This window comes from Pseudoalteromonas sp. NFXS53 (assembly GCF_056629255.1).
Genome location: NZ_JBWVBR010000003.1, coordinates 115,343 through 173,013, shown reverse-complemented (window position 1 = coordinate 173,013; position 57,671 = coordinate 115,343). Strand labels below are relative to the sequence as shown.

The 57,671-nt window shown below is 40.4% G+C and carries 49 protein-coding genes (2 of these 49 running past the window's edge); 28 read left to right on the top strand and 21 right to left on the bottom strand.

The window, feature by feature from the left end; translation table 11 throughout:
- From AC1HJP_RS05455 to AC1HJP_RS05415, 9 genes are all read left to right on the top strand, one after another.
- Window positions 1–459, top strand: the final stretch of a protein-coding gene (locus tag AC1HJP_RS05455; protein ID WP_480360861.1) for a S41 family peptidase. The gene continues 972 nt to the left of window position 1, outside the view; the window shows 459 of its 1,431 coding nt (coding positions 973–1,431); the start codon falls outside the window, past its left edge; the stop codon is at window positions 457–459.
- Complete coding sequence (locus tag AC1HJP_RS05450; protein WP_480360859.1) at window positions 456–1,145, top strand: response regulator transcription factor; 690 nt, start codon at window positions 456–458, stop codon at window positions 1,143–1,145. Before AC1HJP_RS05455 ends, AC1HJP_RS05450 begins: the two co-directional genes overlap by 4 nt.
- A gap of 54 nt (window positions 1,146–1,199) precedes the next feature.
- The gene (locus AC1HJP_RS05445; RefSeq protein WP_480360857.1) at window positions 1,200–2,453 is read left to right on the top strand and encodes a sensor histidine kinase; all 1,254 of its coding nucleotides are present in this window, start codon (window positions 1,200–1,202) and stop codon (window positions 2,451–2,453) included.
- 75 nt (window positions 2,454–2,528) lie between these two features.
- Complete coding sequence (locus AC1HJP_RS05440) at window positions 2,529–3,626, top strand: type 1 glutamine amidotransferase domain-containing protein (RefSeq protein ID WP_480360856.1); 1,098 nt, start codon at window positions 2,529–2,531, stop codon at window positions 3,624–3,626.
- A gap of 90 nt (window positions 3,627–3,716) precedes the next feature.
- Complete coding sequence (locus tag AC1HJP_RS05435) at window positions 3,717–4,565, top strand: SPFH domain-containing protein (protein WP_480360855.1); 849 nt, start codon at window positions 3,717–3,719, stop codon at window positions 4,563–4,565.
- 68 nt (window positions 4,566–4,633) lie between these two features.
- Window positions 4,634–4,834 carry a type II toxin-antitoxin system antitoxin gene (locus tag AC1HJP_RS05430; protein ID WP_480360854.1) on the top strand — a complete coding sequence of 67 codons (201 nt, stop codon included), beginning with the start codon at window positions 4,634–4,636 and terminating at the stop codon, window positions 4,832–4,834.
- 74 nt (window positions 4,835–4,908) lie between these two features.
- Window positions 4,909–5,226: a cupin domain-containing protein gene (locus AC1HJP_RS05425; RefSeq protein WP_480360853.1), complete on the top strand. Its 318-nt coding sequence runs from the start codon at window positions 4,909–4,911 to the stop codon at window positions 5,224–5,226.
- 5 nt (window positions 5,227–5,231) lie between these two features.
- The gene (locus AC1HJP_RS05420) at window positions 5,232–5,483 is read left to right on the top strand and encodes a hypothetical protein (protein WP_480360852.1); all 252 of its coding nucleotides are present in this window, start codon (window positions 5,232–5,234) and stop codon (window positions 5,481–5,483) included.
- Between the two features lie 233 nt (window positions 5,484–5,716).
- Window positions 5,717–7,006, top strand: coding sequence for a diguanylate cyclase domain-containing protein (locus tag AC1HJP_RS05415; protein WP_480360851.1), 1,290 nt, complete (start codon window positions 5,717–5,719; stop codon window positions 7,004–7,006).
- A 344-nt stretch (window positions 7,007–7,350) separates the two neighbouring features.
- Here AC1HJP_RS05415 and AC1HJP_RS05410 read toward each other — a convergent pair whose 3' ends face one another.
- Window positions 7,351–9,360 (bottom strand): urocanate hydratase, encoded by a 2,010-nt coding sequence (locus AC1HJP_RS05410; RefSeq protein WP_480360849.1) that lies wholly within the window; start codon window positions 9,358–9,360, stop codon window positions 7,351–7,353.
- A gap of 10 nt (window positions 9,361–9,370) precedes the next feature.
- Window positions 9,371–10,870: a histidine ammonia-lyase gene (gene hutH / locus AC1HJP_RS05405; RefSeq protein ID WP_480360847.1), complete on the bottom strand. Its 1,500-nt coding sequence runs from the start codon at window positions 10,868–10,870 to the stop codon at window positions 9,371–9,373.
- A 126-nt stretch (window positions 10,871–10,996) separates the two neighbouring features.
- Here hutH and AC1HJP_RS05400 point away from each other — a divergent pair, with 126 nt between their 5' ends.
- Both AC1HJP_RS05400 and AC1HJP_RS05395 read left to right on the top strand, forming a co-directional pair.
- The gene (locus AC1HJP_RS05400) at window positions 10,997–11,893 is read left to right on the top strand and encodes a LysR family transcriptional regulator (protein WP_480360846.1); all 897 of its coding nucleotides are present in this window, start codon (window positions 10,997–10,999) and stop codon (window positions 11,891–11,893) included.
- 72 nt (window positions 11,894–11,965) lie between these two features.
- Complete coding sequence (locus AC1HJP_RS05395; protein WP_480360844.1) at window positions 11,966–13,990, top strand: EAL domain-containing protein; 2,025 nt, start codon at window positions 11,966–11,968, stop codon at window positions 13,988–13,990.
- 54 nt (window positions 13,991–14,044) lie between these two features.
- On the opposite strand, the gene AC1HJP_RS05390 is transcribed toward AC1HJP_RS05395, so the two are convergent.
- The 3 genes from AC1HJP_RS05390 to AC1HJP_RS05380 all read right to left on the bottom strand — a co-directional run bounded on the left by AC1HJP_RS05390 (window position 14,045) and on the right by AC1HJP_RS05380 (window position 20,295).
- Window positions 14,045–16,861, bottom strand: coding sequence for a bifunctional aconitate hydratase 2/2-methylisocitrate dehydratase (locus AC1HJP_RS05390; RefSeq protein WP_480360842.1), 2,817 nt, complete (start codon window positions 16,859–16,861; stop codon window positions 14,045–14,047).
- A 213-nt stretch (window positions 16,862–17,074) separates the two neighbouring features.
- Complete coding sequence (locus AC1HJP_RS05385; protein ID WP_480360839.1) at window positions 17,075–19,324, bottom strand: NAD(P)-binding protein; 2,250 nt, start codon at window positions 19,322–19,324, stop codon at window positions 17,075–17,077.
- 11 nt (window positions 19,325–19,335) lie between these two features.
- The gene (locus tag AC1HJP_RS05380) at window positions 19,336–20,295 is read right to left on the bottom strand and encodes an acetoacetate decarboxylase (RefSeq protein WP_480360837.1); all 960 of its coding nucleotides are present in this window, start codon (window positions 20,293–20,295) and stop codon (window positions 19,336–19,338) included.
- A 154-nt stretch (window positions 20,296–20,449) separates the two neighbouring features.
- On the opposite strand from AC1HJP_RS05380, the gene AC1HJP_RS05375 reads away from it, so the two are divergent.
- Window positions 20,450–21,010 carry a hypothetical protein gene (locus tag AC1HJP_RS05375; protein WP_480360834.1) on the top strand — a complete coding sequence of 187 codons (561 nt, stop codon included), beginning with the start codon at window positions 20,450–20,452 and terminating at the stop codon, window positions 21,008–21,010.
- A gap of 92 nt (window positions 21,011–21,102) precedes the next feature.
- On the opposite strand, the gene AC1HJP_RS05370 is transcribed toward AC1HJP_RS05375, so the two are convergent.
- The 13 genes from AC1HJP_RS05370 to AC1HJP_RS05310 form a co-directional block, all read right to left on the bottom strand.
- Entirely contained in the window at window positions 21,103–21,429 is a 327-nt protein-coding gene (locus AC1HJP_RS05370) for a hypothetical protein (protein ID WP_480360832.1), read from the bottom strand.
- Between the two features lie 9 nt (window positions 21,430–21,438).
- Window positions 21,439–22,326 (bottom strand): polyphosphate kinase 2, encoded by an 888-nt coding sequence (ppk2, locus tag AC1HJP_RS05365; RefSeq protein WP_480360830.1) that lies wholly within the window; start codon window positions 22,324–22,326, stop codon window positions 21,439–21,441.
- Between the two features lie 136 nt (window positions 22,327–22,462).
- Window positions 22,463–23,971 (bottom strand): hemolysin, encoded by a 1,509-nt coding sequence (locus AC1HJP_RS05360; RefSeq protein ID WP_480360828.1) that lies wholly within the window; start codon window positions 23,969–23,971, stop codon window positions 22,463–22,465.
- A 163-nt stretch (window positions 23,972–24,134) separates the two neighbouring features.
- Window positions 24,135–24,335: a hypothetical protein gene (locus tag AC1HJP_RS05355; RefSeq protein WP_480360826.1), complete on the bottom strand. Its 201-nt coding sequence runs from the start codon at window positions 24,333–24,335 to the stop codon at window positions 24,135–24,137.
- Between the two features lie 143 nt (window positions 24,336–24,478).
- The gene (locus tag AC1HJP_RS05350; RefSeq protein ID WP_480360824.1) at window positions 24,479–27,253 is read right to left on the bottom strand and encodes a M16 family metallopeptidase; all 2,775 of its coding nucleotides are present in this window, start codon (window positions 27,251–27,253) and stop codon (window positions 24,479–24,481) included.
- 197 nt (window positions 27,254–27,450) lie between these two features.
- Window positions 27,451–28,107 (bottom strand): CoA transferase subunit B, encoded by a 657-nt coding sequence (locus AC1HJP_RS05345; protein ID WP_480360821.1) that lies wholly within the window; start codon window positions 28,105–28,107, stop codon window positions 27,451–27,453.
- Window positions 28,108–28,118: 11 nt separating this feature from the next.
- On the bottom strand, window positions 28,119–28,817 hold the full coding sequence (locus AC1HJP_RS05340; protein WP_058029874.1) for a CoA transferase subunit A: 699 nt from the start codon (window positions 28,815–28,817) through the stop codon (window positions 28,119–28,121).
- A gap of 64 nt (window positions 28,818–28,881) precedes the next feature.
- On the bottom strand, window positions 28,882–29,787 hold the full coding sequence (locus AC1HJP_RS05335) for a hydroxymethylglutaryl-CoA lyase (RefSeq protein WP_480360819.1): 906 nt from the start codon (window positions 29,785–29,787) through the stop codon (window positions 28,882–28,884).
- A 1-nt stretch (window position 29,788) separates the two neighbouring features.
- On the bottom strand, window positions 29,789–31,753 hold the full coding sequence (locus tag AC1HJP_RS05330) for an acetyl/propionyl/methylcrotonyl-CoA carboxylase subunit alpha (RefSeq protein ID WP_480360817.1): 1,965 nt from the start codon (window positions 31,751–31,753) through the stop codon (window positions 29,789–29,791).
- 10 nt (window positions 31,754–31,763) lie between these two features.
- Window positions 31,764–32,546 carry an enoyl-CoA hydratase-related protein gene (locus AC1HJP_RS05325; RefSeq protein WP_480360815.1) on the bottom strand — a complete coding sequence of 261 codons (783 nt, stop codon included), beginning with the start codon at window positions 32,544–32,546 and terminating at the stop codon, window positions 31,764–31,766.
- A gap of 10 nt (window positions 32,547–32,556) precedes the next feature.
- Window positions 32,557–34,164, bottom strand: a complete 1,608-nt coding sequence (locus AC1HJP_RS05320; RefSeq protein WP_480360813.1) for a carboxyl transferase domain-containing protein — start codon at window positions 34,162–34,164, stop codon at window positions 32,557–32,559.
- Window positions 34,165–34,173: 9 nt separating this feature from the next.
- The gene (locus tag AC1HJP_RS05315; RefSeq protein WP_058029869.1) at window positions 34,174–35,349 is read right to left on the bottom strand and encodes an isovaleryl-CoA dehydrogenase; all 1,176 of its coding nucleotides are present in this window, start codon (window positions 35,347–35,349) and stop codon (window positions 34,174–34,176) included.
- Between the two features lie 36 nt (window positions 35,350–35,385).
- Window positions 35,386–35,790, bottom strand: a complete 405-nt coding sequence (locus tag AC1HJP_RS05310) for a MerR family transcriptional regulator (RefSeq protein WP_058029868.1) — start codon at window positions 35,788–35,790, stop codon at window positions 35,386–35,388.
- Between the two features lie 316 nt (window positions 35,791–36,106).
- Between AC1HJP_RS05310 and AC1HJP_RS05305 the strand changes: the two genes are divergently transcribed.
- The 9 genes from AC1HJP_RS05305 to AC1HJP_RS05265 all read left to right on the top strand — a co-directional run bounded on the left by AC1HJP_RS05305 (window position 36,107) and on the right by AC1HJP_RS05265 (window position 47,525).
- Entirely contained in the window at window positions 36,107–37,285 is a 1,179-nt protein-coding gene (locus AC1HJP_RS05305) for a thiolase family protein (RefSeq protein ID WP_480360810.1), read from the top strand.
- A gap of 76 nt (window positions 37,286–37,361) precedes the next feature.
- Window positions 37,362–38,852, top strand: a complete 1,491-nt coding sequence (locus AC1HJP_RS05300; protein WP_480360808.1) for a CoA-acylating methylmalonate-semialdehyde dehydrogenase — start codon at window positions 37,362–37,364, stop codon at window positions 38,850–38,852.
- Between the two features lie 75 nt (window positions 38,853–38,927).
- A complete protein-coding gene (locus tag AC1HJP_RS05295; RefSeq protein ID WP_480360806.1) occupies window positions 38,928–40,085 on the top strand; it encodes an acyl-CoA dehydrogenase family protein in 1,158 nt (385 codons plus the stop codon).
- Between the two features lie 13 nt (window positions 40,086–40,098).
- Window positions 40,099–40,875, top strand: coding sequence for an enoyl-CoA hydratase (locus AC1HJP_RS05290; protein WP_480360804.1), 777 nt, complete (start codon window positions 40,099–40,101; stop codon window positions 40,873–40,875).
- Window positions 40,875–42,008 carry an enoyl-CoA hydratase/isomerase family protein gene (locus tag AC1HJP_RS05285; RefSeq protein WP_480360802.1) on the top strand — a complete coding sequence of 378 codons (1,134 nt, stop codon included), beginning with the start codon at window positions 40,875–40,877 and terminating at the stop codon, window positions 42,006–42,008. Before AC1HJP_RS05290 ends, AC1HJP_RS05285 begins: the two co-directional genes overlap by 1 nt.
- Before the next feature lie 11 nt (window positions 42,009–42,019).
- Window positions 42,020–42,907, top strand: a complete 888-nt coding sequence (gene mmsB, locus AC1HJP_RS05280) for a 3-hydroxyisobutyrate dehydrogenase (protein WP_480360800.1) — start codon at window positions 42,020–42,022, stop codon at window positions 42,905–42,907.
- An 8-nt stretch (window positions 42,908–42,915) separates the two neighbouring features.
- Complete coding sequence (locus tag AC1HJP_RS05275) at window positions 42,916–43,677, top strand: SDR family oxidoreductase (protein WP_480360798.1); 762 nt, start codon at window positions 42,916–42,918, stop codon at window positions 43,675–43,677.
- 119 nt (window positions 43,678–43,796) lie between these two features.
- The gene (locus AC1HJP_RS05270; RefSeq protein WP_480360795.1) at window positions 43,797–46,793 is read left to right on the top strand and encodes a methyl-accepting chemotaxis protein; all 2,997 of its coding nucleotides are present in this window, start codon (window positions 43,797–43,799) and stop codon (window positions 46,791–46,793) included.
- Between the two features lie 12 nt (window positions 46,794–46,805).
- Window positions 46,806–47,525 (top strand): ABC transporter substrate-binding protein, encoded by a 720-nt coding sequence (locus tag AC1HJP_RS05265; RefSeq protein ID WP_480360793.1) that lies wholly within the window; start codon window positions 46,806–46,808, stop codon window positions 47,523–47,525.
- A 48-nt stretch (window positions 47,526–47,573) separates the two neighbouring features.
- Here AC1HJP_RS05265 and AC1HJP_RS05260 read toward each other — a convergent pair whose 3' ends face one another.
- Entirely contained in the window at window positions 47,574–48,641 is a 1,068-nt protein-coding gene (locus AC1HJP_RS05260) for a DUF3083 family protein (protein WP_480360791.1), read from the bottom strand.
- Window positions 48,642–48,864: 223 nt separating this feature from the next.
- Here AC1HJP_RS05260 and glnS point away from each other — a divergent pair, with 223 nt between their 5' ends.
- The 3 genes from glnS (at window position 48,865) to AC1HJP_RS05245 (ending at window position 52,828) form a co-directional block, all read left to right on the top strand.
- Window positions 48,865–50,529, top strand: a complete 1,665-nt coding sequence (gene glnS, locus AC1HJP_RS05255; RefSeq protein WP_480360789.1) for a glutamine--tRNA ligase — start codon at window positions 48,865–48,867, stop codon at window positions 50,527–50,529.
- A gap of 52 nt (window positions 50,530–50,581) precedes the next feature.
- On the top strand, window positions 50,582–52,408 hold the full coding sequence (locus AC1HJP_RS05250; RefSeq protein ID WP_480360787.1) for a protein kinase domain-containing protein: 1,827 nt from the start codon (window positions 50,582–50,584) through the stop codon (window positions 52,406–52,408).
- 123 nt (window positions 52,409–52,531) lie between these two features.
- Window positions 52,532–52,828 carry a hypothetical protein gene (locus tag AC1HJP_RS05245; protein WP_480360784.1) on the top strand — a complete coding sequence of 99 codons (297 nt, stop codon included), beginning with the start codon at window positions 52,532–52,534 and terminating at the stop codon, window positions 52,826–52,828.
- Between the two features lie 62 nt (window positions 52,829–52,890).
- On the opposite strand, the gene AC1HJP_RS05240 is transcribed toward AC1HJP_RS05245, so the two are convergent.
- The gene (locus tag AC1HJP_RS05240) at window positions 52,891–53,340 is read right to left on the bottom strand and encodes a DUF3010 family protein (protein ID WP_138568449.1); all 450 of its coding nucleotides are present in this window, start codon (window positions 53,338–53,340) and stop codon (window positions 52,891–52,893) included.
- 62 nt (window positions 53,341–53,402) lie between these two features.
- Window positions 53,403–54,395: an endonuclease/exonuclease/phosphatase family protein gene (locus AC1HJP_RS05235; RefSeq protein ID WP_480360782.1), complete on the bottom strand. Its 993-nt coding sequence runs from the start codon at window positions 54,393–54,395 to the stop codon at window positions 53,403–53,405.
- 221 nt (window positions 54,396–54,616) lie between these two features.
- Between AC1HJP_RS05235 and thrS the strand changes: the two genes are divergently transcribed.
- From thrS to rplT, 4 genes are all read left to right on the top strand, one after another.
- Window positions 54,617–56,527: a threonine--tRNA ligase gene (gene thrS / locus AC1HJP_RS05230; protein WP_480360780.1), complete on the top strand. Its 1,911-nt coding sequence runs from the start codon at window positions 54,617–54,619 to the stop codon at window positions 56,525–56,527.
- A gap of 58 nt (window positions 56,528–56,585) precedes the next feature.
- Complete coding sequence (infC, locus tag AC1HJP_RS05225; RefSeq protein ID WP_083496549.1) at window positions 56,586–57,152, top strand: translation initiation factor IF-3; 567 nt, start codon at window positions 56,586–56,588, stop codon at window positions 57,150–57,152.
- 177 nt (window positions 57,153–57,329) lie between these two features.
- Complete coding sequence (gene rpmI / locus AC1HJP_RS05220; protein WP_023398350.1) at window positions 57,330–57,530, top strand: 50S ribosomal protein L35; 201 nt, start codon at window positions 57,330–57,332, stop codon at window positions 57,528–57,530.
- A gap of 15 nt (window positions 57,531–57,545) precedes the next feature.
- A protein-coding gene (gene rplT / locus AC1HJP_RS05215; RefSeq protein ID WP_058029851.1) for a 50S ribosomal protein L20 crosses the window boundary here: on the top strand, window positions 57,546–57,671 show its start. It continues 234 nt past the right edge of the window; 126 of the gene's 360 nt are visible here — the first part of the coding sequence; the start codon lies at window positions 57,546–57,548; its stop codon lies off the right edge, out of view.

Here is a 57,671-nt window from a genome sequence, read left to right as displayed (position 1 = left end):
GCACTGCAAGAAAAACTCAACAAAGACAACCGTGGTTGGTTTAATTATAAAGGGAAAGTAGGGGAAATTGTCGACACGGGTTGGGATGATTGGGAAACGCCAATGAGTGACGATATCAGGTTTTCTGGTAAGGTTTATTTACTGACAGGCGCTATTAGTTATTCAGCAGCTATCGTATTTGCAACGACCTTAAAAGATAATGGCTTTGCAACCTTAGTAGGCCAGCCAACACAAGGTTTTGCCAATCAATCAGGGCAGGGAAATTTATTCAATTTACCTCATTCAGAATTGAGAGCCTATATTACGACTCGTTTGTTAGTTAGACCGAGTGGGGAGTTGACTCAACAAGGTGTTCAACCACATTATGAGATTGAGCCAGGCAATAGCATTACGCAAAACATGGATGATAAGACCATTGCGGCCACACTAGAATTAATACGACAAAAGACAGTTAAATGAATAAAGAAAAAAGCCGTATTTTATTGGTTGAAGATAATCAGCAATTAGCAGAGCAACTGTGCAATTTTCTTATGCAAAAAGGCATGGTCGTGGACTATGCCTGTAATGGTCAAACAGCGACTAACTTACTTGAATCTGAGCATTTTGATGTTGTGATATTAGATTTAACCTTACCTGATACAGATGGGTTAAATCTTTGTCGTTTTATCAAATCTGAGCTTGCGACGAATATTCCGGTGTTGATGCTCACCGCAAGAGACAGTATTGAAGAAAAACTTGATGGCTTTTCACACGGCACAGACGATTACCTCACAAAACCTTACGTGTTAGAAGAGGTTTATGTTCGGTGTTTAGCACTCGCTAGAAGGCATCAATTACATAAGTCTCAGAAGACATGTATTGGTGATTTAGAAATAGACTTTCATCAAAAAACAGTCCATCGGGGAGGCCAGAACATAAAACTCTCAAAAACTGATTTCTTATTGCTTAAATTGCTTGCAGAAGCATACCCGAATGCCCTTAGTAAACGCCAATTGATTGAAAAAGTATGGGGAGATGATATGCCTGATACCGATGCCGTTCGCAGTCATATCTATACGCTTCGCAACGCCATTGATAAACCTTTTGAGTGCCCGATGATTAAAACGGTTCACGGAATTGGGTTTAAAATTGTTGCGTCAGAGTAATACGTGTCTAAAAAACGAGTAGCTTAACAAGAATGACTAAAATAAAGTGATGCAATGATGAAAAGCCTTTCAAGTAGTATAAGTCGCGTAATTATAGGGACTGTGATATCCATCTCGCTTATTTATAGCTTGTTGATTATTTTATATGCTTGGACAATTGAAGATAATATATTTAACCGCTTAGTCAACGACGAAGCGACTTATATTACTGAACAATTTAAACGTTCAGGCGAAGTGCTCCCCCCAAAAGCAGATTACATGTACTTGGTTGAAAATTTTGCAGATCTACCTATCGAGATCCAAAAAGAATACCCGTCAAACTCTAGCAAAATCGAGTATCAAATAAGTTCAGACAAAACGCTCCATATGACCACCATCGAATTAGGTCGACAACAGTTATTTTTGCTCGCTGACGTAGAGCAGTTCGAGGTCAGCAAAGATAATATGCCAAACTTGCTCGTGTGGCTTTTAGTAATTGCTTGTATTATTTCCGTCATATCACTGTTAATAAGCTTATTGACTGCCAAGAAGATAACAAGGCCTTTAAAAACACTCACATCTCAAGTGAACACAAAAAAGGCAGACAATATTGAGCCTGACACGTTTCCAGAAAACGAAATTGGTTTATTAGCACTCAATACTAAAAACGCTTTTACTCAGTTGAATAATGCGCTTGAACGAGAGCGCGTTTTTACCAAAGACATAAGTCATGAAATCAGAACGCCTGTGGCGATTATTCAAAATGTACTTTCAGAAAGTAAAGAAGAAAAAATAATCACAGAAAATAATTTTGATACAGTTGCCAAGGCAGTTGCCAATATCAATCAAATCACTTCAATTTTATTGGCGCTTGCACGTTCAGAATCAAGTCAAACAGAGACGGTCAATTTAACTGCCGAGATAGAGTCTTTGATTATTAACCAATTTGACTTTTTACTTGCAGAGGCAGGAAAACATCTTGAGTTAACCCTTAATTTTGAGGGCGATGTGAAAATAACGTGCAACCAAAACCTGGTTAGTATTCTAATGCTAAATCTACTGTCGAACATGGTCCGACACGCAAGTGGCGATAATGCCGACATTACCTTAAATGAGCGGCAGCTTATTTTTAAAAACCAGACTCAACAAAATACCATTAATTTACCCTTTGTAAGCGGTGTAAAAGGCGAGCAGAGTGAAGGGTTAGGGCATGGTTTAAACTTGATAAAGCGTATTTGTGAACAATCAAATTGGCAATTGCACATTGAACAACCGCCAGGTTACTTTATAGTGCAAATAAGCCTTGGTAACTCGCCCTCAAACACTTAAATAAATATAAATCACGACAAAGTCACGACAACTGATTGGTTAAAGTGTTGCTAACTTCAACAAGGAGAAGCAGCAATGAAATATTTAACTTTATTCATAATTTGTCTGGGTTTAATAAGCCCCCATGTATTTGCCAAAAAAGTCGCTTTATTAATTTCCGGTTACGGCAATGAAACCCAAGGTAAAATTAGTTATGACCTTGAAGAGCTTGCACAAACTTATTTGGTTTTGCATAACCATAACTTAGAGCTTGATATTGTCACGCCTAAAGGCGGTGAAGTTGTCGTTAAGACAAATAAAGACAACCTAGCTTATATACAAAAATTCAAAGGCCTTGCCCTTCATAAATTGCAAAATACTCACTCAGCAAAACAAGCAAGTGGGCAAAGCTATGACGCTTTATTTATTGTTGGTGGAGATGGCGCAATGTTTGACTTACCTTTTGACCCTGCAACTCAAGCTTTCATTAGTCAGTTTATCGAACAGGAATCTCCAATCGCCGCTGTATGTCATGGCCCTGCTGCATTGGTTAATTTAAAGCGCAAGGATGGTCGATTCTTTGTTGCAGGCAAAAAGGTAAATAGTTTTACACAGATCGAAGAGCAAGCTTTTAATTCAGAGTTACTTGATAAGTTTCCATTTTTACTTGAAGAAAAGTTGATTGAGCGCGGTGCGACATTTGTGAAAAACAGCCCAATGATGCCGTATATTTCTGTTGATGGAACGCTTATAACAGCTCAAAACCCGATGAGTGTCGCTAAAGCCGCAGAAGCCTTGTTATTAAAGTTAGGCATTTCACCAAAGCAAAGAGCACCCTTTAAAGATGAAGCAACGTTCGAGTTAATTACTCAAGCAAAGTTAAACGGTGCTGCGGTTATTTCAATTGAACTTGCCAAAGATAAAGCGAAATATGACTTAAATTATCTAGGCCTTTACGCTTTTTACGCATACAGACTTGCGCAATCGAAAGAGCAAAAATTACAGGAGCTCACGCTTAAAGCCGAAATAGCAAACATTTTTAAGCATCCTAAATTATCAGAGTCTCTCATTAATGCTTATCTTGAGCAGCAATTAGTTAATGAGGCAAAGGCAGCTTATCAAGCATTTAAAGAGGATTTTCCAAGCGATAAATCCATTGCATCTATTGAGAATAAAATAAATAGTTACAAATAGACTGCGTAATTATAGGAACAAAATGCTTGCCTAACATCCCAACTCGATCTAATGTGATATCAACTTGATATCACATTGATGGAGTTTTCAATGAAAGAAACAAAAGGATTCTCAACAAACGGCTATGGTGCAACGGTGATTTTTATTGCAATTGCATTAGCCTGCTTAAGCCAATTTAACCCTATAAATGGGAGTGGCATTTTATTTGTTGTTCTGGCTGTGCTTAGTTTGGCATGTTTAACAGGTTTATTCATGGTGCAGCCAAACCAAGGCCGTGTACTGACTTTGTTTGGCAGTTACGTAGGCACAGTAAAAGAAAATGGCTTACGTTGGACTGTGCCTTTCTTTATTCGTAGAAATATTTCTTTAAGATTAAGAAATTTTGAAAGTAATAAGATCAAAGTCAATGATGCACATGGCAATCCAATTGAGATTGCCACCGTAGTTGTGTGGTCAGTGAATGACACAGCAGAAGCCGTATTTGAAGTAGATGACTACGAAAGCTTTGTAAATATTCAAAGTGAAGCGGCGCTAAGAAATATGTCGAGTGCTTATCCCTACGATCAACATGACGGTGACGAAATCGCATTGCGCAGTCACCCAATTCAAGTCTCTGAAGCATTAAAGACAGAAATTCAAGACAGATTGGCAAAAGCAGGAGTAAAAGTGCATGAAGCCCGAATTTCGCACCTTGCTTATGCGTCAGAAATTGCCAGTGCCATGTTACAGCGTCAACAAGCTTCAGCCATTATAGCTGCAAGACAAAAAATCGTAGATGGTGCGGTTGGTATGGTGGAGCTAGCGCTAAGCCGATTGTCTGAACGAGAAATCGTAGAGCTAGACGAAGAGCGTAAAGCCGCTATGGTCAGCAACTTGCTGGTGGTATTATGCGCCGAGCAAAATACGCAACCTGTGGTCAATGCAGGTAGTTTATACTAGTACTTGTTTTTAAATTAAGTCGAAGTTGTCGTTTAGGCTTCGACTTACCAATTTTTTTGAGGATTATTTTGGCCAGTAAGAAAAGTTATCCACTGAGAATAAACCCTGATGTATTAGCGGCAGTTCAGCGCTGGGCCGACGATGACTTACGCAGTGTAAACGCGCAAATAGAATATATTTTGCGAGATGCATTGGTAAAATCGGGCAGGGTAAAAATAGTGCAAAAAGTGGTAACTGAAGTACAGCCACAAAGGGAAGACGACGAGTAAATACTCATTGAACTTGGCTTGGTTAATTCTCAATAAAAAAAGAAGATTAATAAGCTAAACCAAAAGAATAAACTATGATAAAAAATTTGTTAAACAGCTTACCTAATAACCTTCAAGAAGAGGCTTTTGAAGATCTGATCAAAACCGATTCAGTTCGCATTGAGCGTATTGTTTCTCATGGACACAGCTCACCTGAGACGGGTTGGTATGACCAAGACGAACATGAATGGGTGATGGTCTTAGAGGGCTTTGGTGTACTTGAATTTGAAAGTGGTGAATGTATAACGCTAGAGCAAGGTGATTCATTGAATATTCCTGCCAACAAAAAGCACAAAGTGAAACAAACCTCAGACCTTCAACCAACGATTTGGTTGGCTGTTTTTTATAAATAATCGCTATGGCAAAACCGAATAAGAAAGGGCCGGTAAGAACGGTTGATATTTTTTGCGCAAAATGTCGTACTCAACTTTTTAAATACCGAAAGGGTGGTAAAGGCGCCTTAGTCAAATGTTTTGAAGAGCGAATTGTTAAAGATTACACAAACGATAAAACTCATTGTCCACAGTGCAATATCGAATTTGCGAGAAAAACACTGATCAGAGGCACCCCTGCACTCAAAGTCGTTGGCGGTAAGGTTACTTTTAAATAACCTCTTATTTTTTACAAAATTGTTACGCTAAGCGTACTCTGTTCAACAGACGTTGATTTATCAGAGATTAAAATCCGATTATGTCTAAATTATTATGTTATCAATGCAATTTGGCTGTATTTAAAGATTCTCCAGATTTATCCGAAAACATGTTTCGAGGACAGCAATCATTTGTTGGTGAGAAGACATAATATAAGTAATATGCTTTTACAGGTTTTTTTAAGAGTTCAGACGTGTATCAAGAAGTTGCAGTTGACCATTTATCGGTAATTACCACATCGAACGAGCTAAATGCTTTTGACTATTCTCCGGATATCATTTGGGTTTTTGATTTAGACCGCCATGGCTTTTGGTGGGGTAATAAGAACGCACTGGATTTTTGGGGCCTTAGTGACGTTCAGCAATTGATCGATAAAGACCTGTCTGGTGATACTGAAGGTGCTCGCAAACGCACAGAACAAACATTTGTCAAAGCAGCACAAGAAGGGTTAACAAAAGACCCTTGGACAACATACCCAAATGGCCAGCCAAAAGTCATGCTGATGCGCCACGTTGCGGTTTTACTTGGTCCAGAAAAGCACCGAGGGATTATCGCTTTTATCAGTGAGCAGATGGATACCAGTAGCCAGCCTGAAAACTTACTCTTTGCTGAAGCGATGCGATATACCACTGTAGCGGTAAGTTGCTACGACATGGATGGCAAACGCCTTTTTGAAAACCCAGCTTTTACTGATTGGTATAGCAACATAGATAAAGACGAAAATCTCAGTGATTTTGAAACACGCTTTAAAGAACAATCAGAAGGAAGTACACGTTTAACAGCCTCTCAAAGCCAAAAAGCAGGGTGTGAAGAGCATATTATGCAAACCAATATAGGGGAGCAGCGACACACCGTGGACATCCGCATAAGTCGTCATCCACTGACTGGTGATTTTGTTTTTCTAGTGACTGAATATAATGTCACTGAGTTACACGATACGATCCAAGAGCTTCAGAAGACAAAAAGCGAACTTAAAAAAATAGCGCATTATGATCCTTTGACCAAACTGCCTTCTGTTTGGCTGACTAAAGAGAGATTAAATTCAGCATTTAAACAAGCGAAACGCTCAGATAAGCAACTGGCTGTGATGTTTCTTGATTTAGATGGTTTTAAAGCAGTTAATGATACTTATGGGCATGGTGCTGGAGATGAATTGCTTAAACAAGTCGCGACTAGGTTAAGTAAGATTTTTAGAGAATCAGATACAGTGGGTCGCCTAGGTGGAGATGAGTTTTTAATTTGCTTACCTAACCTCGAAAATAAGCAAAGTGCAGTTAACTTAGCGAAAAAGGCCGTGACAGAGATTGCAAAAAGTTATCAAGTTAAAGACAGCGAAGGTAAGTTGAATAAGGTTAATATTAGCGCCAGCTTAGGCATCGCTTATTACAGTGACAATAACCACAGTATAGAAACATTGATCCGATGTGCGGATGAAAAAATGTATCAAGCGAAGAATTGCGGTAAAAATCGTATTGCAATATAAATTCGAAATTTCAATTTTTACCAATTCTTGATAATACTCAATCATTATGAGGGACTAAAATCACGCTAAGTTCGTTTAAAATTCTTATGGATGCAGAAAGTAGAGCAATGCAGGAGCAATTGCCGAGAACAAATAAATAGCTAAATTTTGCCTTGCATAAATGGATGTAGGTACCTTAGCAATAGCAGGACGCGTGAGCGGTGTCATCAAAGAGTTTTCCTTGCTTCAAAATAGATCACTTACTTAAGCAGACGGCTTTAAGAGAATTATTATAAGAGGAATGATATGTAAAAAAGGCCATTTCATTTTTGAAACGGCCTTGTGAATATCATGTATTAGTTAAACTAAAAGTCTAGTTTATTTAAAATTTCGTCTTCGACATTTTGTGAAAGCGTGACTTTAAGTTTAGGTGTGCGTTCCATTTCACGCTTAATAGCGAAGTTAGCTTCTTCGTTACGTGCCCAGCTGCGACGTGCAATACCATTGTTTACGTCGAACAGTAGCATTGACTTAAGACGACGATCAGCATCGTCACTACCGTCAAGTAACATACCGAAACCACCATTCATTACTTCACCCCAGCCAACGCCACCGCCATTGTGGATAGACACCCAAGTGGCACCACGGAAACCGTCTCCGATCACATTGTGAATCGCCATGTCTGCTGTGAAGCGGCTGCCATCATAGATGTTAGATGTTTCGCGAAATGGTGAATCGGTACCAGATACATCGTGGTGGTCGCGACCAAGTACAACAGGACCAATCTCACCGCGCTCTATGGCATCGTTAAATGCTTTAGCAATCTTAATACGACCTTCAGAATCAGCGTAAAGAATACGCGCTTGAGAGCCAACCACTAGCTTGTTTTCTTTCGCGTCTTTGATCCAAGTGATGTTGTCTTGCATCTGTTGCTGAATTTCTTCTGGCGAGTTCGCCATGATTTCTTCAAGCACTTGCGCTGCAATCGCATCCGTTTTGTCTAAGTCTGCAGGGTTACCAGAAGTACATACCCAACGGAACGGACCAAAGCCATAGTCGAAACACATAGGACCTAGAATATCTTGCACGTATGACGGATATTTAAAGTCGATGCCATTTTCAGCCATAACATCACCGCCCGCACGTGATGATTCAAGTAAGAAAGCATTACCATAATCAAAGAAGTAAGTGCCTTTCGCTGTGTGCTTGTTTACCGCTTCAGCGTGGCGCTTAAGAGTTGATTGTACTTTTTCTTTGAATAGGTCAGGCTCTTCACGAATTAAGCGATTTGATTCTTCGTAGCTAATATCAACCGGGTAGTATCCGCCTGACCATGGGTTATGAAGCGACGTTTGGTCTGAGCCTAAATGTACAAAAATGTCTTCTGCTAAGAAGCTTTCCCATACGTTTACAATGTTACCAATGAACGCAATAGACACCACTTCTTCGTTTTCTTGTGCTTTGCGTACACGTGCAACAAGATCATCTATGTTATCAACAAGTTCATCTACCCAACCTTGCTCATGACGCTTAATCGCTGCTTTCGGGTTCACTTCAGCACATACAGTAATACAGTTAGCAATATTACCCGCTTTAGGCTGTGCACCACTCATACCGCCAAGACCGGCGGTTAAGAAGATCTTACCTTTTGGTGATTCGCCTTTGTTAAGTACTTTACGGAATGCATTCATTACCGTAATGGTTGTACCGTGCACAATGCCTTGAGGACCAATGTACATAAATGAGCCTGCTGTCATTTGGCCATATTGCGTTACACCTAGCGCATTGAATTTTTCCCAGTCATCCGGCTTTGAATAATTCGGGATCATCATACCATTGGTTACAACCACACGCGGTGCATCTTTAGAGGATGGGAATAAGCCCATAGGGTGGCCAGAATACATATGTAGCGTTTGGTCTTCTTCCATCTCGCTTAGGTACTTCATGGCAAGTAAGTATTGTGCCCAGTTTTGGAATACAGCGCCGTTACCACCGTAAGTGATAAGTTCTTCAGGATGCTGTGCCACTGCTGGATCAAGATTATTGTCGATCATTAGCATGATCGCAGCAGCTTGTTCGCATTTTGCAGGGTAGTCAGAGATTGAACGCGCTTTTAGCTCATAGTTAGGCTTAAAGCGGTACATATAAATACGGCCAAAATCTTTCAATTCTTGTGCAAATTCTTCTGCAAGTTCTGCGTGCCACTCTTTCGGGAAATAACGTAGCGCATTACGCACCGCTAACTGCTTTTCTTCAAGCGATAAAATATCTTTACGCTTTGGCGCGCGGTTAGCGCCTGTTGGATATGCTTTAGATGCTGGTAATTCATTAGGAATACCTTGCTTGATTATGTTCTGAAATTCTTGTACGTTCATGTCGTTATCCTTAGTTCAGCGTAACAGTAAATGCTTGAGATTTCACAAACTCAACCATGGCATCAATGTCAGGCTTTAGTAGTCTGTCTTCTTCTAATTTCGCAACCTTAGTACGAATAAGCGCATGATTTTGTTCAATGATATCTGAACATGTATTTGGGCGTCTGAAGTCAACCGCTTGCGCTGCGTACATTAATTCGATTGCGAAGATTTTCTCAAGATTACCAAGAATTTGGTTAAGTTTACGGCCCGAAATACTGCCCATAGACACGTGATCTTCCTGGCCCATAGAGGTAGGTACACTGTCCGCTGACGGTGGGAAGCACAGTGATTTGTTTTCCGTTACAAGTGCCGCAGTGGTGTATTGCGGGATCATCATGCCTGAGTTTAGGCCACCAGATGTAGTCAGTAGGCGTGGCAAACCGTGTAAACCTTCGAGTAATAAATAACAGCGACGGTCTGAAATGTTCCCCAGTTCAGCAGCGGCAATTGACGCATAATCAAGTGCCATTGCCAACGGTTGACCGTGGAAACTACCACCCGAAATCGCTTCTTCTTCACTGATCACAATTGGGTTATCAGTGACCGAGTTCATTTCAATTTCAACAAGTTCTTTTAAGTGGTTGTAAGCGTTGCGTGATGCACCGTGCACCTGTGGAATACAGCGCAGCGAATAAGGGTCTTGTACGCGGTCACAGTCAGTGTGATCTGCCATATTTTGTGAATCTTTAAATAGACGACGCATGCGTGTAGCGACTTCAACATTGCCAGCAAAGGCACGAATTGCATGTAGCTCTTCTCTAAATGGCGATTGGCTACCTTGCATACCTTCAATGCTCATTGCACCTGCTACATCGGCAAGGTCAAGCAAGTAACGCATCTTAGTTAGGCCAGTAATACCATGCGATAAAATAAACTGTGTACCATTAATTAGCGCTAAACCTTCTTTAGCATGAAGATCCATTGGCTCTAAACCATTATCAGCAAGGGCTTTTGCCGCAGGAACAATTTGATTACCAACCCAAAACTCGCCTTCACCTAAAAGAGGTAAGAATAAGTGAGATAATGGCGCTAAATCACCTGATGCACCCACCGAGCCTTGCTCTGGTACGACTGGAATTAAATCAAGCTCAATAAACTTCAGCATGCGCTCAACGGTTTCTAGGCGAATACCTGAGAAACCTTGGCTTAAGGCGTGCACTTTAGTGATAAGCATCAATTTAGAAATCGATTTAGCAATGGGATTACCAACACCAACTGCGTGAGTGATCAGCAGGTTTTTTTGTAATAGGTTTGTTTCTTCTGGGGTGATTTGCGTATCACATAAAGGACCAAAGCCAGTGTTAATGCCATACACCGCTTTGTCTGATGCCGCCATTTTGTCAACGCGCTGGCGGCTTGTATTAATTTTGCTGATAGCTTCACTTGTTAAAACAGCTTCAACTGAACCATTTGCAATACCATTTACAGTATCAAGATCTAGACGGTCTACACCATATCTAAACGTCATCTTGTTCTCCAAATTCATTGAGTTCTTATATTTATGGAACAAATATTAACGAGTGGATGATGTTTCATAAATTGCATATAATCGGCATTCATTCCGGTTTTATCAAACTATATATTTGGCACATTAATGCAAATACATGACGTAGATCTCAAATTATTGAGAGTTTTTGTTGCAATCGTAGAGTGTGGTGGTTTATCTGCTGCAGAATCAAGATTAAATATTGGACGTTCTACCATTAGTTCCCATTTATCGGACTTAGAGGTTCGTTTAGGCATAAAACTTTGTAAGCGAGGTAGAAGTGGTTTTGAGTTAACAGAGCCGGGTAGAGTAACCTATCAAGCTTCTTTAGAGCTCTTACGTCAATGTGAAGCCTTTGCAAATACTATAGCTAGTTCTAAAAATGAACTATCGGGTCGAGTGAGTATCTCTGTCATAGATACCATGGTGAGTGATCCTCGCTGTGGCGTTGCACAAGCGATAGCGTCACTTCGCCAGCTAAGTAAGAATATTCAATTTGATATTAATGTTTGTGAGGCCAGAGAAGTTGAAACTTCAGTAATAAATGGTCGTTCACTCGTAGGTTTAGGTGTGAGTCGTCATCATATAAGAGGGCTTGAATATATTCCGCTACATAATGAAAGTAACTATCTTTATTGTGGGAAAGGCCATGAACTGTTCTCTTTAGAAGGAAAGGTATTGTCTGAGCGTTTATCTGATGCTGAAGTGATTACTTCAAATTATATGAGAGACAAAGAAGTCAGAAATGATGGTTTGAATTATCAAAACAGTGCAACCGCATATCACGATGAAGGCATTGCTCATTTAATTTTATCTGGTGAATTTATTGGTTATCTTCCAGAACATTACGCGAGTTTCTGGGTTAATAAAGGTCTAATGAAGGTCATAGAGCCAGAAAATTATACATATCAGATCCCCGTGAGTTTAATCATTTCGAAAAATAACCAAGAAAATCCATTGTCAAATGCCATCGTTGAAGCACTTATAAGCTCACACAAAGACTAATTTTAATGATTTATTCGCAGTTATTCAGAAGAGGATTATACTTAATTTAACAATAATATTTGGGGCGCTTTTTTGTCATTTGAAACAGCGAAACGTTCAGTAAAGGCGGTATTACACAGTCGATTTCTTCTGTCTTTACGTGAAGCCTTCATTGCTTTGATCCCCTATTTTGTGAGCAGTGCCATCGCTATTTTACTGTTAAATAGTGCTGTAAAGTTCAATATTGTGGCACCAAGCGATCATGCATATTCAGTCATACTGGCAAGTGCTTCTTTAGTGCTTTCATTATTTCCAGTTATTGTTTCTATTTCCATCGGTTTTTTTATTAGCAAGAACTTTGGACAAAGTGGTGTGGTGGGAGCCATGCTAGCGCTGCTCTGTTTTTCACTTCATGGGCAGTATATCAATTATGATGGCGAATCATTTAGACTTGATCCTACTGGCGGCACACCCTATGCGGTCATTATTCCTTGTTTAAGTAGCCTGATCTTAAAGTTGCTGGTAAACCTTCATCCTAATTTAGATAAATACTTTCATCATATAAGTCGTTTTTTGAGCGAGAAACTACTGATTATCTTACCTTTTACACTGACATTCTTCAGTTTTTATACATTTATGCCAGTGATTAATTTTGCTGGTGATCTGATAGCTTCTTGGATAACACCAGATATTAGCCAATCAACGATAGCCGAATTAACGTTTGAAAGAATGCTGTTTACACACGGACTTTGGTTTTTAGGCATTCATGGCGACAATACTTTTAATATGGTATTTGACGCAAATTACTTAATGCAGCCAATTATAGGAAACCTACCTGCGAAAACCTTTTATGACACATTTGTTTTAATAGGAGGGACTGGCTGTTTCGCTGGGCTAATTATTGCTGCTCTATTCTTGAAATCTGGCTCACATGAAAAAAACATCGCTAAACTTTCAATTCCATTTACGGCTTTCAACTTTTGCGAAATCATTCTTTTTGCATTACCGATATTTTTAAACCCGATCATGCTAATTCCTTTTGTAATGGCACCAACAATTAACTTTCTGATTTCTTATACCGTTATAGATTATGGGTTAGTTAACGTGAGTAATGAAACCATTAGTTGGATGACACCTACATTGGTAAATGGGTTCATGGTGTCTCAAGGCTTCTCTGGGGTGTTACTGCAATTACTTTTATTATGCTTAAACACATTAGTTTATTACCCATTTTTAAAATGGCACAGTGAACAAATCAATTTTGATAAGGCCATAAGTAAATTAAGTGATCAACTCAACATCTCAGAGCAGCTTCGTAATAAAGGTGAGTCAGATTTTATTGCACACCAAATAGATATAGAAAAAGCAAATAAAGCACTGAAAGAAGTCCTCACAGACATCAGTAACGGTAGACTGCTACTTTATTATCAACCACAAATTTGTCAATTTTCAAAAACCGTTTCTGGTTTCGAAGCGTTACTAAGACTCGAAAAGCAGTCAGGTGATATTGTTGGTCCTTATTTCTTAGATACCTTAATCAAACACGATGAAACAGAGATTATTGATATGTGGGTTATTGAACAAGCACATAGAGATTTATTGTTTTTTAATAGCAAAGGATTTAAACCAGTCATTAGCATTAATGTTAATCCAAAGGTTATGACAAACAGTTTGTTAGTAGAATATATCTGTGAAGTATTTAAAGATTTTCCAAGTCAGCTAAAAATCGAAATAGTTGAATCAAGTTATCTAACAGATAAGAAAACGGTGCTTAAGAATATAAAAAGCCTACAAAATGCAAATATACATACCGTTATCGATGATTTTGGAACAGGCTATTCTAGTTTGGCCATGTTGTCAGAGCTACCAATAAAATACATTAAGCTTGATAAATCATTACTAGACGATACTGGAACACTGAAAGGAAAAGAATTTTATCAACATATTGTTGAATTACTGCATAAGATGGATAAATCGATTGTTGCTGAAGGTGTAGAAACGCAAGAACAGTTGGCTTTTATTAATGATTTAAAAATTGAGGTAGTACAAGGCTGGGTATATCAAAAAGCATTACCAAAAAGAGAGGTTATTAATTTCGTAAAGCGTTTTGAAAAATAAAAACGCGGTAAGAAATACTCACCGCGTTTTTAAAGTTAAGGAAGTTTAATAATATTAAGCTTCAACAACTTTTACAGGTACCGCTTTTTCAGAACCATACTTAGTAGTTAGCTCTTCTTCAAGTGGCGTAAATGCTGTTAGGTCAATGCCTTCAACTGCAGCTGAGTATTCAGCCATAGTAGGGAAGCGACCAAGAATAGTAGAAAGTACTACTAATGGTGTTGAACCAAGAAGTGATTCACCTTTCTTCTCTGCAGTATCAGCAACAACACGGCCTTGGAATAGACGTGTAGAAGTTGCGATTACAGTATCACCAGGTTCCGCTTTTTCTTGGTTACCCATACAAAGGTTACAACCTGGGCGCTCTAGATAAAGAATGTTTTCGTACTTAGTACGTGCTGCAGTTTTTGGATTTGCATCATCAAACTCAAAGCCTGCGTACTTAGCAAGAACTTCCCAATCACCTTCAGCTTTAAGCTCATCAACAATGTTGTACGTTGGCGGCGCAACAACTAGTGGTGCTTTGAACTCGATAGAACCGTTTTGTTTCTCAAGGTTACGAAGCATTTGCGCGATGATCTGCATGTCACCTTTGTGAACCATACAAGAACCAACGAAACCAAGGTCAACAGACTTACCATCGTAGAAAGATACAGGGCGAATTACATCGTGCGTGTAACGACGAGAAACGTCTTCATTGTTTACGTCTGGATCAGCAATCATTGGCTCAACGATTTCGTCAAGGTTAACCACTACTTCTGCGTAGTACTTAGCGTTGTCATCTGGTGCAAGGGCTGGTTGTTCACCAGACTTGATACCTGCGATACGCTCATCAGCTAAGTCGATAAGACCTTGAAGTGTCTTAGCTTCGTTTTCCATACCCTTGTTGATCATGATCTGGATACGGCTCTTAGCAAGTTCGATTGACTTAATTAGTGTTTCGTCGTTTGAAATACAGATTGAAGCTTTCGCTTTCATTTCTGCAGTCCAGTCAGTGAATGTGAACGCTTGGTCAGCCATTAATGTACCGATGTGAACTTCGATAATACGACCTTGGAACACGTTCTCGCCGCCAAACTGCTTAAGCATTTGCGCTTGCGTTGCGTGTACCACGTCACGGAAGTCCATGTGCTTAGCCATTTTGCCTTTAAATGTTACTTTAACAGAATCAGGAATTGGCATTGCAGATTCACCTGTTGCAAGTGCTAGTGCAACAGTACCTGAGTCAGCACCGAACGCTACGCCTTTAGACATACGTGTGTGTGAGTCACCACCGATGATGATTGCACGGTCGTCCACAGTAATATCGTTTAATACTTTGTGGATTACGTCAGTCATTGAATGGTAAACGCCTTTTGGATCACGTGCTGTGATAAGGCCAAACTTGTTCATGAACGCCATTAGTTTTGGAATATTAGCTTGCGCTTTTGAATCCCATACTGATGCAGTGTGACAACCTGATTGGTATGCACCGTCAACAAGTGGAGAAATAGTTGAAGCAGCCATCGCTTCAAGTTCCTGACAAGTCATAGGACCTGTTGTATCTTGAGAACCTACGATGTTAACTTTAACACGTACGTTTGAACCAGCGTGAAGTGGAGTTTCAGACTGAACACCCACCGCATTACGGTTGAAGATTTTCTCAACAGCAGTAAGACCTTGACCTTCATGAGAGATTTCTTTTGATGGCGCATAAACTGCTGGTGCAGTAACACCAAGTGTTTCTGCTGCTAGTGTTTGAAGCTTCTTACCGAATACAACCGCGTAAGAACCACCAGCTTTCATGAATTCAACTTTTTGTGGTGTGAACGCTGATGAAATATCAGCTAGCTCTTCTTCACCGTTGAATAGCTTTTTAGCTTTAGTATCTATAGTTAGCACAGTACCCGTTGCTACAGAGTACGCTTCTTCTAATACAGGGTCGCCGTTTTCATCAGTCACTGTATTACCATCAGCATCTACTTTCTTAACCCAGTTTTTAAGGTCAAGACCAATACCACCCGTTACATCAACCGTTGTAAGGAAGATAGGTGCGATACCGTTAGTACCTGCAACAACAGGTGCAATGTTGATGAATGGAACGTATGGGCTTGCTTGCTCACCTGCCCAAAGTGCTACGTTGTTCACACCAGACATACGTGAAGAACCAACACCCATAGTACCTTTTTCTGCGATAAGCATTACTTTCGCATTAGGGTGCTTTTCTTTAAGTGCAACGATTTCTTGTTGTGCTTCAGGCGTGATCATGCACTGGCCGTGAAGTTCACGGTCAGCACGTGAGTGTGCTTGGTGACCAGGAGAAAGTAAGTCAGTTGAGATGTCACCTTCACCCGCAATGTAAGTCACTACTTCAATTTTTTCTGGAACGTCAGGAAGTTTAGTGAAGAACTCAGCATTCGCATAGCTTTCAAGAATTTCTTTTGCAACTGCGTTGCCAGCTTTATATGCTTCTTGTAGACGAGAAGTGTCTGCATCATATAAGAAAACTTGTGTTTTAAGTACGTCAGCAGCTTGCTTTGCAATCGCTTCGTCGTTACCTAGTGCAAGGTCAAGTAGTACAGCGATAGATGGACCACCTTTCATGTGAGAAAGTAGTTCAAATGCAAAATCAGCTGAGATTTCGGCCACAGATTCTTCACCAAGAATGATCTCTTTTAAGAATTGCGCTTTTACGCCTGCCGCAGATGTAGTACCAGGCAGTGTGTTGTAGATGAAGAAGTTTAAAGAATCTTCACGGTGCTCATTTGTTGTATCTTTAATTTGAGCAATGATTTCAGACAGAAGCTCTGCGTTGTCGATTGGTTTTGGGCTAAGTCCAAGTTCCGCTTTACGCGTTTGGATCTCTTCCATGTATTCTGTATACAAACTCATAGAAAACTCTCGGTGTTTTTTACTTGATACGAAGTGAGCAACTTAGTGCTAAATTAAATTGCCCAACGAAAATGCTCATAAAAGCCGACTTATATTATAGCCGACTTTATGTATGATATTTTGAATCTATCAATTACTTGCACTGCGATTCTATCGCAAATACATAATAATTTACATCAATACCAAAAATAGTTGCTATAAATATAATTGATATTAAATTGCGCCATCAGGCTCAAATCCATTTTCGCCACTTATTTGCTCAGGTATACCGCAAATGGCTCTGGATGTTTGCATGCCAGCCATTACTGCTGCTTCAACACACCCGGCATTTACGCCAGTTTTTATCCAATCTCCAGTAATAAATAAATTACTAAAAATAGTACCATCAGTGGCTAATCGATATTGGCTACTATTTGTGACTGACAATACATAACGCTCTGAAGGGTCAACGTTTACACGCCAGTATTGTTCATCAAAACGCGATTCCCCCGATAGATTATTTGGAGAGTAAAGAACATCCCAATTAAATTCATCACCGTGATAGGCTTCAGGCCATAATGGTTTCATTTCTCTATTTAATTTTTCGAGCGCGTTTTGTTTTACAATGGCTTTTTGTTGAGAGGGGAAGTCATGTACATCTTTACCTGGATAGTCATCACACGTATAGGCACTACAAAAATAAGCGAGATTTTTGGGATGATTGTTCAGTGGCCAATCTTCTTTATCTAATAAGTTTGACATAGCAGCCCAGGTATCAAAAGGCTGAGAAAAACTACTTAGAATAGGGCGCTCTTGGCTTTCGGGAATATAGTTAAAACCAAGCTGCTCATCCGTTTTATTCATCCATAACTGAAATACTTGCGTGGCGACAGCTTTAACCTCAGTCACTTGTTGTTTGAATTTTGCATCTATTGCGATTAGTTCTGGACATAAGTGCGCAATAGAAGCGACTGAAATACCAAAAATTACTTTGTTGAAATCTTGTCCTTGCTTTAGGGTCTTTTTCGGTAAATTATGCCCAAATTCTGCCTCATAAACTTTAGGCCAATCGCTCCAAAATGATTCTAAATTAATATCTTTATCTTTTAATAAATTAGCTTGCGCGTCTTCAATTTGGTCATAAATCGGGTAGGAGGGCCAGCAAGGTAAACCTTTAACATCTACTAGTGGATCATAGTTATTAGACTTCAATACAACTTGTTCAGTCATAACAATTTCATCAATGAAATTATCTGTCTGACTATTGGTTGCGGGCTTTAAGGCATCAACCTGATGGAAGAATTCAAATTTTACTCCGCGCTGTTTTAGCAATTCGTAAATAGGTGAAAATATTACATCGCCCATGCCTGCTTGCATCTTCCACATAACTCCGCCGTGGTAACAAAGCATAAGTCTGAGCATGGCTAAACTTGCAACACCAGCTTCAACATCCCCTTTACTAAAATCACCATCAACATAACCGAATACTAAATCGTAAAAACCGATTACAGGCGCTGATTGAACACTGTACTTTTCGTTAGCGCCATTCTTTTTGAGCCAAGCTTTGAAATCAATGTTATTGATTGAACCAAAGCCTTTTGAGAACACTTTGTCTTTTATTAGACCTGTCGTCATTGCGATGGCTAAATCAGCGCAGATATAAGCACGACGTATCGTTGGATTATCATCGAGTAGTTCAATTGCCTCACTATTTAACCAGCGTTTTAATTTTCGTACTATGTACCAAACAACAAGCCTGTCTCTTGGGTTTTGTAGATTTTTATCATTCGATCTGAGGGATAAAAGGTGCTTGAGTTGAGTTGCCAGTATCTTAGGCGAAGACCAAATTTCTTTTAGTTCATCATGTGCTGAGTCAAAAAAATCACTCACTTCGTCTTCAATGTCATCGAAGGCATCGGTTATCTCAGTGGCCAAGTGTTGTAACAGGCTTCTATCTCTAGACTTTTTTGTTTGTAACTTAGTGACTTTATTTGCTTGTTCAATTTCGTCTTCTAATGATTCTATGAATTTATGAAGCCATGCAATGAGCACTTCGAGCAATTGCCAAAAATGCAGATCGAGTGTGCCATCAGCAGGGTTCCCCTCAATTGTTGGAAAGTCTACTGGCCAAGTTTGCCACTCATTTTCAATGTACTCTTGTAACACCACAAAGCTATGCGGCTTAAATGCTTCTTGCCAGGTACTCAAGGGCATATTGTCTGGTCTGTTCAATTGGTTATAAACAGTTTCAATAGCGCGAAATGAATTAACATAAGCGCCAAACCACACATGTAGGCCATGCTCTTCAATTCTTTGTCCTAAATAAGGGTTCCTGCCACTGGCGCCTTTACCGCCTAAACGCCAACCTAGTTGGTAGACTGTAATGTCATATTTCTCTTGCCAGTTTTCATTTTCTGTCAAGTAAAGAGCTGATGTCATTGCTGCAACGCCACCACCTAAAATAACGATTTTTTCCTTAGCCATAGTCAGCTCCTTTAGCTGTTACTTGAAATAAGTTCGTACGCGCCGTCTTGGTCAAAGTCCATACACACATAATAGGGCAGCATTGCCGTTTGCTTACCTATCTCGATTCCGAACATATCATCAAAAGGAAAGGCATCGAGCTTATTGATGGTGACTTCGTATTCGTCTTTAAGCATAGCGATTTTATGAATGTCTTTGACTGTTGATGGAGAATGCACAACAGCGCTATATACGGCATTATGGGCAAAACCATCTGGAAATTGCTTAAACAGAATTTGATCCATTTGCGGATTTTTAATGCCACTCATAAATTGTTTTATAAGCTCTGTACTTATTTGGATCTCCTCTATACTCGCATGGATAAGCTCAGCCACTTCTTGACCAACTTCTATGATTTCTTCAAATAGTGAATCACCATCTGAAAAACGTTTAATGCTGAGCAATTCATGAAAGTCCATTTTGGTATTTGGGTTAAACGGCTGAAAGGTTTCGAGGCTTAAAGAAAAATTGTCAGCGTGTTTATAGTCACTTGGCATAGTGTAGTCACATAAATACTTGTTATAGCCCCAGGTTTCTCGACCATTCACTAAGGCGTTAATATTATTTACGGTGATAAACGCTGGATACCAATAAATATGCAAAGCTTTTTTTGAGGCTTTATCGACTTTAGCGATTGGCAACCAAATAATAATGTCAGTCTCTTGCATCCAACCGTATTGACTAAACGGTTCGACTTTAGAAGCTATATTTTCAATATCTGTAAAGGTGAGTAAGCAATATTCTGAAAGGGGTTTGAAATAAACGTTATCGGAAGGCACAGAATTTAAAGTGTTATTTATAAATTCTGTGATGGTGCTGTAAGTACCTTTGATAAAAAAGCCATACATTTTAGCATTGAGCATTCGGCAGGGCGGCTTTGCTATTGGGTTACCTAAGAAATGACGATACGAGCCCGGGGTATTTTCAGACATAGCAATTTCCTTTTTCAATAACTGTGACTCTATTGTTATTAGCAGAGGAAAGGGGATTTATCGAATGTTAAAACATATACAAAAACAATTGTTCCTATATTGGTGATTTGATTTAATGTATTAGATTTAATTGGGATAATTAAGGAAAATTGCAATGCATTGCTTTGATAGGGGTAACAAATACCAAGAGAGTAGTGTTAATTCTGTTAGACAGACAATCGAATTTAAATGTCGAAAAACATACATCTTACTTTGTTTAACTTTTTATCTTGGTTTTGCTATTTATATATCTAGTGCTGTGTTTGACCCACAAATGGCTGCAACAAAATTTAAAGCGCAAAGTTTATTAGCTGAGCCAAAACTCTTATTTGTACTTAGCTGTTTCATATTTGGCTGGTTTATATTCTCCTTTGTATATATTTTAGTGACTTTGGAGACTAAATTAACTTTATGCTTTGACAAAAATGTTATTAGCATTTCTAGATTTTTCTTTAAAAACATCACATTGACATTCGATATTGATGAAGTCGCCTTAATTCAGCACGCAAACAAAAAAGATGTTTTTGCGTTGTCAGTAAAGTCTAAACACGATATGAAGCCAGTTTACGAAAGCAAAGACTTTTATTGGAAAATCACTGAAAATAATGATCGAGAGGGCTATTTAAGAATTTTAAATAATAATATAGATTTAAAGCGAGGTACCGGATCTGGCTAGTTGAAAGGTAGTCAATATACAGTATTTATAGTTACTTATTTAAAAGTTAGATATGCCATTCTTAAAAACGCATGGCATATCATTTTATTTAATCAAGCTGCTGATGTATCCGCTTTCTTATTCTTCGCCATTTTCTTAGCCCGCTTGATGGCAGACTTTTTAGATGCTTTCTTTTGGGCAATTTTCATTACTTTAGCATCTTTGAGTTGCTTAGTTGCATATTTCAGTTTCTTAATGGCTTTTTCAGCGGCATTTTCTGCTTCTTTCGCCTGCTCAACAGCAAGTTGTGCTTTATCAGAAGCGTCTTTTGCAATTGCCGATGTGCGCTCAACTTCTAGCTGGCTTAATTGTATTATTTTTTCCAGTTTCGTCAGTCTGTCTTCAAAAACAAGATCGGCATCTAATATTAAATCTTCCATTGTGACTCCTTATTTACGTTCGAAAGAACTCGGCTCGCCGACAATCAGAGGGTCAACTTGATTAACCACGTCTTCATCTTTGCCTGGGTAATCTAAGCAGCTTAAGAAGTGTCTCATACAGTTAATACGACCACGCTTTTTGTCGTCAGAGCGGATCTGGGTCCATGGTGCATCTTTGGTATGCGTATGAAACATCATGGCATCTTTCGCTTCACTGTAATCGTGCCATTTAGACAATGAGGCCATATCAACAGGGCTAAGCTTCCATTGCTTTAATGGGTCGTTTTGACGAGACTTGAAGCGTCTAAATTGTTCTTCACGGCTAACAGAGAACCAATATTTAAATAATTTGATACCGCTGTTAACCAGCATGCGTTCAAGGTCGGGTGTCTGGCGCATAAATTCGAGGTATTCATTATCATCACAAAAGCCCATGACTTTTTCTACACCAGCACGGTTATACCAAGAGCGGTCGAATAGAATGATTTCTCCTTTTGTAGGTAAGTGCTGAATATAACGTTGAAAATACCACTGATTACGCTCCCTGGCATTGGGTTTCTCGAGTGCGATGACATGTGCGCCACGGGGGTTTAGGTGTTCCATAAAGCGTTTAATTGTACCACCTTTACCTGCTGCATCCCGACCCTCGAATAACACAACAATGCGTTGGTTGGTTTGTTTTACCCAACCTTGCATTTTTAAAAGTTCAATTTGCAATTCATGTTTGTGTCTTTCGTACTCTACGACATCCATCTTTGATGAATAGGGGTATTTACCATCTGCGTTCCACTTCATTGGTGGATTTTTGACATTTAGGTCAAATACCATCTCGCTTTTTGACTCTTCAACATGATCAGACGGTGTGGTTGGAAATTGCTCTATATTATTTGATTGCACGGGCGCTTCCTTATCCAAAAAATTATATTGGTAACACCTTACTATAAAGGACGTTTTGAGCAGTGCATTGATCTAAGTCTAGTTGAGCATAAAAGATACAATAAAAAAGGGAGCTGAATGCTCCCTTTAAGCTGATTTAATTACAGCCTACTTGAATTTGTTCTGTCCAAACTTGAACTACGAAGTCATTGTAATCAGCATCATTTTGATCTTCCCAATACTGTGTTTGTCCATGCCACCTAAAGTTGTTGGTAAGTTTTGAAGCATTGCCATTGAGTGCGAGTGCATAGTCAAAATGCGTTGAAGCAGGTAATTGGTAACTACCAGAGCCACCATATTCATCGAGTAATTTGATAAATTGATTATTAACTTTTATGCCCCAATCATTGTTGTAACCCGCACTTTCACTGACAAATTGATAGTTTATTTTGGTATGTGGAACTGGAACGCATTGAGCATCATCGTTTAGGATCATTGCAGGTAGATTTGCACTTCCAGTACTATTCAAGCTTGCTGTAGCTTGTACAGAAAAAGCTTTAGTCTCACTATATTCATCATTATCAATCGTTGGAATTTCAATAGAAGTAGTTGTATCACCAGCAGCAAATGTGATTATCTGTGTTGGGAAAGTATAGTCAGCGCTAGTGGCTGACCCTTCAATTGCCGAAACCTCAACTTCAACGTCTTGATAATAGCTGTTAGATAGGCTTACAGCGAAAGATAAGGTTTGGCCTTCAGTGACAGTATCTTCAATTGCTGATAATGAAATAACTGGCAGTGGATCTGTTTCACAGATTGGCGCTGCGTAACAAGCCGTTGTTTCGGAGGTATTGGTTGCCAAGTCGTTCAGCCTAACTGGCACTTCAGAAATAAAGCATGTATTACCAGAATGCGGATTAAGTTTGAAAAGCTCAGACTTATTGGTATGGCCAAAATCATTGATTTTAGTACGGCTAATAATCAAGTTACCGGCATGATCAACCGTTGCACCAGTTACTGCGGTTAAATGGTGTTTCGCTAATTTTTCAATAGAATAGTCAGATGTATTGATTTTATATGCGGTTGTACTGGTAACTAAAATTAATTCATCATTATAAAAAGCAAGATCACCACGATATTTGCCACTTAAGGTGCCTAAATCTGCAAGTTTATTATAGTCACCAGTTTGCGGGTTAATCTCATACAGTTCTGAGAATGTGCTGCCAATAAGACGATTATTTGCTTCATCATAGGCGAGGGCAATCACGCCTTTGGTGCGTCCTACTTCTACATGTGCTTGTGTTTCTGCATCAAAATAGGCAAGTTTTGTATATTTAAAACGGCTTCCAGCTATAGGTAAATGCTTTTTATCTGAGCTAGATAAGTTTAAATGACTGATATCGACTTTGTAATCCAGCGCCCTTGGTGCTGATACATAGTAGATTCTATTTTGTTGAGTATCGTATGCTAAGGCAGCAGAGCTAAACTCAGCGACAGAGTCAGCCTTTACGGTTTGAAGTTGATCATCAAGTTTAAATAAGATAGCGGTTTCACCGCGACCAGCGTTGATACCGTATAGCTCACCTTTACATTCATTCGCTAATAATGAGAATGAAGCAGCAGAAATCGCAATCGCCAAAGACGATAACATGAAAGACTTATACATAGTGCAATCCTAAATACAGTTCCGTAACTATAGAAAACACAAAGTAATGACACATCAAATCCAAACTGATGTGGGTCTTAGTCCATAAAGGGAAGGCGCATCCATTATTATCTTTGCAGATGCGAGTATTATTGTCTTTTATTTAACATTTTTCAAATAAAAATTAATTCTTTTGTATTTGTTTTTCAAAGTTTGGTAAAAGTTCCTCAATAATCTTTTTTGCAGGAATGGTGTAACGTGTGCCGTTAAACATAACTGAAGTATGCTCGTTGATATCAGTTATCCCGGTTAAGGTCCAACCTTCACCGCGTTCATGACAGAAAACTTTAGTGGTAGGGGGGATAACTTTAAATGCTTGGCTCATACTGCTCTCCAAAGTAAAAAACCTATTTTATAGTAAGTATCATAAATGCAAAATTAGCATATTAAAAAAACTAGAATTTTTACGAAAAAAAAAGCAGTATGGAAAACCACACTGCTTTTTAAACTTTAAATAATCAGCTTATGTTAAAGGTAAGTGATGTCACCAATGTTTAAGCTTTCTAGCTGAGACTTAATTTTGGCAACATCGCCAACAATAACCCAAGTTAGTTGATTTGGGTTGATTAAGCCTTTCGCTTCGTTGTGGATATCTTTAAGTTCAAGCGATTTTACTTTTTCACCGTATTGCTCAAGATATTCGATTGTACGACCTTTGCTGTAAGCATCTGCCAATGCATTACGAAGACTACGTTTTTTCTCGTAACTGCCTGGGATCTTAGCAACCTTGTTAGACACTACTTTGTCTAGCTCAGATTCTTTTGCTAAATCAGACTTAATATAGCCGTTCAGCTCTTTCAAGATTTCTTGGATAGAATCTTTTGTTTTATCAGTCTGAACAGGTGCATACACGATAAATGGAGATTGAGCTTGTGCATTCATAAGCATACTACGCGCACCGTATGACCAACCTTTGTCTTCACGTAGGTTCATATTGATACGTGAAGTAAATGTACCACCTAAAATTGCGTTCATAACATCAAGTTTAATGTCTTGACCTGGTTTTAGGTTGTCGCGTGACTCGCCAAGTAGTCCTGCAATAATCAATGATTGCGGTGCCTCTGGCTTATCAAGTACAAAGATTTGCGCTTTTTCAGGTGCAGCAACTTGTTTGAATTGCTTAACAGGTTTTGCCGTATTAGGTGATTTCCATTGGCCTAGTTGCGATTCAAGAGAAGCAGTTAAAGTATCTAGGTCAATATCACCAACCACTACCATGCGTGCGTTGTCAGGGCGTAGCCACTTTCTCAAATGTGCTTCGATATCGGCTTTAGTGATTGCTTTCACGTCTTCTTCAGTACCTGAACCTGTTAAAGGTTGTGCGTATGGGTGACCTTCACCATAAAGGAGTGGTGGAAGAATACGGTAAGCGTTTGTCTGCGGACGAGCTTGCTCTTGCTTAATGCCATCAAGCACTAATTTTCTTACACGCTCAATATCAGCGTCTTTTAATGCAGGGTTTTGTAAAATATCTGCGAAAAGAGAAATACTCTTTTCCCAGTTAACAGAAAGTGTGCTTAAGGTCATAGATGAAGTATCTAAGCTTGCCCATGCACCTACTGACGCGCCAATCTTTTCTAGCTCAGCTGCTAATTTCAACGCATCTAAACTCGTCGTACCTTCATCTAGCATTGACATAGAGAAGTTAGCTAAACCAGATTTAGCTTCGATGTCTGTCGCGAAACCAGAATCAAATTGTAAGCTAAGTTCAACTGTCGGTGTATCTGAACGCTTTGCTAAAACAACTTCAAGACCATTACTTAGTGTTGTAGTTTGCACTTCTGGCAAATCTAGTTTTGGCAATGAATCAACACTTGGTACCTTTGAACGATCAGCACCTTTTTCGTTAGCTGAATATTTTTCAAAAGGATTAATTGTTAAGATAAACTCACCATCAGTAAGCCATTTTTCAGCTGCTCTTTGTACATCTTTAACAGTAGCGTTAGCCTGAATTTCTTGTGATTTTTTATAAAAGCCCGGGTCATTATGATAGATAGCACCTGACGCTAAAACATCAGACTTACCACCAAAACCGCCTACACCTTCAACTCGCTTGATCCAACCTGAAGCATTTGCAAACTTAATGCGGTTAAGCTCATCAGCTGTTGGCCCTTCAGTGATTAAACGATTTAGTTCTTCATCAATGATGGCTTCAATCTCTGGTAGCTTGCTCTTATCTAACGCGTCAGCACCAAGAATAATCTGACCGGCTAGTACGCGCTGGAAGTTAAACGCAAATACGCTAGATGCAAGTTGCTCTTGATAAACTAAGCGTTGGTAAAGACGACTGTTTTTTCCAGAAGCAAGTACATCAGCAAAAAGAGAAAGATATTCAGAATCGGCAGTACCAAGCTCAGCCGTGTTCCATACTTTTAGAACACGTGACGCAGGAACGCGGTCTTGCATCACCATACGCTTCTCGCCACTACGCTTAGCAACCCATGCTTCCATTTGCGCTACTGGTTTACCTGGTTTAATGTCACCAAAGTATTTGTTTGCTTTTTCTTTTGCTGTTTCAACGTCAATGTCACCTGCTAGCACTAATACGGCATTATTAGGGCCGTAGTAGTCTTTAAACCATTGGTGCACGTCATCTAGTGATGCAGCATTAAGATCATCCATTGAACCAATTACTGTCCACGAATAAGGGTGACCTTTAGGGAAAGTATTAACTGTAATTGCTTCCCACATTTTACCGTACGGCTGACCTTCACTTTGACGCTTTTCGTTTTGTACAACGCCACGTTGTTCGTCTAACTTTTCTTGTGTGATTGCGCCAAGCAGGTGACCCATACGGTCCGATTCCATCCACAGGGCCATATCAATGGCGGTAGTTGGTACGTTTTGGAAGTAGTTTGTACGGTCACTATTTGTTGTGCCATTCATTTCGGTCGCGCCAGCTCTTTCAAACGGACCAAAGTATTCATCATCATAGTTTTCTGAACCATTGAACATTAAGTGTTCAAATAAGTGAGCAAAACCAGACTTACCTTCAGGTTCATGTTTTGAACCAACGTTATACCAAACGTTAACAGCAACGATAGGGGCTTTACGATCTGTATGAACAACAACTTTTAAACCATTGTCTAAAGTAAAAGTATCGTAAGCAATATCAATACTTGGTAAGGCTTGTGTTGAACTTGCCACGACTGAATTTTGAGAAGCAGAGTTGGTTGTTGAGTTACAACCTGTCAAGGCAAGGCTTACAGCTAAAGCCAACGCCGATAACGCAGTTTTTTTCATTTTTATACGTCCATATTGTTTGTATATTATCGGTACATAGTTTAACACTTAAATTGAAACAAATAATTTAAGTTTGTAACTAAATGTAGCAAGTTATAGACGAAAAAAAACCCCTCGTTTGAGGGGTTTTGGGTAACTCAGTGCATTAGCACTGGGAATGAGGTCGGTACATTAGTGTTGTTATTGTCGACACTGAATTAGAACTGCATTTCAGGGATATCGCCATCTACGATTAGCTTACCCGCTGTTTTGCTTATAATTTCATCAACAGTAACACCCGGCGCGCGTTCTAGCAAATAAAATGCGCCATCTTTAACTTCTAATACGGCAAGGTCAGTTACGATTTTCTTAACGCAATTAACGCCTGTTAAAGGTAGCGAGCATTTCTCTAATAATTTAGAGTCGCCATGTTTACTAGCATGGGTCATAGTAACGATGATGTTTTGTGCGCCGGCAACTAAATCCATCGCGCCACCCATGCCTTTGATTAATTTTTTCGGGATCATCCAAGAAGCGATATTACCTTCTTGGTCAACTTCAAATGCACCTAGAACCGTTAAGTCTACATGACCACCACGGATCATGGCAAAGCTTTCGGCACTATTAAAAATAGCGGCACCTGTCGCTGCTGTCACGGTTTCTTTACCCGCGTTGATCATATCTGCATCAACTTGGTCTTCAGTAGGGTATGGACCCATGCCTAATAAGCCATTTTCTGATTGCAGCATAACTTCAATGCCCTCAGGTACATAGTTAGCCACTAGGGTAGGAATACCAATACCTAAATTGACGTAATAACCGTCTTGAAGTTCTTGCGCAACACGCATTGCAACTTGTTCACGAGATAAAGCCATTGTTATACTCCTTACTTACTGGTTGTAACGCGTTCGATGCGTTTTTCAAAGTCACCTTTGATAACACGGTTTACATAAATGCCTGGAGTATGAATTTGACTTGGTTCAAGTTCACCCGGCTCAACGATTTCTTCAACTTCAGCAACGGTAATTTTGCCCGCCGTTGCAGCCATAGGATTGAAGTTCATTGCTGTATGGCGGAAGACAAGGTTACCGTAACGGTCTGCTTTCCATGCTTTTACAATAGCAAATTCACCAGTGATTGATTCTTCAAGAATATAAGGGCGACCGTTGAATTCTTTAACTTCTTTACCTTCAGCAATCGGTGTACCGTAACCTGTGGCAGTATAGAAACCAGGAATACCAGCACCACCGGCACGCATTTTCTCAGCCAATGTGCCTTGCGGAGTTAACTCAACGTCGATGATGCCGTCTAGTAATTGCTGCTCGAAAAGGGCATTTTCACCAACATAAGAGGCGATGATTTTTTTGATCTGACGGTCTTGTAATAAAATACCTAAACCAAAGTCATCAACACCACAGTTGTTAGAGACAACAGTCAGCTCTTTGGTTTGTAGACGTTTAATTTCTGCAATTAAACCTTCAGGGATCCCACATAAACCAAAACCACCGGCGATGATGGTATCACCATCTTTTAAACCCGCCATTGCTTCGGCGTAGCTATTCACTACTTTATCAAAACCGGCCATAAGACCACTCCTAACTTTTGTTTGTCAAAAGAGCGCAAGCATTATGCTCACGCCACTATCATTTTTATTGTTCGCACTTCGCACGTAATGCTAAAGAAACTTTGCTGGCAGGGGGCTTATTTAAGGCATCACAGATAGCCCAACCTGCTTTGGCAAGTCTTTCTAAATCAATTTGGGTACTTATGCCAAGTCCTTCAAGTAAGTAAATGACATCTTCAGTGGCAACATTTCCTGACGCACCTTGTGCATAAGGGCAACCACCCAGGCCAGCAACAGCACTGTCTATGGTACTAATGCCCATTTCTAGTGCCGTGTGAATATTAGCGATAGCTTGGCCGTAGGTATCGTGAAAGTGTGCAGCCAGCTTGTCTAAAGGCAGTTCTTTAGTAAGCAAATCAAGTAGTTTTTTCACTTTACCTGGTGTACCAACGCCAATGGTGTCGCCTAGGCTTATTTCATAACAGCCAAGAGCCAACAATTGTTTACACACATCAAGCACGGCTTCGGGTTGCACATCGCCTTGATAAGGGCAGCCAACCACACAACTGACATAGCCGCGAACTTTAACGTTATGTTGCTGAGCTAGCTCTACTACAGGTTTAAAGCGCTCAATACTTTCTTCAATAGAGCAATTAATGTTCTTTTGAGTAAACGCTTCGCTGGCCGCAGTAAAAATAGCGAACTCTTTAATGCCGCATTCAAGGGCGGCTTCTGCGCCTTTTAAGTTTGGCGTGAGCGCTGAAAGCTGCGCGTTTTGGTTAACAGATAAACCTTTTATAACTTCAGCCGAGTCCGCCATTTGCGGCACCCACTTAGGCGATACAAAGGCACCTGCCTCAAGATGAATAACACCAGCTTCAGATAGCCCATTTAACAGGGCTATCTTTTGCTCAGTGGTGACTTTGCTTTCATTTTGTAAGCCATCACGGGCACCCACTTCAACGATTTTGACCTGAGTTGGATAAGCCATGTTATGCCTCCGCAGCTTCAACGATGGCAAGTAGGGCACCGTGACTTACTAACTCGCCTTCAGCAAAACAATAGCTGGTTAGTGTGCCTGCAAATGGGGCGTTAAGCGTATATTCCATTTTCATGGCTTCTATAACTACCACTGCATCACCTTTTGCGACTTCTGCACCCACTTCAACAAGGTGTTTAACAACCGTACCGTTTAGTGGCGCTGCTAATGGCGCTTCTTCATGTTCATGCTGACTAATATAGTGTTTAGAGCGTAAATCAAAGGTACGCACAAAGGCGCTGAACATGACCGTCACTTGCTCGTCATTGACCAATGCACTTGCTTTGTAGATACGACCATCAAGGTTGATAGTAAGTGACTCACCGTTAAGAGTTGCTGAAACTGTGTGTTCGTTACCATCCACCGTTAATTTAAAGCCATTGTCTTGAACAAGTGCTTTAATGTTTAAGCCGTCAAACGGTACAACTACAGATGCAGCTTGGTTTAGCTTAAAGCCTAATGCACTTTGCCAAGGTGATTTAGCCGCAGCAAAATTCGCTTGGTTTTGTTTATTTGCTAAGTAAGCTGCTGCTGCAATCACAGAGATCATTTCTTCAGGGGCATGCTCAACAGTTAATACATCAGTTTGTGTATCTATAAAGTGGGTATCTGGTGCGCCTGCGACAAAAGTATCATGACCTGATAGATGATGTAAGAAAGCAATGTTCGATTTTACACCCGATAAATGCACTTCTTCTAATGCATGGTGAAGCTTTAACAATGCAGTTTTACGATCTGCGCCATGCACAATTAACTTAGCAATCATAGGGTCGTAGAATGGGCTGATCTCAGCGCCTGACTGCACACCCGTATCAACACGTACGCCTTGGTTTTCAGCAGGGAAAGATAAGTGTGTTAGTGTGCCAGAGTATGGCATAAAGTTTTCAGTCGGATCTTCGGCGTAAATACGCGCTTCAAAACTATGACCCGATAAAGTCACTTGATCTTGTTTAAGAGGAAGTACTTCACCACTTGCGACACGAATTTGCCATTCTACAAGGTCAAGGCCAGTGACCATTTCTGTAACTGGGTGTTCTACTTGCAGGCGGGTATTCATTTCCATAAAGAAGAATTCGTCGCCACATAGTAAAAACTCTACCGTACCTGCACCACGATAATTAATCGCTTGAGCACAACGTACCGCTGCTTCACCCATCTCTCGACGAAGATTGTCTGATAAACCCGGGGCAGGGGCTTCTTCAATGACTTTTTGGTGACGGCGTTGTAAAGAGCAATCGCGGTCGCCTAAATAAACACAGTTACCGTGGGTGTCTGCAAAGACTTGTACTTCAACGTGACGCGGTGTATCAACGTAGCGCTCAAGTAATACTAGGTCATTACCAAATCCAGCAAGTGCTTCACGTTTTGCACCTTCTAACGCGCTTACAAACTCTGAAGCTTCACGTACAACACGCATGCCTTTACCACCGCCACCAAATGCAGCTTTGATTAGCACTGGATAACCAATTTTTTCAGCTTCTGCCGTTAAAAAGTCGACATCTTGGTTTTGACCATAGTAACCGGGCACAAGCGGCACATTGGCTTCAGCCATGATTTCTTTAGCACGGGTTTTTGAACCCATAGCTTCAATAGAGCTTGCAAGTGGCCCTAAGAAAGCTATACCTGAATCTTCACACTTTTGTGCAAAAATATCGTTTTCAGACAAAAAGCCGTAGCCCGGGTGAATGCAATCAGCGCCAGCTAGTTTTGCTACGTCTAGCACTCTATCAGCAACTAGGTAAGAATCTTTACTCGGTGCAGGGCCAATATGGTAGGCTTCATCAGCCTGTTTAACATGCAGGGCATTGGCATCTGCATCTGAATAAACGGCAACAGTGCGCAAACCTAAGCGCTTAGCTGTTTTCATAACGCGGCAGGCAATTTCACCACGGTTCGCAATTAGAATTTTCTTTAACATTGTAATGACCTTATTGCTTTGCTGCGGTTTGCCAATTAGGCGCACGTTTGTCGAAAAATGCAGATAAGCCTTCTTGGCCTTCTTCGCTTACTCTGATTTCAGCAATACGTTTTGCCGTATGAAGGATTAACTCTGCGTTGATGTCTTGATTAGCCACTTCATTAATTAATGACTTTGCTGATTTAACAGCGGCAGGACCGTTGTTAAGTAATAGTTCAACAAACTGGTCTTGTGCAGCAGCCAGATCATCATTAATGTCATGAATTAAGCCCATATCTAGCGCTTTGTCAGCCATAAACACTTCGGCTGTTAAGAAGTAACGACGCGCTTGGCGCTCACCGATGGCTTTAATGACATAAGGGCTAATAACCGCAGGAATAAGACCAAGCTTAACTTCACTTAAACAGAATTTAGCCTTGCTAGTCGCAACTGCGATGTCACAACAGGCGATTAAACCCAGTGCACCACCAAATGCAGCACCTTGCACTAAACACAGAGTTGGGTGAGGGCTGGTAGCCAGCACATGCATTAACTTTGCAAGTTGCTCAGAATCTGCAACGTTTTCATCGTAATTATTTCCGGCCATTGATTTCATCCAACCTAGGTCGGCACCTGCAGAGAAGTGTTTACCTTCGGTTTTTAAAATCAAAGCGCGGATATCAAGACCATTGGCATGCTCAATACATTGGATCAACTCGTTGATCACGTGTGAGTCAAAGGCGTTATGTTTTTCAGGGCGACTTAGTTCTAAAATCGCCACTTTTGTTTTTGTTATATTTAAAGTGACCGACATAGTGCGCTCCTTATATTCTGAAAATGCCAAATTTAGATTCTTGCTTAGGCGCGTTAGCAGCAGCTTCTATTGCAAGACCTAAAACAGTACGAGTATCTGCTGGGTCAATAATGCCGTCGTCCCATAAACGGGCGCTTGCATAATAAGGGTGACCTTGCTCTTCATATTGCGCAACAATTGGTTTTTTGAACTCAGCAACTTCTTCGTCAGTCATGCTTAAACCTTTACGTGCAAGGCCGTCTTGACGTACTTGCGTAAGCACTCCAGCTGCTTGTTCGCCACCCATAACTGAAATACGCGCGTTTGGCCACATCCACATCATGGTAGGCTCGTAAGCTCGACCACACATACCATAGTTACCCGCGCCGTATGAGCCGCCAATTAATACCGTAAACTTAGGCACGTCAGCACAAGATACAGCGGTTACCATTTTGGCACCGTGTTTAGCGATACCTTCAGCTTCGTATTTTTGACCCACCATGAAGCCCGTGATGTTTTGTAAAAACAGCAAAGGAATGTCACGCTGAGCACATAATTGAATAAAGTGTGCGCCTTTTTGTGCCGACTCGGAGAATAAGATACCGTTGTTGGCAATAATCCCTACAGGATGGCCGTAGATTTCAGCAAAACCTGTTACTAGCGTTTCACCAAAGTAGCGTTTGAATTCGTCAAATTGCGAATCGTCCACAATACGCGCAATGACTTCACGTACATCAAATGGTTTTTTCAGATCAGTACCGACAATGCCATATACTTCGCGAATATCGTAACGTGGTGGTTTAATGTCTTTTAGGATGGGCGCAGTAGGGCGCTGGTGGTTCAAACGGGCAACACATTGACGGGCAATCGATAGGGCATGTTCGTCGTTTTCTGCATAGTGATCGGCAACACCAGATGTTTTACAGTGCACATCTGCACCGCCTAAATCTTCAGCAGAAACTTCTTCACCGGTTGCGGCTTTTACCAATGGCGGGCCAGCTAAGAAAATCGTACCTTGCTCTTTTACGATGATACTTTCATCTGCCATTGCTGGGACATATGCACCACCTGCGGTACATAAACCCATTACCACAGCAATTTGCGGAATGCCTTTAGCAGACATACGTGCTTGGTTATAGAAAATACGGCCGAAATGCAATTTGTCAGGGAATACTTCGTCTTGTTCAGGTAAGTTTGCGCCGCCCGAATCAACTAAGTAAATACAAGGTAGATGGCAACGCTCTGCGATTTCTTGCGCGCGTAAATGTTTTTTAACAGTAAGCGGGAAGTAAGTGCCGCCTTTTACAGTAGCATCGTTACCGACAATCATACATTCAACGCCTTGAACTCGACCGATACCAGCAACCACGCCTGCACAAGGAATATCTTGCTCGTATACGCCGAACGCAGCAAATTGAGAGATTTCTAGAAAAGGAGAGCCTTCATCGAGAAGGGTATTGATACGGTCACGAACAAACATTTTTCCGCGACTTTCATGACGAGCGATAAGTGCTTCACCACCGCCTTGTGCAAGTTGAGCAACTTTGTCGTTTAAATCTGCAACCAGTGAAGCCATAGCTTCACTGTTTGCTTTAAACTGACTGTCATGCACATTAATAGATGAGTTTAAAACAGTCATGGTGTGTCCTTAACGGCTTTCAGTGAATAGTTCACGACCAATTAGCATACGACGAATCTCAGACGTACCCGCACCAATCTCATAGAGTTTGGCATCACGTAATAAACGGCCCGTTGCGTATTCGTTGATGTAACCATTACCACCTAAGATTTGAATCGCATCTAGTGCAAGCTTTGTTGCCAGCTCCGCAGCATATAAAATGGCACCTGCAGCATCTTTACGGGTTGTTTCACCACGGTCACAAGCTTTTGCTACCGTGTATACGTATGAACGCGCGGCATTCATTTGCGTGTACATGTCAGCAACCTTGCCTTGAATTAATTGGAACTCACCGATTGATTTGTTGAACTGTTTACGCTCGTGAATATAAGGCACAACAATGTCCATACACGCTTGCATGATACCCAGTGGGCCACCTGCAAGCACAACACGCTCATAATCAAGACCACTCATTAGCACTTTAACACCTTCGTTTAGGGTGCCTAGAATGTTTTCTTCTGGTACTTCACAGTCTTCAAAAACCAGTTCACAGGTGTTTGAGCCGCGCATACCTAGTTTATCTAGCTTTTGTGCGGTAGAAAAACCTGGGAAGTTCTTCTCAATGATGAAGGCAGTGATCCCTTTAGAACCGGCTTCTAAATCCGTCTTTGCATAAACCACTAAGACATCTGCATCAGGACCGTTAGTGATCCACATTTTATTGCCGTTCAGAATGTACTTATCGCCTTTCTTTTCAGCTTTTAGCTTCATAGAAACAACATCAGAACCCGCATTTGGTTCACTCATAGCAAGTGCGCCAATGTGTTCGCCGCTAATTAGCTTAGGTAGATACTTTTGTTTTTGCGCGTCGTTACCGTTGCGGTTAATTTGGTTCACACACAGGTTAGAGTGAGCGCCATAGCTTAAACCGATAGAGGCACTTGCACGGCTGATTTCTTCAATCGCAATAACGTGCTCTAGGTAGCCCATATTTGCACCACCAAACTCTTCAGGTACGGTAATACCTAATAAGCCCATCTCCCCGAATTGTGGCCAAAGTTGATTTGGGAATGCATTGTCTAAATCAGTTTTCTCAGCAAGTGGTGCAATTTCAGCACTTGCAAAGCTATTTACATGATCACGGATCATGTCAGCTGTTTCACCTAATCCAAAGTTTAATTCTTTATATAAAGATACAGTGCTCATCTTGGTTATCCTGTGTGAGAGTTATTATAAATTTAATTAGTCTTCGTGCTCATCAAGCTCTTTAAGGGTGTCGCGACAACGACGCTCTGCGGTAACGAGTTCCATCAGAACCACTTTAATGTCATCCATTTGTTGACTTAAATCAGCTTTCTTTTCTTCTATTAGCGCCAACATAGTGGTGAGCTGTTTCGCACTTGATTTATCGGCATCGTAAAGTTCAAACAACCTGCCTGTTTCAGCCAGAGTGAAGCCTAAACGCTTGCCACGTAAGATAAGTTTTAGACGTACTTTGTCTCGTTTTGAATAAATGCGGGTTTGACCATTTCGCTCTGGCGAAATTAATCCCTGATCTTCATAAAAACGAATAGAACGGGTGGTAATGTCAAATTCCTTAGCCAATTCGCTAATAGAGAAGGTTGGTTCGTTAAGGTTATCTTGCATAATTGTTTAACACTTACTTCAAAACAGATTAGACCAATATAAGTGAAGTTTACGTAAAGGTAAAGTTGCGTTTTGGGGAATGTATTATTGAGTGTTAATAAAAAGTGTGAATATTTAATGCAGTTCTAACTAAACAAACCGCCTTTTCGCAGTTTCTAGCAGTATTGGCAAGGAAAACGTGCAACTTAAGTTTACAGTTTAAGTCAACGCAATTAACTTGATTTTAGATTTACGTTGGCGTAAACGTAAATATTAGGTATGCTCAAATCATCATTTTGAAACAAACAAGCAAGAAGCTTGTGAACAGGAGTTTAACATGAGTAACGAAGCAGTTGTAATCGTAGCAGCAAAACGTACCCCTATGGGTGGCTTTATGGGTGCACTTTCAGGCGCAAGCGCAACAGAGCTTGGCGCAACTGCAATCAAAAGCGTTATGAGCGAAACAGGGCTTACGGACGCATCAATTGATGAAGTGATCATGGGTTGTGTATTACCGGCAGGTCTTGGTCAAGCACCAGCACGTCAAGCTATGCTGCATGCAGGTCTAGCACGTTCAACCGGTGCAACAACGATTAACAAGGTATGTGGCTCAGGTTTAAAAGCAGCCATGCTTGCTCACGACCTAATTAAAGCTGGCAGCATTTCATCTGCAATTGCAGGTGGTATGGAAAGCATGACTAACTCTCCGTATTTCATTCCAAAAGCGCGTGGCGGTATGCGTATGGGTCATGGTGAGATTAAAGATCACATGATGGCTGATGGTCTTGAAGATGCTTACGACAATAAAGCGATGGGTTGTTTTGCACAAGCAACTGCGGATGATTATGGCATCACCCGTGAAGAAATGGATGAGTTTGCGCTTAGCTCTCTAAGCAAAGCAAATGAAGCGATTGAAAGCGGCAGCTTCAATAACGAAGTAGTTCCTCATGTCTTAAAAACACGTAAAGGTGACGTTGAAGTCGCCATCGACGAGCAGCCAGGTAACGCGCGACCTGATAAAATTCCAGGTCTTCGTCCAGCATTCAAAAAAGACGGTACAATTACCGCTGCCAACTCTTCTTCAATCTCAGATGGTGCAGCGGCACTGATTCTGATGAGCGAATCAGAAGCGAAGAAGCAAGGTTTAACACCGCTTTGTAAAGTAGTTGCTCACGCGACTCACTCACAAGCGCCAGCAGAATTCACGGTTGCACCAGTTGGCGCAATGAACACGCTACTTGAAAAAGCGGGTTGGGATAAAGCTGACGTAGATTTATGGGAAATCAACGAAGCATTTGCCATGGTGACTATGCTAGCAATTAAAGAGTTAGGTCTTGAGCAAAGCAAAGTTAACGTTAATGGTGGTGCATGTGCCCTTGGCCACCCAATCGGTGCAAGTGGTGCGCGTATCCTAGTTACTCTAATTCATGCTCTACGTAATCGCGGCCTTTCTAAAGGTGTTGCATCACTGTGTATCGGTGGTGGTGAAGCGGTTGCACTGGCAGTCGAAGTTTAATCACACCAAGTTGTAGGCACCGTATAAATAATATAACAGCGGTGCCTTTTTTCTATTTACCAGGGGAGGAGTGCAAATGCACCAAGTACCTTTATACATCAACGGCGAATTCACTCAATCATCATCAGAACAATGGATTGATGTTGTTAATCCAGCAAACCAAGAAGTACTTGCAAAAGTACCTTGTGCGACAGAGCAAGAAGTAAAAGCAGCGATTGATTCTGCACAAGAAGCATTTAAGACTTGGCGCAACGTGCCAGTACCAGAGCGTGCTCGTATCATGATGAAGTACGCGGCGCTTTTAAAAGAGCACCAAGAAGAAATCGCGACCATTATCTGTCATGAATTAGGTAAGACGTTCGAGGACGCAAAAGGCGATGTATGGCGTGGTATTGAAGTGGTTGAGCAAGCTGCAAATGCCCCTGCAATGATGATGGGCGAAACCGTTGAAAACGTTGCCCGTAACATCGATACGTATTCTTACACGCAGCCTCTAGGTGTGTGTGCAGGTATTACCCCATTTAACTTCCCGGCTATGATCCCACTTTGGATGTTCCCAATGGCGATTGTATGCGGTAACACTTTTGTACTTAAGCCTTCAGAGCAAGATCCACTGACGCCAATGCGTTTAGTTGAACTATTCGAAGAAGCGGGTGCACCAAAAGGCGTACTGCAAGTTGTACACGGTACAAAAAACCAAGTTGACCAAATTCTAGAAGCACCAGAAATCAAAGCAGTGTCTTTTGTTGGCTCTTGTAATGTGGGTCATTACATTTACAGCAAGGGCACACAGCACAAAAAACGTGTACAAGCCTGCGTTGGTGCTAAAAACCACATGGTGATCATGCCAGATGCGTCAAAAGCGCAAACAGTAAATAACCTTGTTGGTGCGTCAGTGGGTGCTGGTGGCCAACGTTGTATGGGTATTTCGGTGGCAGTATTTGTTGGCTCATCGAAAGAATGGGTAGAAGACATTAAAAAAGGCTTTGAAGGTGTACGTCCAGGTCTTTGGGACGACCCTGAAGCGGCTTATGGCCCGCAAACAACACCACAAGCAAAACAACGTATTCTTTCACTCATTCAAAGTGGTAAAGATCAAGGCGCTACCTGTTTAGTTGATGGTTCAGACTATACGGTTGAAGGCTATGAAGCAGGTAACTGGGTAGGTCCAACTCTATTTACTGATGTTACAGAAGAGATGGAAATCTACAAAGAAGAAATCTTTGGTCCAGTTTTAAGCTGTGTATTCGTCGATACGCTAGACGAAGCAATCGAGTTAATTAACCGTAACCCATATGGTAACGGTACGTCTTTATTCACAGCAAGTGGTGCTGCAGCGCGTAAATTCCAACAGCAAATTGAAGTAGGTCAAGTGGGTATTAATATTCCAATCCCTGTGCCACTGCCTTTCTTTTCATTCACTGGTTGGAAAAACTCTTTCTACGGTGACCAACACACCTACGGTAAGCAAGGTGTGCGTTTCTACACAGAAACGAAAACGGTTACTTCGCGTTGGTTTGATGATGAGGTCGTGACTGGCCCGAATATGAGCATCAACTTACGTTAATCCTTTCTATTCTATTTTTATAATAACAATGTGAGCCGACATGATCGGCTCACCTTTGACAACAAGAGGTCTTTTATGGACTTTAATCTAAATGAAGATCAACAGGCATTTGCCGAAACAGCATATCAATTCGCAATGAGTGAACTAGCGCCAAACGCTGCGCTGTGGGACCGCGAACATATTTTCCCTAAAGACGTGATTAAAAAAGCCGGTGAACTTGGCTTTTGTGGTTTATACACGCCAGAAGAGGCAGGTGGCCTTGGTTTATCACGTTTAGATTCAAGCATTATTTTTGAACAGCTTGCTATGGGCTGTACAGCAACAACCGCCATGCTAACAATCCACAACATGGCAACTTGGATGATCGCAAGCTTTGGTACTGATGCCGTTAAAGAGCAATACATTGATCAATTAGTGATGGGTGAGTTGTTAGCATCATACTGCTTAACTGAGCCAGGCTCTGGCTCTGATGCCGCGTCACTTAAAACCAAAGCTGATAAAGATGGCGACAGCTACGTATTAAATGGCTCGAAAATGTTTATCTCAGGTGCCGGTGAAACAGACGTACTTGTGGTAATGGCACGTACTGGTGAAGCGGGTCCGAAAGGTATTTCTGCGTTTGTTGTACCAGCAGATGCTGAAGGTGTTTCATACGGTAAAGCCGAAGAAAAAATGGGTTGGAATGCACAGCCTACACGTCTTGTCACCCTTGAAAACGTGCGTATTCCTGCTGCAAACCTAATGGGCTCAGAGGGTGAAGGCTTCAAGTTTGCGATGCAAGGTCTAGATGGTGGCCGTATTAACATCGCGACTTGTTCAATTGGTACTGCTCAGCAAGCACTAAATACAGCTAAGCAATATATGACTGAGCGCGAGCAGTTCGGTAAACCGCTTGCGGCATTCCAAGCGCTACAGTTCAAGATTGCTGACATGAATACTGAGCTTGTTGCTGCGCGTCAAATGGTTCGCCTAGCGGCATTTAAACTAGACACCAACGACAGCGAAAAAACCACTTACTGTGCAATGGCAAAACGATTTGCCACTGATGTTGGTTTTAAAGTATGTGACGACGCATTACAAATTCATGGTGGTTACGGTTATATCAAAGAATATCCGCTAGAGCGTCATGTTCGTGATGTACGCGTTCACCAAATTCTTGAAGGCACCAATGAGATCATGCGCGTGATCATCGGTCGTCGTATTTTAGCTGAAGGCGCACCAAGCGTATTGTAATAAGGAAACCAAAATGACTGCACAACTTAAATTAGAAAAGCAGGGTAACATCGCGGTAGTAACAATGAGCAACCCGCCTGCGAATACATGGACACGCGATACCTTGGTCGGTTTAAAGAATCTTGTAATCGAGTTAAATCAAGATAAAGAAATTTACGCTTTAGTGATCACAGGTGAGGGTGAGAAATTCTTCTCAGCGGGTGCCGACTTAAACGTTTTTGCAGACGGCGACAAAGGCGTTGCTGCTGACATGTCTCGTGTATTCGGTGAAGCGTTCGAAACCTTGAGCGATTTCAGAGGTGTTTCGATTGCCGCAATCAATGGTTTTGCAATGGGGGGCGGCCTTGAAGTGGCATTGGCTTGTGATATTCGTATTGCTGAAAGCCAAGCGCAAATGGCGTTACCAGAAGCTAAAGTTGGTTTACTGCCTTGTGCTGGTGGTACGCAAAACCTATCGTGGCTTGTTGGTGAGGGTTGGGCAAAGCGCATGATTTTATGTGGCGAGCGTCTAAAAGCTGACAAAGCACAACAAATTGGTCTAGTGGAAGAAGTCGTAGAAACAGGCGAGGCATTCAATGCGGCGCTTGCTTTAGCAGAGAAAGTAGCTGATCAAAGTCCAGTTGCGGTGACGGCTTGTAAAGCACTTATTCAAAAAGGTCGTACAGGCACAATCAACAGTGCACTTCCTCTAGAGCGTGAACTATTTGTGACCTTGTTTGATACTCAAGACCAAAAAGAAGGCGTGAATGCGTTTTTAGAAAAGCGTAAAGCTAATTGGGTGAACGGCTAATGGCAAAATTACAGTTATTAAACCAAGCAGATGCGCCAGTCGTATTTGAGTTGGCAGACTGTGATAATGGCAAAAAGGTGGCGTTTGCCACCTTAAACGTGCCAAAAGCACTGAATGCACTCAACTTAGATATGATCCGTTTGCTTGCGCCTCAGCTAACTGAATGGGCAAATGACGATGCCATCGCCTTGGTGGTGTTAAAAGGTCATGGTGAAAAAGCGTTTTGCGCTGGTGGCGATGTAGTTAGCTTATACAAAGCAATGGCTGCGAATGATGGCAATAATCACATCGAAACCTTCTTCAGCGAAGAATATACACTTGATTATCAAATCCATACTTATGAAAAGCCAATCTTACTTTGGGGTAACGGCATCATCATGGGTGGTGGCTTAGGTTTAATGGCAGGCGCTAGTCACCGTGTTGTGACAGAAACAGCCCGTATTGCTATGCCTGAGATCACTATTGGTTTATACCCAGATGTTGGTGGCAGCTATTTCTTAAATAAGATGCCAGCAGGTGTAGGTTTATTCTTAGGCCTTACAGGCGCGTCAATCAATGCCAAAGATGCACAATTTGTTGGTCTGGCAGATCATTTTGTCAATGCCGAGCTTTACGGTGAGGTGTTAGCAAGTTTACTAGGTACAGATTGGAAAAACAGCGCTGAGTATAATCATGGCTTGTTGTCTGAGGTGTTGCATTCACTGCAAAACCAATCCAGTAACGAGCCTGCGAGCGAAATTGAACCACTACAATGTGTATTAGCAGAGCTTGAATCTAAAGATAGCTTAGAGTCGCAAATTGATGCCATTTTGTCTCTTGATGCAACGGATAACAAATGGTTATCTCGTGCGCAAAAATCACTTCAACATGGCTCACCATTAAGTGCAAAGCTTGTCAGCGAACAGCTAAAGCGCGCAAAAGGTTTAAGCTTAGCAAATTGCTTTAGATTAGAGCTTGGTATGTCAGTGACTGCAGGTGAATTTGGTGAATTCCAAGAAGGTGTGCGAGCTTTATTAATCGATAAAGATGGCGCACCGAACTGGCAGTTTGAAAATACACAAAGTGTGACAGATGACGCGATTAACGCTTTTTTCAAAGCGCGTTGGTCAGAGCATCCACTTCAAGGTTTGTAAGGAATGTAACAATGGCAAAAATTGGATTTATTGGTTTAGGAAATATGGGTGGCCCAATGGCCATCAACTTAGTTAAAGCGGGTCACGAAGTACGCGTTTTTGATTTAAGCCCAGACGCAATCGCAACCCTTGTAGAAGCCGGTGCAACTGCCGTAAACGCGGTAGAAGATGTTTGCGATAACGCTGATTTTGTTGTCAGCATGCTACCTGCGGGCAAGCATGTTAAAGCGATTTATACTGGCGAAAATGGCTTAGTAAATCATTTAAACGAAAGCACTTTAGTTATTGATTGTTCAACAATTGATGCTGAATCAGCAAAATTCGTTGGTAAAGCACTTGGCGAAGCGGGTATTAAATTTGTAGATGCGCCGGTCTCTGGTGGTGTTGCAGGTGCAGCTGCTGGCACGCTAACCTTTATTGTGGGTGGTTCAACGGCGTGTTTTGAATTGGCAAATACGATACTGCCTAACATGGGTAAAAATATTTATCATGCAGGTGAGATTGGTGCAGGGCAAGTAGCGAAGATCTGTAACAATATGCTGTTAAGTATACTTATGGCAGGGACCAGTGAAGCGCTACAGATGGGTATAGACCATGGTCTAGATCCAAAAGTACTGAGTGAGATTATGCTTAACAGCTCAGGTCGTAACTGGACGTTAGAGCTTTATAACCCTTGTCCAGATGTACTTGAGAATGTTCCGAGTTCAAATGGCTATAAGCCGGGCTTTATGGTGGACTTAATGGCCAAAGATTTAGGTTTAGCTCAGCAAGCTGCGCAACAAACTAACTCGGCAACACCTATGGGCGCATTGGCGAAAAACCTGTACAACTTGATGCAAAATCAGGGTAAAGGTGCCGAAGACTTTAGCGCAATCTTTAAACTTTATAGTGAAAAATAGACTGCATTATGGACATTAAAAATAAAACGGTTGTCATTACCGGTGGCGCGCAAGGCTTAGGTTTTGCGATGGCGACGCAAATGGCTGAACTAGGCGCTAACCTTGCTTTAATCGATATGCAAGATGATGTATTAGCTGAAGCAAAAGCAGAATTGGTAAAGCTTGATGTTAAAGTTGAAACCTATGTGGCTAACGTGAGTGTTGAGGCTGACGTTGAAACGGTTTTCAACAACATCGTCAGTGATTTCGGTGCCGTGCATGTACTTATTAATAACGCCGGCATTCTTCGCGATGGTCTGCTTTTAAAAGCAAAAGATGGCGTAGTCACTGCTAAGATGGAATTGTCACAATTCCAATCTGTGATTGACGTTAACCTCACTGGTGTTTTCTTATGTGGCCGAGAGGCGGCTGCAAAAATGGTTGAAAGTGGTGAAGGTGGTGTCATTGTTAATATGTCGAGCGTTGCACGTGCGGGTAATATGGGTCAAACCAACTACGCAGCTGCTAAAGCAGGTGTAGTTGCCATGACAACGACATGGGCGAAAGAGCTTGGCCGTTTTGGTATTCGTGTTGGTGCAATTGCACCGGGTGTTATTCGTACTAAAATGACGGATGCGATGAAACCTGAAGCGAAAGAGCGTTTGGTTAAGATGAAACCTGTCGGTCGTTTAGGCGAAGCAGAAGAAATTGCCCATACAGCAAAATACATCATTGAAAATGACTTTTTCACAGGTCGTGTCGTCGAAGTTGATGGCGGTATTCGACTTTAATATTGATTTTTCCAAGGCTTTGCACCATGCAAGGCCTTTTTTTTCTTCAAATTTTTTCCAATTTTCTCAGCTGTTTACTATCTTTTAAGTACTAATCTTCGCGCAATGGATCTTTGGTCATGTTTGATGGCTTGATTAATAACTTAAAAATTAAAACTAAAATTAGTTTACTGAGTGTTATCCCAACATTTTTCGTTTTAATTAGCTTTATTTATTTGGTTGTTTCTCAATTTATAAATTATAAAGAAGCCTCTAGATTAGAAGCTTACGTCAATGCAGTGAGTATATTAGACAATACTGCACACAACTTTGCTGTAGAACGTGGTCTTACAGCAGGCTTTTTAGCAAGTGGCGGCAAAGGAAAAGAAAAGTTACTTGCACAAAGAAAAAAAGCGGATATTGCTAAAAACCAACTTTTCAAACTTTCAGAAGCTCAGCTTGATGATTTTCCCAGATCCACGCAGCTCATTATTAATAATCTTGTTGAGCATTTTAAAGCATTAGAAATAGTTAGAGCAAAAGTAGATGAATTAGACAAACAATCAGGCGCTTTTGGATTTTATTCTAAAGCTAATAAGTTTGCGCTTGATGCAGCAAGTACTTTTGCAAATTATACAGACGACCCACATGCGACCAAAAGCATGAAGAGCTTAATAGCCATTCTTTGGATGAAAGAGCGTGCGGGGCAAGAGCGTGGCCTTTTAAATGGCGTTTTTAATCGTGGAAATATTTCACTTCCTCAGCTTGCCAATTTATCACTTTTTCAAAATGTTCAACTACAACAAGTAGATTTCATTAAGCAGCTACTTGATCCTAAATTATTTCAGTCAGAATTTTCTGAGCTAAACAACCTTGATGAACAAATACTGCCGTACCGTACATTTATCTCAGAACAACTTCGTAGCGGCAATTTAGTTTTTTCAGGGCGTGATAATTCAAACTGGTTTGCTGATGCAACAAGTAGAATAAAATCAATAAAAGTCATTGCTGATAAAAAATCGAAATTAATCAGTCAACATGCACAATCTACCAAAACAAAAGCAATGTCATTTCTAATTATTTCTTTAGTAAGTTGTTTGTTTATCATTTCCTTAATTGTTAGTTTTGCATCGAGAGTCGCAAAAAGTTTAAATGATGGCTTACAAAACCTCAGTGGTTTTATTAATCGAGTAAATCAAGACTTTGATTTTTCCAAATCTATTAGCTCAGATCTCAACGATGAGGTTGGGCAAGCTACACGGTCATTTAATAGCTTTTTACAAGAGTTAAATGCAGTAAATAATGAAATTCAGTCTGTTATGAGCCGAGTTTCAAATGGTGATTTCAGTCATAGAGTAACTTACCCATGTAAAGGAGATATGTCGTCATTAAAAGAGGGGGTAAATAATAGTAGTAATACGCTTGAGTTTACTATGAATGGGCTTGATGAAGTTATGAATGGACTTGCAGAAGGCGATTTTACTGTAAGAATGTCTCCAAGTGTCAAAGGCCCACTAAGAGCAAAGGTAGATAGCTCAATTGAAACCATAGATAGTGCCATTAAAGAAATCGCTAAAAGTATGGAGCAGCTACAAAACGGTAATTTTTCAGGTCGAATTCTATCTGAACAAAAAGGTACTTTGAATGAGTTAAAAGTGTCATTTAATGCAAGCATGTCATCGCTTGAAAATGCAATGAATGAAATTTCAGACTCGCTAGTGTCTCAAAAAAATGGTGAATTTAATAAGCGACTTGAAGGTAATTACAGTGGTCGCTTGTTACAACTTAAAAATACATTTAACGAATCATCAGAGAACTTAGAACTATTTGTTTCCGATATTGAAGGCCTATTTGGTCACTTACAAGTGGGAGAATATTCATCTCGAATAACAAATGAGTATTCAGGCCGATTGGCTTCACTTCAGAAAAATGTAAATTCATCATTAGAAAATTTAGAAAATGCCATTCTTAATATAGTTCAAGTGTCGGTGCATCAAAGTGAAGGTGTTTTAAGCTCTCGTGTTGTTGGAGAATATTCAGGTCATTTAGAAAAACTGCAGCGCGCGATGAATCTTTCAAGTGAGAGGATTGAGGAAGTATTAAATGAATTAGCAGGTGTTGTCGAAAGCATTAAATCTGGTCAGTTTGATAGACAAATTCAAGGTGATATGCATGGACAATACGCCACTTTAAAAGCTGATATGAATGAGATGCTCCACTTATTAAATAGTGCGATGGAAGAAATTCAAACATCGTCAGAATTACAACAGCAAGGCGCTTTATACCATCAAATAAATAATAACTTTCCTGGAGACTTTAATAAAATATGCTCTGCCATTAATGCATCATCTAGTGAGCTTAAAAGTATTTTTACCGATGTAAATAAATCAGCAAATCATACACTTGCATTATGTACCGACCAAAAACAATTTGCAGTGGATATTTCGAAACGAAGCACTGAACAAGCAGTCGCCCTTGAGCAAATTGCCGCCTCTATGGAACAAATGGCATCAAGCGTAAATGAAACAGCAGATCAAAGCCTGGTTGTTACAAAACAAATGCAAGATTCGAAACAAATTGCTGAAGATGCGATGGAGGTAATGAAAGGCTCTGTAGATGTAACACAAAGTATGCGTGATTCAAGCCGAGAGATTGCGCAAATAACGGTTATGATTGATGAAATTGCGTTTCAAACAAACCTGCTTGCCCTTAATGCTTCCGTTGAGGCTGCAAGAGCAGGAGAGCAGGGTAAAGGTTTTTCTGTGGTGGCAAGTGAAGTGAGAGAGCTTGCACAGCGCTCTGCTGAAGCAGCTAAGAAAATAAAAGAGTTAGTTTCTGAGAATATTGATAAAGTTGAAGTAAGTTTTAATAGCTCACAAGACTCACATCAGCGTCTAGAAAACATTTTAGAGAATATTTCTGAAGTAAATACCATGATGCATAATTTGAATGATGCGACTAGACAGCAAAGTACTAGTATCAGTGAAGTAAATTCTGCGGTTAGTAACCTTGATAGGTCTACTCAGCAAAATACCTCAATGCTTGATCAGATGTCTCAAGATATGTCGAAGCTTGAAGGGTCAACAAAAGAAGTCAGTAACCGATTAAGTTTTTTCAAATTAAAACAAGAGCAATAAGAAGGTGAGTGCTTGAGAGTTGTATTATTACTCAATGTATTATTCATTTGCTTGCTAAGCTCTGTTCAGGCTTATGCTAAAGAGTCATTAAGATATAACCTTGCAGCTTCTGAGTCTTGGTATCCTTACTACATACCAGATAAAGACAAGCCCGGTATTTTAGGTGAATTAATTCCACTTATTTTAGATAAAGCAAACATACATGGTATTGAGTTACGGTTTCCGCCAAAGCGGACCATCTATGCAATGGAGAATGGCCTACTTGACTTTGATGTGGTTTCACCTGTTTGGTTTCCAGGCGGTGATGCAGGGGAGCAGTTTGTATTTTCACACAAGTTGTTTGGTATTAAAGAGTATTACGCAAGTATCGATGGCACTCAACTTGCGCCAATGGTTTATAAAGAAGAGGTGGGTACTATACTGGGGTATTATTATTTCGATGATAATACTTTTACACGTATCGACTTTGCTTCTGAGAAAGAGCTTGTTCTAGCATTGCATAAGAATAGGGTGGAGCGCATACTAATTGGTGATTTACCCGCGAAATACTGGGCAAACAAATTGAATGTCTCAATTCGCCTTGATCAACTACATACCAAAGGAGAGCTTAAAATAAGGTTAAACAAGTCAAAAATTCACTTATTACCACTATTGAATAGCGCGATTACTGAACTTCAACAATCAGGCAGAATTGACAAAATAGTAAGCAAATACACTGTTAGCCAAAATTAAAGGTGTTGTTTTGGTTTAAACCACACAACACCTTAACCATATACTTTGTTAAGCGTTATAGCTAATATGCTGGAAAAAGCGTACATTCAGTGCTTGTCTTTGAGGTGACAACTCTAATGTCTGGGAAAGGCCCCTGATCATCGACTCGACATTATTCATAAACTTACCATATCCGACATCTTTATTATCACTGGCTTTGGCAACCACAACAAAATGTAACGTATCTACCAATTGGTTTTTATCCCAATGCGCTTTGTATTGTGTTTCTTCAGAGCAAATATCAAAGCTTAACTTTTGCAGTTCACTGTTTTGTGCAGACTTATCAATTTTACTATTTCTAACTAGTGGTAATCGTCCATCTGCAATGAACGCGGCTTGGCTGATCTGCTTATAACCACAAGCACTGAAAAACTTATCTTCAATAAATGAATAAAATTGTGTGTAATATTCGTCTTCGAGCAAATGTTGAAATTGTGTTTTTAAAGCACGTGTCACTGGAATGTTAAAAGTAACATAGGTCATTTCAGTGTGTTCGGCTGGAATTTCACATTTTCTAGCTTCATAACGCGGGTATAAGCTTCGTAGTTTATAACCATATGTTTCTTTATGCCCTTTAACACGAGCAAATAAGTCGTAAGTTAAGTGCTGATGGTCTCTTATCTTAAAAGTATCCTCAACGCCCAAGTTCACTTTTAAATCATGTAGTGTCTTTTGCACTTTATTGTGAAAATTAGCAGCGTTTGCTCTAAGCTCGTCACCTGTTGCTAAAAAAAGAAGGCGCACTTTCTTTGCTCTTACACCTTGTTGCCAATATGACTTATGTGCTTCATGGTATTTAGGGTTGTAGAAAAACAACATTTGCTTTTCTGTTTGTAGGCAATATGACTCTTCATGAAAACGTGTAATAGGCAACTTATCGTTGGCAATCATATGAACGTTGTACAAGCCATTTTCTTCACAGGCTAAAAATAACTTTCGAGCAATGCGCTCATAACAACTATCAATGTTGTCAAAGCTCGATACAAACTCATCGCTAGGTTTGAATTCAGCTAAAATGTACTGGTTATTTCTTGCGTTTGTTGGAATATAAACTCGGTTAGAACTGCTAGATGCCATTGTCTTTAATCCTTGGTAATCAATCTGTGGCGAACATTAACGAGTTTTCATGAAAGATTTATTGCGTTAGGACAATATTTGCGACATTTGTCACAATTTTGAACGGAAACATAAATGTAGCCGAGTTTATACAAATAATAAGCTCTAACATCTGTTAGTTCTTAATTGTTTTTGTAATAATGCGGCTTGTATAAGAATGCTTGATTCAGAGGAATGCATATCTATGGCGGAAACAGAAAATCGCCCAACTAACTTTATTCGAAATATCATTGATGCTGATTTAGCAAGTGGCAAGCATCAATCTACGCATACACGTTTTCCACCTGAGCCAAATGGTTTTCTACATATTGGCCATGCGAAATCTATTTGTTTAAACTTCGGTATTGCTCAAGATTACCAAGGTTTATGTAACTTACGTTTTGATGACACAAACCCAGAAAAAGAAGACATCAACTACGTTAAGTCGATACAAGAAGATGTATCTTGGTTAGGTTTTAACTGGGATGGTGAGATTTGCTATTCATCTAACTACTTCGACAAGCTTCATGGTTACGCAGTGGAACTTATTGAAAAAGGTTTGGCGTATGTATGTTTCTTATCGCCTGATGAAGCACGTGAATATCGCGGCACATTAACTGAGCCAGGTAAAAATAGCCCGTACAGAGACACATCAGTTGAAGAAAACCTAGCGTTATTCGAAAAAATGCGTAAAGGTGAGTTCAAAGAAGGCGAGTGTGTTCTTAGAGCTAAGATCGATATGGCTAGCTCATTCATGGTACTACGTGATCCTATCATCTACCGTATCCGCTTTGTACATCACCACCAAACTGGTGACAAGTGGTGCATTTACCCAATGTATGACTTCACTCATTGTATTTCTGATGCGTTAGAAGGCATTACACACTCTCTATGTACACTAGAGTTCCAAGATAACCGCCGTCTTTATGACTGGGTTTTAGATAACATCTCTTTAGAGTGTCACCCACAACAGATCGAATTTTCTCGCTTAAATCTTGAATACACGGTTATGTCAAAGCGTAAGCTAAATGATTTAGTTGTTGAGAGTCATGTTGATGGTTGGGATGATCCGCGCATGCCTACTATTGCAGGTCTGCGTCGTCGTGGTTACACACCTTCTTCAATTCGTGAGTTCTGTAAGCGTATCGGTATCACCAAGCAAGATAACATGGTTGAAATGGGCATGTTAGAAGCCTGTATTCGTGATGACTTAAACAATAACGCACCGCGTGCGATGGCAGTTATCGATCCTGTACGTATTGTGATAGAAAACTTCGAAGAAGGTAAAGTTGAGCAATTAGTTGCGCCTAACCATCCTTCTGAAGAGTCTATGGGCACCCGTGAATTACCATTTACGAAAGAGTTATTCATTGAGCGCGAAGATTTCCGCGTTGAAGCAAATAAGAAGTTCAAGCGTTTAGTACTTGGCAAAGAAGTACGTTTACGCAATGCTTATGTAATCAAAGCTGAACGTATTGAAGAAGATGCTGAGGGTAATATCACAACTATCTTCTGTAGTTACGACCCTGATACACTTGGTAAAAACCCAGCTGATGGCCGTAAAGTAAAAGGTGTTATTCACTGGGTGTCGGCTACACACTGTGTTGAAGCTGAAGTACGTCAGTATGACAGATTGTTCAATGTACCAAACCCAGCTGCAGCTGAGTCGTTTGTTGAAACGCTTAACCCTGACTCACTCACTGTGATTAAGTCAGCTAAACTTGAGCCGTCTTTAGCTCAAGCAGCCGTTGAACAAGGCTTCCAATTTGAGCGTTTAGGTTATTATTGCCGCGACAATAAAGAAGAAGGTCTTGTATTCAACCAAACGGTAGGTTTAAGAGATTCTTGGGCTAAAATAGAACAAGCTTAATCTTCAATATAAAAGGCCGATTTATCGGCCTTTTTTGATCAAAATAATAATTATGACTGCCAAATCAATCAATAATTTCTATATCAACGAACAGCAATCTATTTATCTGCTCTCTCACCATGACGCAAAAAAGCATAGGCAGTGGCTAAATATATGTAAAAAACAATTGCAGTTACTGGGTTATAGCAATGTTGAAGAAATTGGCTCAGGTGCTTTTGGATTTGTATTCGCAGGTATTGGTGAAGACGGGCAGGAGTGGGTGTTTAAATTCTCTCGAATTACCCTTGCTCAAAGTATCAGAGATAGGCTTGAAGACGAAGCTTATATGTTGTCGCAAATCAATAATCCCATGGTGCCTAAATTTTTTGCTTTTGAACGGGTAAAAAAACAAGGCATTTTGATGATGGCGCGAGCCAAGGGGGAAGATTTAGAAAAAATCTCTCTTAAACGTGGTCGTTTATCTGTTCAAGACATTATGAGCTTAGCGTTAAAACTCAGAAATGTGTTATTAGATCTGCGTCGTCATAAAAATGGCTTAAGCCCACAACCTATTGTCCACGGTGACATCAAACCCTCTAACATTGTATGGGATGTTGATACAGATGAGTTTTCTCTGGTTGATTGGGGGAGCTCTGTCTATGCGCAAATTGATGAATATGGAGAAGTCGTAGCCAGCAACATCATGGACTTAATGTCAGCAGATTTATCGAGTACAAATGCCCGCATGGGTGATGTGTATTTTATTGGTGATGAACAAATGTCAGGTATGCAGTCATCGCCTCGATTCGATGAACAAGGTGTTGCGTCAACACTCTATGCATTGGCTAGTGCACAATCATGCCGCTTTGGTGTCAGTGTCATCCCCGCTGCAAGCTTAGGGCTACCAAAGGAATTTGCGACAGTCATAGACAATATGCTGTCAAAGGACAAAAAATTAAGAGATGCAGCAGGAGACTACTTTATCCGCAATATGCCAAGTATGGCTAAAGTTTATTTGCCAGAACTAGATAACAAAACAGTCAAAGCGAACATTCCATTTTGGGTCAATGAATTTGAATTTGAACCAGACACTGTAGTGTACAGTTCTCGTAAAGAGTTTCTACGAAGAGCAGATCATAATCAACAATTGCTTGATGTTAACGATGCACAACTAGATAGATACTATAAAGAGTTTTTGTTTGATACTGGAGATACCGAAAAAGCTTTCTTAGCGTCGATAAGTCGCCTTGCAAAATTCCCGGTGGTTGGTGGCTTAAGTTTTCATTGGCGAGAAGAAAACCTACATATTGAATCAAGTCTAATTTTGCACGATGAAACTTTACATCAAGCATTTACTGATTCTGTTAATGCAACGGTCATGCTTGCGCAAGGCATTACTCAAAAAGGTTTGTTCAAATGTTGCTTATTTGATGCACGGCAAACAATTCAGTTAGAAAGGGACAGTACGGGTGCGTTTATTTTCGATGTATTACCTCAGTTACATTACTCGGTTGTTGATACCAGTAGTAAAGAAATAACCCGTCCACATAGTTATTTCGAAGATGGTAAAGATCCTGACGAGCAATTGCAGTTGCCAAAAAGTATTATTCAATGTGTTTTTGAGTTGAACAAAATTCACCACACAGGATGTATTATTTTTGAATCGGTTGAAAACCGTTTAAAGATCCACCATTATTACCGCTTGTTGGATGCGTCTAAAGAAGCGCAATTTAAAGCGCTTTTAGAAGAAATCATGCAGTATGCCTTATGTATAGATAACTTTGGGGTAGCAGGGTTTATGAAACTACCTTATAAAAATACCCGTGAATTTGATTTATGCCAGAGCCAGCCTACAAACTACTACCCAAGAAACCCCAAAGCACAAAACAATTCACTATAAGATATGACGAAAGGCGTATTGAAGATTAAAGCATATTGATCAAAGCTAATGACTTGTGGAGCTTTGTATCAAATATCACATTTAAAAATATTCACGGCCTAATTTAAATCCTAGAGGTGTGCTATGGAAAAGCAGCAGAGACAAGATATTTTAACTTTAAGCTGGTCGATTCACGACCAAGTTGAAGAAGCTATTAGGATGCATCCTGCAAGTCGTGCTGATGAAAATTGGCAAGAAAAACAACGTTTGCTTATGGCCGATATGGCATTGCATTTATTGCAAACCGCATTAAAGCCAGGTGAGTTGCAAAAAGAAAAGTTAGTAAATAACTTAAATGCAATTCTTACGTTAAGTGATGACTATATAGATAATGTGGATTTAAGAAAGGTGTCGAACTCTTTATATGAAACACATGAATAAACCTGTCTTCAGTGAGATAAATATCCGGCCTGATATCGCCGGATATTTATTGTGTCTGCTATTTATAGCTCTTCTGGGCGGTATGTTTTCATCATGATATAAACGTATGCATTAACAAATGCCGTTTCTTGATATTTCTTAAGCCCAGTTTCTTCAAAATCGATTGGTAAAGGGTTACGTTTCAATTGCTCTTTAATTTCAGTTGCAGATAAAATTTTAACATCCACGTCTTTTATTAATTGAATGGCAGCTTCGATTTTGAAACCTGTCGCACTCCCTGCAAACTTACCTTTTGGTGCGCGTTGCTTTATAGCAACAGAGTCAATTTGATAATCTTCTAATAATTTTGCAAAATCAAATTGGAATTTGCGCATATCTTCAGTGTCTTGGCCAACCTGACCAAGGGTAAAGCGTGTTTGACGTACATCGCGAATATCAAAAACGTCTTCTTCTTTTGTCAGCAAGCATAAAAGTACTTCACTGCCTGTGATTTCAACACCACATGTTCTCATAATCTTTCCAATATATTGAAACTAGTTAGTAATTATAACGGTGAGACGAATAAAGCTAAAGCTTAAACTGATAAATCGATCATGATGGCGGCATGATCTGAATAACGAATGTCTTCTCCGTCTCTTTGTGTTGTTAAGTGTCCGTCAAAAGTAGCATAGTTCAATTCTTTAATAACACACTTTTCATGAACAGGGTCGAAGTGTTGAGACAGTAAAATATAATCTAATACATTTCCTTTTCCACGATAAAAGTGTGTTGCTGGTTTTTGTTTACCCGCCATAGCTTGTTGTGAAAGTGTGTAGCTATCAATTAGGCCACTTTCTGAAGGTACGTCTTTGAATGAATGATCGTTAGCAATATTAAAGGGCAACAAACTGGCGTGTTCAAGGTTATGATTAAAGTCACCTAAAACGACAACAGGCATATTTTGATTATTGGTCATCACATCATGCATGATTATGGAGGCTTCTAAGGAGCGATCTTGGCTGTTTCTAAGTAATGCAAAAGATTGTTCGTAGTAATGCCTAAGTTTTGGCTCTGCATTGATTTGCTCGAATAGGTTTCCATCAGTGATGAGTCGCTGAGATTTTAAATGCACAACATAAAAACTGACAAAGCCCACGTCAGGCAAGTTTATCTTGCATTTGATTGGCGTGCGGTTAAAACCAAATGGTGTTTGATGGCCAAAATAATCAAGCAAGTCTTTATTTGGCAACAGACAATTTAAAGACTCAATTGGATATTTAGAAGCGATTGCAACAACGGGTGAATACAGCACATCGGGTTTTAACGTTTCGTGTTTGACAGCAGAAACGGCAGAGAAATAGGGGAGTCCTTGTTCTTTACAAATCTCTTCTAGTTCTTTGACAGAAAATACTTCTTGAAAGGCAACCACGGTAGGTGACATATGAGCCAATAATTCAGAAATAAATAAAGTTTTAGATTGCCACTGGCTGTGTGTGTAGCCTTCAAATTCAGAATAAAAGCGATAAGGCGGCGCTGCAAAATTAAGCAGATTTAACGTAGCAATTTTTATAGATTTTTGTTCAGGCATTTAAAATTTCATTTATTCATCAATTTACAGGGTTAATTTTAGTCTTTCCCTTGAATTTAGTCACTGTGAAGGCCAAAATAAGCTTCACTTAAAACCCTTAGTTAACTTAGTAAATAAGTTTATCAATGCTTATTCGTAAAAGCGTTGTAAAAGGTACTCATTTTTTAAACTTTAATACACGTGATACTTGGTAGGTGTCACCACTGTAAATAGGAATTATCATGCCTGTAATTACGCTTCCTGACGGCAGTCAGCGTGCTTTCGAAAATCCAGTAACAACATTAGAAGTAGCTCAAGATATCGGTCCTGGTCTTGCTAAGGCAACCATCGCTGGTCGAGTGAATGGCGAAAGAGTTGATGCTTGTGATTTAATCACTGAAGATGCAAATCTACAAATCATCACAGCAAAAGATGAAGACGGCTTAGAAATTATCCGTCACTCATGCGCTCACTTAATCGGTCATGCGATTAAACAGCTTTTCCCTGATGTAAAAATGGCGATTGGTCCGACCATCGACAATGGTTTTTACTACGATATCGATCTAGAACGTTCATTAACACAAGAAGACCTAGATGCAATTGAAAAGCGCATGCTTGAGCTTGCTAAAACAAATTATGATGTTGTTAAGAAAACAGTCACTTGGCAAGAAGCAAGAGACACTTTTGAAGCGCGCGGTGAGACTTATAAAATTGAAATCCTAGACGAAAATATCTCAAAGGATGACAAACCAGGTCTATATCATCACGAAGAATACGTAGACATGTGTCGTGGCCCTCACGTACCAAACATGAAGTTCTGTCAACACTTTAAGATCATGAAAGTGGCTGGCGCGTATTGGCGTGGTAACTCTGATAACAAGATGCTACAGCGTATTTACGGTACAGCTTGGGCCGATAAGAAGCAGCTTAAAGCGTACTTAAAGCGTCTTGAAGAAGCTGAAAAGCGTGATCACCGTAAAATTGGTAAAGCATTAGACTTATGGCACTGGCAAGAAGAAGCGCCAGGCATGGTATTCTGGCATAATGATGGTTGGAGCATTTACCGTGAACTTGAAGACTTTGTTCGTGAAAAGTTACGAGAGTACAGCTACGAAGAAGTAAAAGGCCCATTAATGATGGACCGTGGTCTTTGGGAAAAGTCTGGCCACTGGGATAAGTATTCAGATGCGATGTTCACCACTGAATCAGAAAAACGTGAATATGCTATTAAGCCTATGAACTGCCCGGGTCACGTGCAAATTTTCAATCAAGGTCTAAAATCTTATCGTGATTTACCATTACGAATGGCTGAGTTTGGTTGTTGTCACCGTAATGAGCCCTCAGGTGCACTACATGGCTTAATGCGTGTACGTGGTTTCACACAAGATGATGCGCATGTATTCTGTACTGAAGAACAGGTAATGGATGAAGTGTCAGCTTGTATCAAGATGGTATATGACACGTATTCAACATTTGGTTTTGAAAACATTGTTGTTAAGTTATCTACGCGTCCAGAAAAGCGCATTGGTGACGATGAAATGTGGGACAAATCAGAAAAAGCACTGGCTGATGCATTAAAAGCGAATGGTATTGAGTTTGAATACCTACCTGGTGAAGGTGCATTCTACGGTCCTAAAATTGAATTCACATTGTATGATTGTTTAGATCGTGCGTGGCAGTGTGGTACAGTGCAGTTAGACTTCGCACTACCGGGTCGTTTAGGTGCAACTTATGTTGCAGAAAACAACGAACGTAAGACGCCAGTTATGATCCACCGTGCAATTTTAGGTTCTATCGAACGATTCATTGGTATCTTAACTGAAGAATATGCAGGTCTTTTCCCAACTTGGTTAGCACCAAAGCAAGTGGTGATCATGAATATCACCGATAAACAAGCTGATTATGTACAAGAAATTGTGCAAAAATTAAATAAACTTGGAATTAGAGCTTGTGCTGACTTGAGAAATGAGAAGATAGGCTTTAAAATTCGCGAGCATACTTTAAAACGTATCCCGTACCTACTTGTTGTTGGTGACAAAGAAGTTGAACAGCAGGAAGTTGCGGTTAGAACACGCAAAGGTGAAGATCTTGGCAAGTTCTCGGTTGATGACTTTATCGCAAAGGTAAGCGAAGAGATTAAAAACCGTAAATAAAATTATGGCGTGTGGCTAACAAAACTATATTAAGCTACACGCTTTATCTTTTGATTTTTTGGAGGATCGTACCATTAGAGGCGGCAAAAAAGGGCAACCAACAGCTCAAAAACAACATCGTATTAACGAAGAAATCACAGCGAGAGAAGTTCGCTTAACAGGCGTTGAAGGCCAGGAACCAAGCATTGTTTCGTTAAGAGAAGCTCAAGCTATTGCTGATGAACTAGGTGTAGATTTAGTAGAAATTAGTCCAAATGCTGAACCGCCAGTTTGTAAGGTGATGGATTACGGTAAGTTCCTTTTCGAAAAAGCAAAAGTACAAAAAGAACAAAAGAAAAAGCAGAAGCAGATCCAAATTAAAGAGATCAAGTTCCGTCCAGGTACTGATTCTGGTGACTACAATGTTAAGCTACGCAACCTAAGAAAATTCTTAGAGGGTGGAGACAAAGCAAAAGTTACAATTCGCTTCCGCGGCCGTGAAATGGCTCACCAAGACATTGGTCTAGATTTATTAAACCGTGTTAAAGCTGATTTGGAAGACATCGCAACAGTAGAGTCTTTTCCAAATCGCGTAGAAGGTCGTCAAATGATTATGATGTTGGCGCCTATTGCTAAAAAAGCATAAACACGGCATAATACGCTCCGATTTTGAACTAGGTCTCAAATGCTTCGGCTACCTAGTTCAACTGGTCTGTAAAAAGTAGATTAATTTCTCACCAGAAATTAGGTTGTAATAAGGCTCTACAAGTGGTTTATCCCGCCTTGTTACATTGATTAGCGCAATACATTTGGAGTTATTGCAATGGCTTACAAGCTAAAAACACACAGAGGCGCAGCTAAGCGTTTCAAAAAGACTGCTTCAGGCGGTTACAAGCGTAAACAATCGCATCTTCGTCACATTCTGACTAAGAAATCTTCAAAGCGTAAACTACACCTTCGTGCTAAGTCTATGGTTCATAAGAATGACCTAGGCCTAATCGATCGTATGTTACCATTCGCTTAATAGAGGATATCAGAAATGGCAAGAGTTAAACGCGGTGTTATCGCACGTGCACGTCACAAAAAAGTATTAAAGCAAGCTAAAGGTTACTACGGAGCACGTTCACGTGTTTACCGCGTAGCGTTCCAAGCTGTAACTAAAGCA

Coding starts and splice junctions, on each gene's coding strand:
- AC1HJP_RS05385 (WP_480360839.1), bottom strand. CDS start 19,324: ATGGCTAAGGAAAAAATCGTTATTTTAGGTGGTGGCGTTGCAGCAATG.
- AC1HJP_RS05335 (WP_480360819.1), bottom strand. CDS start 29,787: ATGGCTTATCCAACTCAGGTCAAAATCGTTGAAGTGGGTGCCCGTGAT.
- AC1HJP_RS05275 (WP_480360798.1), top strand. CDS start 42,916: ATGGACATTAAAAATAAAACGGTTGTCATTACCGGTGGCGCGCAAGGC.
- AC1HJP_RS05310 (WP_058029868.1), bottom strand. CDS start 35,790: ATGCAAGATAACCTTAACGAACCAACCTTCTCTATTAGCGAATTGGCT.
- AC1HJP_RS05380 (WP_480360837.1), bottom strand. CDS start 20,295: ATGTCTGAAAATACCCCGGGCTCGTATCGTCATTTCTTAGGTAACCCA.
- AC1HJP_RS05285 (WP_480360802.1), top strand. CDS start 40,875: ATGGCAAAATTACAGTTATTAAACCAAGCAGATGCGCCAGTCGTATTT.
- AC1HJP_RS05290 (WP_480360804.1), top strand. CDS start 40,099: ATGACTGCACAACTTAAATTAGAAAAGCAGGGTAACATCGCGGTAGTA.
- AC1HJP_RS05320 (WP_480360813.1), bottom strand. CDS start 34,164: ATGACTGTTTTAAACTCATCTATTAATGTGCATGACAGTCAGTTTAAA.
- AC1HJP_RS05325 (WP_480360815.1), bottom strand. CDS start 32,546: ATGTCGGTCACTTTAAATATAACAAAAACAAAAGTGGCGATTTTAGAA.
- AC1HJP_RS05270 (WP_480360795.1), top strand. CDS start 43,797: ATGTTTGATGGCTTGATTAATAACTTAAAAATTAAAACTAAAATTAGT.
- AC1HJP_RS05245 (WP_480360784.1), top strand. CDS start 52,532: ATGGAAAAGCAGCAGAGACAAGATATTTTAACTTTAAGCTGGTCGATT.
- AC1HJP_RS05435 (WP_480360855.1), top strand. CDS start 3,717: ATGAAAGAAACAAAAGGATTCTCAACAAACGGCTATGGTGCAACGGTG.
- AC1HJP_RS05390 (WP_480360842.1), bottom strand. CDS start 16,861: ATGAGTTTGTATACAGAATACATGGAAGAGATCCAAACGCGTAAAGCG.
- AC1HJP_RS05295 (WP_480360806.1), top strand. CDS start 38,928: ATGGACTTTAATCTAAATGAAGATCAACAGGCATTTGCCGAAACAGCA.
- AC1HJP_RS05450 (WP_480360859.1), top strand. CDS start 456: ATGAATAAAGAAAAAAGCCGTATTTTATTGGTTGAAGATAATCAGCAA.
- AC1HJP_RS05425 (WP_480360853.1), top strand. CDS start 4,909: ATGATAAAAAATTTGTTAAACAGCTTACCTAATAACCTTCAAGAAGAG.
- AC1HJP_RS05370 (WP_480360832.1), bottom strand. CDS start 21,429: ATGGAAGATTTAATATTAGATGCCGATCTTGTTTTTGAAGACAGACTG.
- AC1HJP_RS05420 (WP_480360852.1), top strand. CDS start 5,232: ATGGCAAAACCGAATAAGAAAGGGCCGGTAAGAACGGTTGATATTTTT.
- mmsB (WP_480360800.1), top strand. CDS start 42,020: ATGGCAAAAATTGGATTTATTGGTTTAGGAAATATGGGTGGCCCAATG.
- hutH (WP_480360847.1), bottom strand. CDS start 10,870: ATGACGTTTAGATATGGTGTAGACCGTCTAGATCTTGATACTGTAAAT.
- rpmI (WP_023398350.1), top strand. CDS start 57,330: ATGGCTTACAAGCTAAAAACACACAGAGGCGCAGCTAAGCGTTTCAAA.
- AC1HJP_RS05315 (WP_058029869.1), bottom strand. CDS start 35,349: ATGAGCACTGTATCTTTATATAAAGAATTAAACTTTGGATTAGGTGAA.
- AC1HJP_RS05440 (WP_480360856.1), top strand. CDS start 2,529: ATGAAATATTTAACTTTATTCATAATTTGTCTGGGTTTAATAAGCCCC.
- AC1HJP_RS05340 (WP_058029874.1), bottom strand. CDS start 28,817: ATGGCCGGTTTTGATAAAGTAGTGAATAGCTACGCCGAAGCAATGGCG.
- AC1HJP_RS05300 (WP_480360808.1), top strand. CDS start 37,362: ATGCACCAAGTACCTTTATACATCAACGGCGAATTCACTCAATCATCA.
- AC1HJP_RS05305 (WP_480360810.1), top strand. CDS start 36,107: ATGAGTAACGAAGCAGTTGTAATCGTAGCAGCAAAACGTACCCCTATG.
- AC1HJP_RS05410 (WP_480360849.1), bottom strand. CDS start 9,360: ATGAACGTACAAGAATTTCAGAACATAATCAAGCAAGGTATTCCTAAT.
- AC1HJP_RS05330 (WP_480360817.1), bottom strand. CDS start 31,753: ATGTTAAAGAAAATTCTAATTGCGAACCGTGGTGAAATTGCCTGCCGC.
- AC1HJP_RS05400 (WP_480360846.1), top strand. CDS start 10,997: ATGCAAATACATGACGTAGATCTCAAATTATTGAGAGTTTTTGTTGCA.
- AC1HJP_RS05235 (WP_480360782.1), bottom strand. CDS start 54,395: ATGCCTGAACAAAAATCTATAAAAATTGCTACGTTAAATCTGCTTAAT.
- thrS (WP_480360780.1), top strand. CDS start 54,617: ATGCCTGTAATTACGCTTCCTGACGGCAGTCAGCGTGCTTTCGAAAAT.
- glnS (WP_480360789.1), top strand. CDS start 48,865: ATGGCGGAAACAGAAAATCGCCCAACTAACTTTATTCGAAATATCATT.
- AC1HJP_RS05445 (WP_480360857.1), top strand. CDS start 1,200: ATGATGAAAAGCCTTTCAAGTAGTATAAGTCGCGTAATTATAGGGACT.
- AC1HJP_RS05345 (WP_480360821.1), bottom strand. CDS start 28,107: ATGGCTTTATCTCGTGAACAAGTTGCAATGCGTGTTGCGCAAGAACTT.
- AC1HJP_RS05355 (WP_480360826.1), bottom strand. CDS start 24,335: ATGAGCCAAGCATTTAAAGTTATCCCCCCTACCACTAAAGTTTTCTGT.
- AC1HJP_RS05375 (WP_480360834.1), top strand. CDS start 20,450: ATGCATTGCTTTGATAGGGGTAACAAATACCAAGAGAGTAGTGTTAAT.
- AC1HJP_RS05260 (WP_480360791.1), bottom strand. CDS start 48,641: ATGGCATCTAGCAGTTCTAACCGAGTTTATATTCCAACAAACGCAAGA.
- AC1HJP_RS05240 (WP_138568449.1), bottom strand. CDS start 53,340: ATGAGAACATGTGGTGTTGAAATCACAGGCAGTGAAGTACTTTTATGC.
- AC1HJP_RS05250 (WP_480360787.1), top strand. CDS start 50,582: ATGACTGCCAAATCAATCAATAATTTCTATATCAACGAACAGCAATCT.
- AC1HJP_RS05360 (WP_480360828.1), bottom strand. CDS start 23,971: ATGTATAAGTCTTTCATGTTATCGTCTTTGGCGATTGCGATTTCTGCT.
- AC1HJP_RS05350 (WP_480360824.1), bottom strand. CDS start 27,253: ATGAAAAAAACTGCGTTATCGGCGTTGGCTTTAGCTGTAAGCCTTGCC.